At 68.4% G+C, this 55,358-nt stretch carries 55 protein-coding genes (2 of these 55 only partly in view); 35 read left to right on the top strand and 20 right to left on the bottom strand.

The annotated features are described in order from the left end of the window. The 6 genes from BBJ41_RS27785 to BBJ41_RS27760 all read left to right on the top strand — a co-directional run. A protein-coding gene (locus BBJ41_RS27785; RefSeq protein WP_069749411.1) for a p-hydroxycinnamoyl CoA hydratase/lyase crosses the window boundary here: on the top strand, positions 1-96 show its 3' portion. It extends 735 nt beyond the left edge of the window; the window shows 96 of its 831 coding nt (coding positions 736-831); the start codon falls outside the window, past its left edge; the stop codon is at positions 94-96. Between the two features lie 31 nt (positions 97-127). Then, on the top strand, positions 128-1,576 hold the full coding sequence (locus BBJ41_RS27780) for an aldehyde dehydrogenase (protein ID WP_069749410.1): 1,449 nt from the start codon (positions 128-130) through the stop codon (positions 1,574-1,576). Beyond that, complete coding sequence (locus BBJ41_RS27775) at positions 1,573-3,486, top strand: feruloyl-CoA synthase (protein ID WP_069749409.1); 1,914 nt, start codon at positions 1,573-1,575, stop codon at positions 3,484-3,486. Before BBJ41_RS27780 ends, BBJ41_RS27775 begins: the two co-directional genes overlap by 4 nt. A 214-nt stretch (positions 3,487-3,700) precedes the next feature. Beyond that, positions 3,701-4,906, top strand: coding sequence for a 3-(3-hydroxy-phenyl)propionate transporter MhpT (gene mhpT, locus BBJ41_RS27770; protein ID WP_069749408.1), 1,206 nt, complete (start codon positions 3,701-3,703; stop codon positions 4,904-4,906). Positions 4,907-4,971: 65 nt separating this feature from the next. Then, positions 4,972-6,120, top strand: coding sequence for a porin (locus BBJ41_RS27765; protein ID WP_069749407.1), 1,149 nt, complete (start codon positions 4,972-4,974; stop codon positions 6,118-6,120). Between the two features lie 27 nt (positions 6,121-6,147). Next, positions 6,148-7,869, top strand: a complete 1,722-nt coding sequence (locus BBJ41_RS27760) for a tannase/feruloyl esterase family alpha/beta hydrolase (RefSeq protein WP_069749406.1) — start codon at positions 6,148-6,150, stop codon at positions 7,867-7,869. Between the two features lie 58 nt (positions 7,870-7,927). On the opposite strand, the gene BBJ41_RS27755 is transcribed toward BBJ41_RS27760, so the two are convergent. Further along, complete coding sequence (locus BBJ41_RS27755; protein ID WP_069749405.1) at positions 7,928-8,404, bottom strand: Lrp/AsnC family transcriptional regulator; 477 nt, start codon at positions 8,402-8,404, stop codon at positions 7,928-7,930. Positions 8,405-8,562: 158 nt separating this feature from the next. Here BBJ41_RS27755 and BBJ41_RS27750 point away from each other — a divergent pair, with 158 nt between their 5' ends. Both BBJ41_RS27750 and BBJ41_RS27745 read left to right on the top strand, forming a co-directional pair. After that, on the top strand, positions 8,563-9,795 hold the full coding sequence (locus tag BBJ41_RS27750; RefSeq protein ID WP_069749404.1) for a diaminopropionate ammonia-lyase: 1,233 nt from the start codon (positions 8,563-8,565) through the stop codon (positions 9,793-9,795). Positions 9,796-9,824: 29 nt separating this feature from the next. Continuing rightward, entirely contained in the window at positions 9,825-11,000 is a 1,176-nt protein-coding gene (locus tag BBJ41_RS27745) for a M20 aminoacylase family protein (RefSeq protein ID WP_069750402.1), read from the top strand. Between the two features lie 50 nt (positions 11,001-11,050). Here the strand turns inward: BBJ41_RS27745 and BBJ41_RS27740 are convergent, their stop codons facing one another. From BBJ41_RS27740 to BBJ41_RS27730, 3 genes are all read right to left on the bottom strand, one after another. Next, positions 11,051-12,409 (bottom strand): aspartate aminotransferase family protein, encoded by a 1,359-nt coding sequence (locus tag BBJ41_RS27740; protein WP_069749403.1) that lies wholly within the window; start codon positions 12,407-12,409, stop codon positions 11,051-11,053. A 430-nt stretch (positions 12,410-12,839) separates the two neighbouring features. Next, entirely contained in the window at positions 12,840-13,346 is a 507-nt protein-coding gene (locus BBJ41_RS27735; RefSeq protein ID WP_069749402.1) for a GNAT family N-acetyltransferase, read from the bottom strand. Positions 13,347-13,472: 126 nt separating this feature from the next. After that, positions 13,473-14,108, bottom strand: a complete 636-nt coding sequence (locus BBJ41_RS27730) for a helix-turn-helix domain-containing protein (protein WP_069749401.1) — start codon at positions 14,106-14,108, stop codon at positions 13,473-13,475. Positions 14,109-14,372: 264 nt separating this feature from the next. On the opposite strand from BBJ41_RS27730, the gene BBJ41_RS27725 reads away from it, so the two are divergent. The 3 genes from BBJ41_RS27725 to BBJ41_RS27715 all read left to right on the top strand — a co-directional run bounded on the left by BBJ41_RS27725 (position 14,373) and on the right by BBJ41_RS27715 (position 17,512). Then, positions 14,373-14,732, top strand: a complete 360-nt coding sequence (locus BBJ41_RS27725) for a RidA family protein (protein WP_069749400.1) — start codon at positions 14,373-14,375, stop codon at positions 14,730-14,732. A 32-nt stretch (positions 14,733-14,764) separates the two neighbouring features. Continuing rightward, a complete protein-coding gene (locus tag BBJ41_RS27720; protein ID WP_069749399.1) occupies positions 14,765-16,015 on the top strand; it encodes an NAD(P)/FAD-dependent oxidoreductase in 1,251 nt (416 codons plus the stop codon). A 105-nt stretch (positions 16,016-16,120) separates the two neighbouring features. Further along, positions 16,121-17,512 carry an amino acid permease gene (locus tag BBJ41_RS27715; protein WP_069749398.1) on the top strand — a complete coding sequence of 464 codons (1,392 nt, stop codon included), beginning with the start codon at positions 16,121-16,123 and terminating at the stop codon, positions 17,510-17,512. Positions 17,513-17,846: 334 nt separating this feature from the next. Here BBJ41_RS27715 and BBJ41_RS27705 read toward each other — a convergent pair whose 3' ends face one another. Beyond that, complete coding sequence (locus BBJ41_RS27705; protein ID WP_069749396.1) at positions 17,847-18,506, bottom strand: outer membrane lipoprotein; 660 nt, start codon at positions 18,504-18,506, stop codon at positions 17,847-17,849. Between the two features lie 542 nt (positions 18,507-19,048). Between BBJ41_RS27705 and BBJ41_RS27700 the strand changes: the two genes are divergently transcribed. The 3 genes from BBJ41_RS27700 to BBJ41_RS27690 all read left to right on the top strand — a co-directional run bounded on the left by BBJ41_RS27700 (position 19,049) and on the right by BBJ41_RS27690 (position 22,030). Beyond that, positions 19,049-20,248: an amidohydrolase family protein gene (locus tag BBJ41_RS27700; protein ID WP_069749395.1), complete on the top strand. Its 1,200-nt coding sequence runs from the start codon at positions 19,049-19,051 to the stop codon at positions 20,246-20,248. 67 nt (positions 20,249-20,315) lie between these two features. Beyond that, positions 20,316-21,500 carry an amidohydrolase family protein gene (locus BBJ41_RS27695; protein ID WP_069749394.1) on the top strand — a complete coding sequence of 395 codons (1,185 nt, stop codon included), beginning with the start codon at positions 20,316-20,318 and terminating at the stop codon, positions 21,498-21,500. 56 nt (positions 21,501-21,556) lie between these two features. After that, complete coding sequence (locus BBJ41_RS27690) at positions 21,557-22,030, top strand: nuclear transport factor 2 family protein (RefSeq protein ID WP_069749393.1); 474 nt, start codon at positions 21,557-21,559, stop codon at positions 22,028-22,030. Between the two features lie 31 nt (positions 22,031-22,061). On the opposite strand, the gene BBJ41_RS27685 is transcribed toward BBJ41_RS27690, so the two are convergent. Continuing rightward, complete coding sequence (locus BBJ41_RS27685) at positions 22,062-22,922, bottom strand: LysR family transcriptional regulator (RefSeq protein ID WP_069749392.1); 861 nt, start codon at positions 22,920-22,922, stop codon at positions 22,062-22,064. A gap of 186 nt (positions 22,923-23,108) precedes the next feature. Between BBJ41_RS27685 and BBJ41_RS27680 the strand changes: the two genes are divergently transcribed. From BBJ41_RS27680 to BBJ41_RS27670, 3 genes are all read left to right on the top strand, one after another. After that, a complete protein-coding gene (locus tag BBJ41_RS27680) occupies positions 23,109-23,783 on the top strand; it encodes an ankyrin repeat domain-containing protein (protein WP_069749391.1) in 675 nt (224 codons plus the stop codon). Between the two features lie 537 nt (positions 23,784-24,320). Then, positions 24,321-25,121: an ABC transporter substrate-binding protein gene (locus BBJ41_RS27675; protein WP_069749390.1), complete on the top strand. Its 801-nt coding sequence runs from the start codon at positions 24,321-24,323 to the stop codon at positions 25,119-25,121. 31 nt (positions 25,122-25,152) lie between these two features. Continuing rightward, complete coding sequence (locus BBJ41_RS27670; RefSeq protein ID WP_069749389.1) at positions 25,153-26,001, top strand: phytanoyl-CoA dioxygenase family protein; 849 nt, start codon at positions 25,153-25,155, stop codon at positions 25,999-26,001. Positions 26,002-26,080: 79 nt separating this feature from the next. Here the strand turns inward: BBJ41_RS27670 and hutC are convergent, their stop codons facing one another. Both hutC and BBJ41_RS27660 read right to left on the bottom strand, forming a co-directional pair. Next, the gene (gene hutC, locus BBJ41_RS27665) at positions 26,081-26,818 is read right to left on the bottom strand and encodes a histidine utilization repressor (RefSeq protein WP_069749388.1); all 738 of its coding nucleotides are present in this window, start codon (positions 26,816-26,818) and stop codon (positions 26,081-26,083) included. Positions 26,819-26,848: 30 nt separating this feature from the next. Beyond that, entirely contained in the window at positions 26,849-27,391 is a 543-nt protein-coding gene (locus BBJ41_RS27660; RefSeq protein WP_047902171.1) for a helix-turn-helix domain-containing protein, read from the bottom strand. 134 nt (positions 27,392-27,525) lie between these two features. On the opposite strand from BBJ41_RS27660, the gene BBJ41_RS27655 reads away from it, so the two are divergent. Genes BBJ41_RS27655 through BBJ41_RS27645 form a run of 3 tightly spaced genes read left to right on the top strand, consistent with a single transcriptional unit; the run spans position 27,526 to position 29,956 of the window. After that, the gene (locus tag BBJ41_RS27655) at positions 27,526-28,308 is read left to right on the top strand and encodes an aldolase (RefSeq protein ID WP_069749387.1); all 783 of its coding nucleotides are present in this window, start codon (positions 27,526-27,528) and stop codon (positions 28,306-28,308) included. Positions 28,309-28,358: 50 nt separating this feature from the next. Then, the gene (locus tag BBJ41_RS27650) at positions 28,359-29,255 is read left to right on the top strand and encodes a dihydrodipicolinate synthase family protein (protein ID WP_069749386.1); all 897 of its coding nucleotides are present in this window, start codon (positions 28,359-28,361) and stop codon (positions 29,253-29,255) included. Continuing rightward, positions 29,252-29,956, top strand: coding sequence for an MOSC domain-containing protein (locus BBJ41_RS27645; RefSeq protein ID WP_069749385.1), 705 nt, complete (start codon positions 29,252-29,254; stop codon positions 29,954-29,956). The genes BBJ41_RS27650 and BBJ41_RS27645 overlap by 4 nt, the downstream gene beginning before the upstream one ends. A gap of 16 nt (positions 29,957-29,972) precedes the next feature. On the opposite strand, the gene BBJ41_RS27640 is transcribed toward BBJ41_RS27645, so the two are convergent. Then, complete coding sequence (locus tag BBJ41_RS27640) at positions 29,973-30,737, bottom strand: SDR family oxidoreductase (RefSeq protein ID WP_069749384.1); 765 nt, start codon at positions 30,735-30,737, stop codon at positions 29,973-29,975. A 440-nt stretch (positions 30,738-31,177) separates the two neighbouring features. On the opposite strand from BBJ41_RS27640, the gene BBJ41_RS27630 reads away from it, so the two are divergent. Continuing rightward, positions 31,178-31,885 carry a YceH family protein gene (locus BBJ41_RS27630; RefSeq protein WP_069749382.1) on the top strand — a complete coding sequence of 236 codons (708 nt, stop codon included), beginning with the start codon at positions 31,178-31,180 and terminating at the stop codon, positions 31,883-31,885. A 79-nt stretch (positions 31,886-31,964) separates the two neighbouring features. On the opposite strand, the gene BBJ41_RS27625 is transcribed toward BBJ41_RS27630, so the two are convergent. Next, the gene (locus BBJ41_RS27625) at positions 31,965-32,387 is read right to left on the bottom strand and encodes a hypothetical protein (RefSeq protein WP_069749381.1); all 423 of its coding nucleotides are present in this window, start codon (positions 32,385-32,387) and stop codon (positions 31,965-31,967) included. 28 nt (positions 32,388-32,415) lie between these two features. Further along, positions 32,416-32,970, bottom strand: coding sequence for a hypothetical protein (locus BBJ41_RS27620; protein WP_069749380.1), 555 nt, complete (start codon positions 32,968-32,970; stop codon positions 32,416-32,418). Between the two features lie 403 nt (positions 32,971-33,373). Between BBJ41_RS27620 and BBJ41_RS27615 the strand changes: the two genes are divergently transcribed. The 3 genes from BBJ41_RS27615 to BBJ41_RS27605 all read left to right on the top strand — a co-directional run bounded on the left by BBJ41_RS27615 (position 33,374) and on the right by BBJ41_RS27605 (position 36,606). Next, positions 33,374-34,690 (top strand): lipase family protein, encoded by a 1,317-nt coding sequence (locus BBJ41_RS27615; RefSeq protein WP_069749379.1) that lies wholly within the window; start codon positions 33,374-33,376, stop codon positions 34,688-34,690. 193 nt (positions 34,691-34,883) lie between these two features. Beyond that, positions 34,884-36,014 carry a 3-deoxy-7-phosphoheptulonate synthase gene (locus tag BBJ41_RS27610; RefSeq protein WP_069749378.1) on the top strand — a complete coding sequence of 377 codons (1,131 nt, stop codon included), beginning with the start codon at positions 34,884-34,886 and terminating at the stop codon, positions 36,012-36,014. Positions 36,015-36,177: 163 nt separating this feature from the next. Further along, positions 36,178-36,606: a PRC-barrel domain-containing protein gene (locus BBJ41_RS27605; RefSeq protein WP_069749377.1), complete on the top strand. Its 429-nt coding sequence runs from the start codon at positions 36,178-36,180 to the stop codon at positions 36,604-36,606. 206 nt (positions 36,607-36,812) lie between these two features. Here the strand turns inward: BBJ41_RS27605 and dapF are convergent, their stop codons facing one another. Further along, a complete protein-coding gene (dapF, locus tag BBJ41_RS27600) occupies positions 36,813-37,637 on the bottom strand; it encodes a diaminopimelate epimerase (RefSeq protein ID WP_069749376.1) in 825 nt (274 codons plus the stop codon). 272 nt (positions 37,638-37,909) lie between these two features. On the opposite strand from dapF, the gene BBJ41_RS27595 reads away from it, so the two are divergent. The 3 genes from BBJ41_RS27595 (at position 37,910) to trhA (ending at position 41,023) form a co-directional block, all read left to right on the top strand. Next, positions 37,910-39,988: a carbon starvation CstA family protein gene (locus BBJ41_RS27595; protein ID WP_069749375.1), complete on the top strand. Its 2,079-nt coding sequence runs from the start codon at positions 37,910-37,912 to the stop codon at positions 39,986-39,988. 12 nt (positions 39,989-40,000) lie between these two features. Next, the gene (locus BBJ41_RS27590; protein WP_006480280.1) at positions 40,001-40,207 is read left to right on the top strand and encodes a YbdD/YjiX family protein; all 207 of its coding nucleotides are present in this window, start codon (positions 40,001-40,003) and stop codon (positions 40,205-40,207) included. Between the two features lie 195 nt (positions 40,208-40,402). After that, positions 40,403-41,023, top strand: a complete 621-nt coding sequence (trhA, locus tag BBJ41_RS27585) for a PAQR family membrane homeostasis protein TrhA (protein ID WP_069749374.1) — start codon at positions 40,403-40,405, stop codon at positions 41,021-41,023. A 59-nt stretch (positions 41,024-41,082) separates the two neighbouring features. Here the strand turns inward: trhA and BBJ41_RS27580 are convergent, their stop codons facing one another. The 3 genes from BBJ41_RS27580 to BBJ41_RS27570 all read right to left on the bottom strand — a co-directional run bounded on the left by BBJ41_RS27580 (position 41,083) and on the right by BBJ41_RS27570 (position 44,069). Next, the gene (locus tag BBJ41_RS27580) at positions 41,083-42,495 is read right to left on the bottom strand and encodes an MFS transporter (protein ID WP_069749373.1); all 1,413 of its coding nucleotides are present in this window, start codon (positions 42,493-42,495) and stop codon (positions 41,083-41,085) included. After that, positions 42,492-42,923, bottom strand: coding sequence for a nuclear transport factor 2 family protein (locus BBJ41_RS27575; RefSeq protein WP_069749372.1), 432 nt, complete (start codon positions 42,921-42,923; stop codon positions 42,492-42,494). The genes BBJ41_RS27580 and BBJ41_RS27575 overlap by 4 nt, the downstream gene beginning before the upstream one ends. Positions 42,924-43,025: 102 nt before the next feature. Further along, on the bottom strand, positions 43,026-44,069 hold the full coding sequence (locus tag BBJ41_RS27570; protein ID WP_236872073.1) for an FAD-dependent oxidoreductase: 1,044 nt from the start codon (positions 44,067-44,069) through the stop codon (positions 43,026-43,028). A gap of 157 nt (positions 44,070-44,226) precedes the next feature. Between BBJ41_RS27570 and BBJ41_RS27565 the strand changes: the two genes are divergently transcribed. Further along, on the top strand, positions 44,227-44,691 hold the full coding sequence (locus BBJ41_RS27565; protein WP_069749371.1) for a MarR family winged helix-turn-helix transcriptional regulator: 465 nt from the start codon (positions 44,227-44,229) through the stop codon (positions 44,689-44,691). A gap of 52 nt (positions 44,692-44,743) precedes the next feature. Here BBJ41_RS27565 and BBJ41_RS27560 read toward each other — a convergent pair whose 3' ends face one another. Then, entirely contained in the window at positions 44,744-45,097 is a 354-nt protein-coding gene (locus tag BBJ41_RS27560; RefSeq protein WP_069749370.1) for a DOPA 4,5-dioxygenase family protein, read from the bottom strand. 491 nt (positions 45,098-45,588) lie between these two features. Between BBJ41_RS27560 and BBJ41_RS27555 the strand changes: the two genes are divergently transcribed. Genes BBJ41_RS27555 through BBJ41_RS27545 form a run of 3 tightly spaced genes read left to right on the top strand, consistent with a single transcriptional unit; the run spans position 45,589 to position 46,678 of the window. Beyond that, the gene (locus BBJ41_RS27555; protein WP_069749369.1) at positions 45,589-45,966 is read left to right on the top strand and encodes a hypothetical protein; all 378 of its coding nucleotides are present in this window, start codon (positions 45,589-45,591) and stop codon (positions 45,964-45,966) included. Positions 45,967-45,980: 14 nt separating this feature from the next. Further along, positions 45,981-46,193, top strand: a complete 213-nt coding sequence (locus BBJ41_RS27550) for a hypothetical protein (RefSeq protein WP_069750401.1) — start codon at positions 45,981-45,983, stop codon at positions 46,191-46,193. Beyond that, positions 46,190-46,678 carry a hypothetical protein gene (locus BBJ41_RS27545; RefSeq protein WP_069749368.1) on the top strand — a complete coding sequence of 163 codons (489 nt, stop codon included), beginning with the start codon at positions 46,190-46,192 and terminating at the stop codon, positions 46,676-46,678. Before BBJ41_RS27550 ends, BBJ41_RS27545 begins: the two co-directional genes overlap by 4 nt. Positions 46,679-46,893: 215 nt before the next feature. Here the strand turns inward: BBJ41_RS27545 and hpnH are convergent, their stop codons facing one another. After that, positions 46,894-48,054, bottom strand: a complete 1,161-nt coding sequence (gene hpnH / locus BBJ41_RS27540) for an adenosyl-hopene transferase HpnH (protein ID WP_069749367.1) — start codon at positions 48,052-48,054, stop codon at positions 46,894-46,896. A gap of 12 nt (positions 48,055-48,066) precedes the next feature. Then, positions 48,067-49,008 carry a 4-hydroxy-3-methylbut-2-enyl diphosphate reductase gene (ispH, locus tag BBJ41_RS27535; RefSeq protein ID WP_069749366.1) on the bottom strand — a complete coding sequence of 314 codons (942 nt, stop codon included), beginning with the start codon at positions 49,006-49,008 and terminating at the stop codon, positions 48,067-48,069. A gap of 397 nt (positions 49,009-49,405) precedes the next feature. On the opposite strand from ispH, the gene BBJ41_RS27530 reads away from it, so the two are divergent. Continuing rightward, positions 49,406-50,593, top strand: a complete 1,188-nt coding sequence (locus tag BBJ41_RS27530) for a glycosyltransferase (RefSeq protein WP_069749365.1) — start codon at positions 49,406-49,408, stop codon at positions 50,591-50,593. A gap of 124 nt (positions 50,594-50,717) precedes the next feature. On the opposite strand, the gene BBJ41_RS27525 is transcribed toward BBJ41_RS27530, so the two are convergent. Continuing rightward, entirely contained in the window at positions 50,718-52,100 is a 1,383-nt protein-coding gene (locus BBJ41_RS27525) for a phage tail protein (RefSeq protein ID WP_069749364.1), read from the bottom strand. Between the two features lie 108 nt (positions 52,101-52,208). Continuing rightward, positions 52,209-53,216, bottom strand: a complete 1,008-nt coding sequence (gene hpnA / locus BBJ41_RS27520; RefSeq protein ID WP_069749363.1) for a hopanoid-associated sugar epimerase — start codon at positions 53,214-53,216, stop codon at positions 52,209-52,211. Between the two features lie 215 nt (positions 53,217-53,431). Here hpnA and BBJ41_RS27515 point away from each other — a divergent pair, with 215 nt between their 5' ends. From BBJ41_RS27515 to BBJ41_RS27505, 3 genes are all read left to right on the top strand, one after another. Further along, on the top strand, positions 53,432-53,728 hold the full coding sequence (locus tag BBJ41_RS27515) for an acylphosphatase (protein WP_034187849.1): 297 nt from the start codon (positions 53,432-53,434) through the stop codon (positions 53,726-53,728). 15 nt (positions 53,729-53,743) lie between these two features. Further along, positions 53,744-54,643, top strand: a complete 900-nt coding sequence (gene rarD / locus BBJ41_RS27510; protein ID WP_069749362.1) for an EamA family transporter RarD — start codon at positions 53,744-53,746, stop codon at positions 54,641-54,643. A gap of 385 nt (positions 54,644-55,028) precedes the next feature. Beyond that, positions 55,029-55,358: the 5' end (the start) of an OpgC domain-containing protein gene (locus BBJ41_RS27505; RefSeq protein WP_069749361.1), read on the top strand. It continues 795 nt past the right edge of the window; the window shows 330 of its 1,125 coding nt (coding positions 1-330); the start codon lies at positions 55,029-55,031; its stop codon lies off the right edge, out of view.

Genomic DNA, 55,358 nt, shown 5'->3' with positions numbered 1-55,358 from the left:
CAGCTGCGCGATCCGGAACACGGCCGCGAACAGGGGCTGAAGCAGTTCCTCGACGACAAGGCGATCAAGCCGGGCCTGCAAGCCTACAAGCGCTGACCCAACCGGACGAGACAGGGCAGGAGACGACATGACCGACAGACGGATGCTGATCGGCGGCGAGTGGTGCGCCGCACGCGACGGCCGAACCTTCGACCGCTTCAACCCCGCGACGGGCGCGCTCGCGTCGTGCGCGCCGGCGGCCGGCTTCGCCGACGCCGACGCGGCGATCGACGCCGCGCATCGCGCGTTCCCCGCGTGGGCGGCGCTTGCGCCGACCGAGCGGCGGCGCCGGCTGCTGAAGGCGGCCGACCTGATGGACGCGCGCATCGACGAGATCATCGCGACCGGCGTCGCCGAAACCGGCGCGACGCCCGGCTGGCTCGGCTTCAACGTGACGCTCGCGGCGAACATGCTGCGCGAGGCCGCGTCGATGACGACGCAGATCGACGGCGACGTGATCCCGTCCGACGTGCCCGGCAATCTCGCGCTCGCGATGCGCGCGCCGTGCGGCGTCGTGCTCGGCATCGCGCCGTGGAATGCGCCGGTGATCCTCGGCACGCGGGCACTTGCGATGCCGCTCGCGTGCGGCAACACGGTCGTGCTGAAGGCGTCGGAATCGTGCCCCGGCGTGCACGCGCTGATCGGCGCGGTGCTGAACGACGCCGGGCTCGGCGCGGGCGTCGTCAACGTGATCACGCACGCGGCGGCCGATGCACCGGCGCTCGTCGAGCGGCTGATCGCGCATCCGCATGTGAAGCGGATCAACTTCACCGGGTCGACGCATGTCGGGCGCATCATCGCGCGCCACGCGGCCACCCACCTGAAGCCCGTGCTGCTCGAACTCGGCGGCAAGGCGCCGGTGCTCGTGCTGGACGACGCCGATCTCGATGCAGCCGTCGACGCGATCGCGTTCGGCGCGTTCTTCAACCAGGGGCAGATCTGCATGTCGACCGAGCGCGTGATCGCCGCGCGGCCGATCGCCGACGCGCTGGTCGAGCGATTGACCGCGAAGGCGCGCACGCTGGTCGCCGGCGATCCGCTGGCCGGCCATCCGCTCGGCACGATGGTCGATGCGGCGGCCGCTGCGCGCGCCGTGTCACTCGTCGAGGATGCGCGCGCGCATGGCGCACACCTGCCGCTCGGCTGCCGGGTCGACGGCGCGACGATGCAGCCGGTGATCGTCGACGGCGTCACACGCGACATGCGGCTCTATCGCGAGGAATCGTTCGCGCCGGTCGTCGCGATCCTCCGGGCAGACAGCGACGACGAAGCGGTCGCGCTCGCGAACGACAGCGAGTTCGGGCTATCGGCGAGCGTGTTCAGCCGCGATATCGCACGCGCGATGACGGTCGCGCGCCGGATCGAATCGGGGATCTGCCACATCAATGGGCCGACCGTGCACGACGAGGCGCAGATGCCGTTCGGTGGCACGAAGGCGAGCGGCTACGGCCGCTTCGGCAGCCGCGCGTCGATCGCCGAATTCACCGAGCTGCGCTGGATCACCGTGCAGACCACGCCGCGCCACTACCCGATATGAGCGAGCCGACGATGAATGTTGCGACGCCCGCGAGCGGGCCGGTGAACGATACGGGCGGCGTGCGCTATCGCGCGGTGGCCGTCGCGGTCGGCGCAGCCGAGATCCGTCGCGCGGAAAACGGCGCGTGGTACCTGCGCTCGCGCGAACCGCTCGGCGACTATCCGACGCGCCTGACCGACTGCCTCGTGCGCGGTGCGCAGGCGCATCCCGATCGCGTGCTGGCCGCGCGGCGCGGCGCCGACGGCCGCTGGATCGAGATCACCTACGCGCAGATGCTCGAACGCGCTCGTGCGCTCGGCCAGGGCCTCGTCGATCTCGGCCTGTCGGCCGAACGCCCGCTCGCGGTGCTGTCCGGCAACGATCTCGAGCATCTGCAGCTGATGTTCGCGGCGATGCTGGCCGGCGTGCCGTACTCGCCGATCTCGCCCGCGTATTCGCTGGTGTCGACCGACTACGGCAAGCTGCGTCACACGCTCGGCGTGCTGCGGCCGGGCGCGGTGTTCGTCGCCGAGCGCGCGCCGTTCACGCGTGCGCTCGACGCGACGTTGCCGGCCGATGCGGTGCTGATCGTCGCGCACGACGCCGACGCCCACGTCGATGGCGGCGCGGAGGACCGCGTGGTGCCGCTGTCACGCCTGCTCGCCACCGACCAGCGCACGATCGACGCGATCCATGCGGCGGTCGGCCCCGATCATCTCGCGAAGATCTTGTTCACGTCCGGTTCGACGAAGCAGCCGAAGGCCGTGCCGACCACGCACCGGATGCTGTGCAGCAACCAGCAGATGCTGCGCCAGACGATGCCCGAACTGACGCGCGAACCGCCGGTGCTGGTCGACTGGCTACCGTGGAATCACACGTTCGGCGGCAGCCACAACCTCGGCATCGCGCTGTACAACGGCGGCACGCTGTACATCGACGACGGCCGCCCGGTGCCCGGCCGCTTCGACGAAACCGTGCGCAACCTGCGCGAGATCGCGCCGACGATCTACTTCAACGTGCCGAAGGGCTGGGAAGAGCTGACCGTCGCGCTCGAACGCGATGCCGTGCTGCGCGACACGTTCTTCTCGCGCGTGAAGCTGTATTTCTTCGGCGGCGCGGGCCTGTCGCAGGCCGCGTGGGACCGGCTCGACCGCGTGACCGACGCGCATTGCGGCGAGCGCATCCGGATCATGGCCGGCCTCGGGATGACGGAGGCGTCGCCGTCGTGCCTGTTCACGACCGGGCCGCTGATGCGCGCCGGCTATATCGGGCTGCCCGCGCCCGGCTGCGACGCGAAGCTCGTGCCGTGCGGCGGCAAGCTCGAACTGCGTTTCAAGGGGCCGAACGTGATGCGCGGCTACTGGCACGCGGACGTCGATCCGCGCGACGTGTTCGACGACGAAGGCTATTACCGCAGCGGCGACGCGGGGGTGTTCGCCGATCCGCAGCGGCCGGAACTCGGGTTGCTGTTCGACGGCCGGCTGACCGAGGATTTCAAGCTGAGCAGCGGCACCTTCGTCAGCGTCGGGCCGTTGCGTGCGAACGCGGTGTCGAGCGGTGCGCCGTACGTGCAGGACGTGGTCGTCACCGGGATCAATCGCGACGACATCGGGCTGCTGGTGTTTCCGCGCGTCGACGCGTGTCGTGCGCTGGCGGGGCTTGCTGCCGATGCATCGGTCGCCGACGTGCTGCGCGCGCAGGCCGTGCGTGCGGCGTTCGCAGCGTGGCTTGCCGCGCTGAACCGGCATGCGAGCGGCGGGTCGACGTTCGTCGCGCGCATCCGGTTGATCGACTCGCCGCCGTCGCTCGATCTCGGCGAAGTGACCGACAAGGGATCGCTGAACCAGGCAGCCGTGCAGAAGCATCGCGCGGCGACGATCGACGCGCTGTACGACCCGGCGCGGTGCGATCCCGACGTGATTTACGCGTAAGCAGCCAGCAGTCAGCAGGGACGAGCAGTCACGAGCAGGCGTAACGACCGGCCGGCCACGGGACCGGCAGGCATTCTTGCGGCCAGTGAATCAGGTTGCCTGATAAAAGCGGCCGTTCGGACGACACCTCGCGCCGTTTCGCCACTGGCCGGCGACGGCGCGCGGCGGCCGTTGCAAGGCCGACCGACTACAAGACATCGGATTTGGAGACAGGATGAACACCTACGTTGCCGAAAAACCCACGGTCGCGACCACGCTCGCGCTGTGTTTCGCGATCGCACTCCTCGAAGGGCTCGACCTGCAGTCGGTCGGCGTCGCAGCACCCCGCATGGCGCGCGAATTCGGGCTGACCGTTTCACAGATGGGCATCGCGTTCAGCGCGGGCACCTTCGGGCTGCTGCCGGGCGCGATGCTCGGCGGGTGGCTCGCCGACCGGATCGGACGCAAGCGCGTGCTGATCGCATCGGCCGCGCTGTTCGGGTTGCTGTCGATCGCCACCGCGCAGGTATCGACCTTCGACATGCTTGTCGTCGTGCGTGTGCTGACGGGCATCGGCCTCGGCGGCGCGATGCCGAACCTGATCGCGTTGTCGTCCGAAGCGGTCGAGCCGCGCTTGCGCAGCAGCGCGGTGGCCACGATGTACTGCGGCATCCCGTTCGGCGGCGTGATCGCGTCGCTGATCGGTGTGCTGCTCGCCGGCGACACCGAATGGCGGCACATCTTCTACGTCGGCGGCGCGGGGCCGCTGCTGCTGGTGCCGCTGCTGGCGTTGTTCCTGCCGGAATCGCGCGCGTATCTCGACGTCGCCGACACGCCGGCCGCGCGCACCAGCGTCGCGCGCACGCTGTTCGGCGACGGCCGCACGACGTCGACGGTCGCGCTGTGGATCAGCTACTTCTGCACGTTGATCGTCCTCTACTTCCTGCTGAACTGGCTGCCGTCGCTGATGGCCGCGCGCGGGCTCGATCGCGAGCACGTCGGCCTCGTGCAGATCGCGTTCAACGTCGGCGCGGGGCTTGGCGCGCTCGGCATCGGCGCGGCACTCGACCGGATGCGCGCGTCGCGCGTGGTCGGCGGCATGTATGTCGGGATCGTGCTGTCGCTCGCCGCGCTCGCGGCCGCGCCCGGCTTCGCGTCGCTCGCGGCCGCCGCGTTCGCGGCCGGGATGTTCGTGGTCGGCGGGCAATCGGTGCTGTATGCGCTCGCGGCGATCTACTACCCGACCGCGATGCGCGGCACGGGCGTCGGCGCGGCGGTGGCCGTCGGCCGGCTCGGCTCCGTCGTCGGGCCGCTCGCGGCCGCGACGCTGCTGGCCGCCGGTCGCAGCGCGCCCGTCGTGATCGGCGCGAGCATCCCCGTCACGCTCATCGCGGCCGTCGCCGCGCTGGTGCTGATTCGCCGCCCGCAAGCCGGCGACTGACGTTTCGTTTTTTTAATGCGCGCCGTCAGAGCGCGCGATTCAACAAGGTCTGGAGACGCAACGATATGAAGACGAACACCAGGAACGGCCTGCTGGCCGCCGGCGCGTGCTGCGCGCTCGCCGCGCCGGTCGCGCATGCGCAATCGAGCGTGACGTTGTACGGGATCATCGACACGGGCGTCGAATACGTGTCGCACGCGAACGCGGCCGGCGATCACGTCGTGCGCATGCCGGCCGTGACGGGCGAGATGCCGTCGCGCTGGGGGCTGCGCGGCAGCGAGGATCTCGGCGGCGGTTATCAGGCGGTATTCACGCTCGAAAGCGGTTTCAACGTGCGCGGCGGCGATCTCGGCCAGGGCGGGCGGCTGTTCGGGCGGCAGGCGTTCGTCGGGCTGAAGGGCGGCTTCGGCACGCTCGCGTTCGGCCGTCAGTACACGATGACCTACCTCGCGCTGCAGGGCGCGGACATCATCGGCCCCGACATCTACGGGCTCGGCTCGCTCGACGCATACGTGCCGAACGGCCGCGCCGACAACGCGGTGACGTACCTCGGCACGTATCGCGGCGTGACGCTTGGCGCGGCGTATTCGTTCGGCCGCGACGGCGCGGGCACCGGCAACTCGCCGGGGCAGGGCACCTGCGCCGGGCAGGTGCCGGGCGATGCGGTGCAGTGCCGCAACTGGTCGGTGATGCTCAAGTACGACAGCGCGAATTTCGGCGCGGCGGCGTCGTACGAGGAGCAGCGCGGCGGCACGGGCGCGGCCGCGAACTTCTTCGACGGCGTCGCCCCGGTTGCCTTCACGAGCAGCGCGGGCAAGGACGCGCGCGTGCACGTGAGCGCGTATGCGCAGGCGGCGGGCGCGCGGATCGGCGCGGGCTGGATCGGGCGGCGCGTGTCCACCGGTTCGCCGGCCGCGGCCGGCGCGCATTCCGACCTGTTCTTCGTCGGCGCGTCGTATGCGGTCAAGCCGGATTTCGTCGTCGACGGCGAAGGCTACCGGATCGTCAATACCGCGCACGACACGCGCGCGACGATGGCGACGCTGCGCGCGACCTATCTGCTGACCAAGCGCACGTCGGTCTATGCGCAGAGCTCGTATCTGTGGAACAGCGCGCACGCGCGCTATGCGGTCAGCGGCGGCGGCGCCGGCACGACACCGGGCGAAGGGATGGGGCAGCTCGGCGCGATGGTCGGCATCAAGCACATGTTCTGAACCGCAACCTGACGAACGGGAGACATCTTGAACAGAAAATCGGTATTCCTCTGCATTGCGCCGCTGTCCGCGGCGATGCTCGCCGGTTGCGGCGGCGACGATTCGGTCAGTTCGGCGCCCACGCACCTGAGCGCCGCGACGCCGGCCGCGATGGCGCAGACCTGCGACGCGCTCGCCGCGAAGCTCGCGTATGCGAATACGTCGTTCACGTCGGTCGCGACCGCGGCCGCCGGTGCGCTGACGGTGGCCGGCCAGCCGATCGCCGAGCACTGCGTGATCGAAGGGAAGATGAACCCGCGCGTGAGCGCGGTGGACGGCAACACCTATGCGATCGGCTTCGAGATGCGCTTGCCGAAGGCGTGGAACGGCCGATTCTTCTACCAGGCGAATGGCGGGCTCGACGGCAACGTCGTGACCGCGACCGGCGAGATCGGCGGCGGCGGGCCGCTGACCGATGCGCTGAACCAGGGCTTCGCGGTCATCAGCTCGGATTCCGGGCACAGCGCCGCGCAGAACCCGCTGTTCGGCATCGATCCGCAGGCGCGCATCGACTACGGCTACGGCGCCGTCGATGCGCTCACGCCGATGGCCAAACAGGTGATCCGGCTCGCGTACGGCAAGGCGCCCGACCGCAGCTATTTCGGCGGCTGCTCGAACGGCGGGCGTCACGCGATGGTCACGGCCGTGCGCAACGCGGGCGACTACGACGGCATCATCGCGGGCGATCCGGGCTTCCATTTGCCGAAGGCGGCGATCGGCGAGATGTATGGCGCGCAGCAGTTCGCGAAGATCGCGTCAGCGACGGGCTCGAACGGGCTGCCGGACATCCGCAGCGGCTTCACCGATGCGGAGCGCCAGTTCGTCGGCGCGAAGATCCTCGACCAATGCGATGCGCTCGACGGCGTGGCCGACGGGATGGTGCAGGACGTCGCCGCGTGCCAGGCGCATTTCAGCGTCGAGACGGATATCCCGACCTGCGCGAACGGCACGCGCACCGGCGCCTGCCTGACGAGCTCGCAGAAAACCGCGCTCGAGAACGTGTTCGCGGGCGCGCGCAACAGCGCGGGCACGGCGCTCTACGCGGGCTTTCCGTACGATCCGGGCATGGCCGGCAGCGGCTGGGCCGCGTGGAAGCAGTCGAATTCGGTCACGCTCGATCCGGCCGCGATGGCGTTCACGTTCATGACGCCGCCGAAAAGCGCGGCGACGCTCGCGAACCTGGCCGGCTTCGCGCTCGGCTTCGACATGGACAACGACGCGCCGGCGATCTTCGCGACGAACGGCACGTACACGCAATCCGCGTGGTCGTTCATGACGCCGCCCGACGAGACGAACCTGTCCGCGCTGAAGTCGCGCGGCGCGAAGCTGCTCGTCTATCACGGCACGGGCGACCCGGTGTTCTCGTTCGACGATACGCGCGACTGGTACGCGCGGGTCGCACAGGCCAACGGCGGCGACGCGTCGGGTTTCGCGCGCTTCTATCCGGTGCCGGGCATGAACCATTGTTCGGGCGGGCCGGCGGCCGACCAGTTCGACATGCTGACGCCGCTCGTCGCGTGGGTCGAGCAAGGGCAGGCGCCTGCCGCGATCGTGGCGGCCGCGCGCGACACGACGAACGCGGTACCGAACGCGGACGTGCCGACGTCATGGGGCGCGGGACGCACGCGCCCGCTGTGCCCGTATCCGCAGGTCGCGCGCTACAACGGTTCGGGCGACGTGAATTCGGCCGCGAGCTTCAGTTGCCGCTGACGTCGATGTGGTGCGCCCGGCGCGTGCAGTCGCGCGCCGGGCAGTTTCACTGCCGCACTCATTCGCCCGGTTCGACCGGCACCTCGAGCCCGACCTTCACGCGGCTCATGCTCACCAGCGTCTTGAAGCGCTTCACGTTGTTGTTCGCGAAGAACAGCTCGCGCGTGAGCGCGTTGTACTGATCCATGTTGCGCACGGCGAGGATCAGCACGAAATCCCATTCCCCGGTCACGTAGTAGCACTGCTGGATCTGCGGGCATCGCTCGAACGCCCGTTTCATCGCGTCGAGCTGGTCGATCTGCTCGCTCTCGACCTCGACGTTCACGACGATCGTCAGCGGATGATCGACCTTGTCCGGCGCGATGACAGCCGTGTAGCGCTCGATCACGCCTTCTTCCACGAGACGCTTCAGGCGCCGGTTCACGGCCGCGGTCGACAGGTTGACGCGCGCGCCGAGCTCGGCTTGCGGCGTCTGCGCGTCGCGCTGGATTTCCGTCAGCAGCTTGCGATCGAACGCATCGAGAGGAGTCGTCATGTTGGCGCGTGCAGCCTCGAAAGAATGAGAAATTTTTGCGTCAGGATGGCCAATTTGGCGATTTTATTGACCGGCATGCGCAATATTATTTTTCGAACCGGCGGCGTGCGCAACCCGTGCGCGCCCGCCCCGAATTCACCGACGGAGTGTTGCCCGCCATGCTGATCGCCAACCCGCGCGCTTCGCGCGCCGCCTATCCCCACGCGCTGCGCCGCGTGATGAACATCGCGTCGGCCGACGAAAGCGGCGCCTGGCTGTCGCACTGGCCGCTCGTCGGCAACGCGCGCACGCCGCTGCGCGCGCTGCCCGATCTCGCCGCGCGGCTCGGCGTCGCGAGCGTCAGCGTCAAGGACGAGTCGTGCCGCTCGCCGCTCGGCAGCTTCAAGGCGCTTGGCGCGCCGATCGCGCTGGTGCGGCTCGTGAAGCGGCTGCGGCGCACGCAGGAATTCGATCCGCAAGGGCTGGTCACCGGCCGCTACGCGTCGCAGCTGGCCGACCTGACCGTCATCAGCGCGACCGACGGCAATCACGGCCGCGCGCTGGCCGCCGCAGCGCGCGCGATCGGCTGCGGGTGCGTGATCGTGCTGCACGCGAACGTCGACGCCGAGCGCGAGCGCGCGATCTCGGCATACGGCGCGCGGATCGTGCGGATCGCGGGGAACTACGACGAATCGGTCGTGTGCGCCGCGCAGCTCGCGCAGGCGAACGGCTGGTATGTCGTGTCGGATACGTCGTACGACGGCTACGAAGCGATTCCGCGCGACGTGATGCAGGGTTATGGCGTGATCGCCGCCGAGGCCGCTGCACAGGCCGCGGAGGCGGACGGGCGGCCGTTCACGCACGTGTTCCTGCAGGGCGGCGTGGGCGGCCTGGCCGCGGGCGTCGCGAGTTACCTGTGGGAGCGCGACGGCGCGCAGCGGCCGCATTTCATCGTCGTCGAGCCGCGCCAGGCCGACTGTCTGTATCAGAGCGCGCTCGCGGGGCGCGCGGCGAAGGCGACCGGCAGCGTCGATTCGGTAATGGCCGGGCTCGCGTGCGGCGAGGCTTCGCCGCTTGCCTGGGATTTCCTCGAGCTGTGCATCGATCATTTCATGCTGATCGACGACGAGGACGCGGTGCAGGCGATGCGTGGCCTCGCGGCCGGCAGCGAACGCGACGTGCCGCTCGTCGCCGGCGAATCGGGGGCGGCCGGCCTCGCGGGGCTGGACGTGCTGATGCGCGACCCGGCGCTCGCGCGGCAGGCGGGGCTCGACGCGCATTCGCGCGTGCTGGCGATCAATACGGAAGGCGCGACGGCGCCGTCCGTGTACCGGCGCTGCGTGGGCGACCCGGCCGACGCGGTGCTCGCGCGGCAGCGCGACTGGCTCAACCGCGCGGCGGTGGCGGCCTGAACGACATGACGACCGACGAGGCAAGCGCAATGGACGCAATCGAAGAAAGCACGCTGCAGGGGCGACTGAAGGCCTGGCGCCGCCATCTGCACCAGCATCCGGAGACGGGTTTCGAGGAAGTGAACACGTCGGACTACGTCGCGCGCATCCTGACGACGCTCGGGCTCGACGTGCATCGCGGCATCGGCGGCACGGGGCTCGTCGCGAACCTGACGGCCGGCACGGGTACGCGCGCGATCGGCATCCGCGCGGACATGGACGCGCTGAACATCGCCGAGCATGCGCCCGGCCGCGAACACGCATCGCGCACGCCCGGCAAGATGCACGCGTGCGGGCACGACGGCCACATGTCGATGGTGCTCGGCGCCGCGCAACTGCTCGCCGAGCGCAAGGACTTCGACGGCACGGTGCGCTTCATTTTCCAGCCGGCCGAGGAGCACGGCCGCGGCGCGAAGGCGATGATGGCCGACGGGTTGTTCGAGCGTTTTCCGGTCGACGCGATCTTCGGCGCGCACAACATGCCGGGCATGCGCGCGGGCACGTTCTCGACGCGCGCGGGCGGCATCATGGCGAGCGAGGACAATTTCGTGATCCGGATCGACGGGCGCGGCACGCATGCGGCGCGTCCGCACATGGGCATCGACCCGATCGTGATCGGCTCGCAGATCGTGCTCGCGCTGCAGACGATCGTGTCGCGCAATCTCGACCCGGGCCAGCAGGCCGTGATCTCGTGTACCGAATTCATCACCGACGGGCTGCGCAACGTGCTGCCGTCGACCGTGACGATCAAGGGCGACACGCGCAGCTATTCGCGCGACGTGCGGGCGCTGCTGGAAACGCGGATGCGCGAGATCAGCGAAGGGATCTGCCGCACGCACGGCGCGACCTGCACGTTCGAGTACACGCACGAGTTCGCGCCGACGGTGAATTCTCCGGAATGGGTCGACACGGCCGTGCAGGCCGCGGCGCAGGTCGCCGGCGCCGACGCGGTGAACGCCGACGTGCAGCCGATGATGATCTCGGAGGATTTCGGCGCGTTCCTGCAGGCCGTGCCGGGCAATTTCGTGTTCATCGGCAACGGCGAAACGGCCGGGCGTGGCGGCGTGCCGCTGCACAACGCGACGTACGATTTCAACGACGAGATCCTGCCGGCCGGCGCGCGCTATTTCGCGGAAGTGGCGCGGCGCGCGTTGCGGGCCGCGTAGCGGCAGGCGCGGTATCCGCTTGCGCGAGTGCCGCGCCGTGTGTCATCGCATCACACCAGTTCGCCGAGGCACGCGTCGAACTGCGCGACGAGTTTGTGGACGTCGTCGTGCGTCGTCTGCGGGCATACGAGCATCATGTTGTGGAACGGCGTGATCAGCACGCCGCGATTCAGCAGGTACAGGTGCACGATGTGTTCGAGCTCGCTGTCGAGTTGCGTGCCGGCGATCGTGCCGTTGCGCGGCGGCGTGGGCGCGAACTGGAACTCGGTGCGCGCGCCGATGCGCGTCACGCACCACGGCAGCCCGTGTTTTGCGATCGCGCGTTCGAGGCCGGCCGCCAGCCGCGCGGCGAGTTCGAACATGTGCGCATATGCGGCGTCGGTCGCGACTTCGGCCAGCGTCGCGCGCATCGCGTGCATCGCGAGCATGTTCGCGGTGAGCGTCGTGCCGATCCCGGAATGGCCGGGCGGCGCGTTCAGCTTCGCCTGCTTCGCGCGTTCCGCGAGTTCGGCGCTGAAGCCGTACACCGCGCACGGCACGCCGCCCGCGATCGGCTTGCCGACCACCAGCAGGTCCGGGTCGAGATCGTGCGCGGCCGCGTAGCCGCCCGGGCCGCTGCTGATCGTGTGCGTTTCGTCGATCACGAGCAGCGTGCCGTAGCGGCGCGTCAGTTCGCGCGCGGCCTGCCAGAAGCCAGGATCGGGCAGCACCATCCCGATGTTCGTCATCGCCGGCTCGGCGAGCACGCATGCGACGTCGCCCTGCTTCAGCGCCGCTTCGAGCGCGTCCAGGTCGTTGAACTCGACGACGCGCGTGCTGGCAAGCAGGTCCCAGGACTGCCCGAGCAGGCTGTCGCGCTGCACGGGGCGGCCGTCGACGAGATCGACGAACACGTCGTCGACCGTGCCGTGATAGCAGCCGTTGAACACGACGATCGTGTTGCGGCCGGTGGCCGCGCGCGCCCAGCGCAGCACGAAGCGGTTCGCGTCGCTCGCGCTCAGCGCGAACTGCCAGACCGGCAGCCGGAAGCGGCGCGCGAGTTCGCGCGATACCCAGGCGGCGTCTTCGCTCGGCAGCATCGTCGTGTAGCCGCGCGTGGCCTGTTCGACGAGTGCGCGGGCGACCGGCTCGGGTGCATGGCCGAACATCGCGCCCGTGTCGCCGAGGCAGAAGTCCACGTAGCGATGGCCGTCGACGTCGGTGAACGTCGCGCCGCGCGCTTCCTTCACGTACAGCGAGAACGGCGTCGACCAGTCCTGCATCCAGTGCAACGGCACGCCGAAGAGCAGGTGCTCGGACGCTTCCGCGGACAACGCGCGGGAGGCCGGCATGGCTTCGGCGAACGCACGGCGCTCGCGATCGAACAGGGCGCGGGCGCGGATGAGGTCGACTCCGTGGCGGATCTGCAATTGAGGCTCCTCTGACGGGTTTGCATGGGGGGATGACGCGTCTGCGAGCTTGTCATATTCCGTACGCGCGGTCGATTCGGGCTCGACCGCGTATCCGTCGAAGATAAAGTTTTTGCGCATAAACATACGATGACGGATATCTATGCCTGGTGTCGTCGAAGTGAGTGGGCGCACACATACGCGCCAGAGGTCGCGATGAGGGTGGAAGACGGCGAAAATTCACGCGTCAGCGATCATGCTCAGGCTGCTTTATGTGATGTGATGACGTATGTGATGGGCGGCCGGTTGAATCACGGCCGCGACGTGAAGGACTTCCATGAGAAGGGCGTCACACCGCTGAACTGTGTCACGCCCAAGGGCAGGCAACCGACCTCGACGATCACCGGCAAGCGGCGATATCGTCGTGCGAACGGGATTGGACGCGAACGCGTCAGGCCAGCGCCTTCACCATGTGATGCTCGTCGTAGAACCGCCCGTCGACGAACAGCGAGCGCGGCTCCGTTCCGAACCGCACGAACCCTTGCGACGCATACAGCCGCTCCGCGGTGCCGTTGACCTCGTTCACGCACAGCATCAGCTGTTTGCACTGCCATGCCTGCGCCGCATGCGCGGTCGCGCTGTCGAGCAGCGCTTGCGCGATGCCGCGCCCGCGATACGCGGGATCGACGAACACGCCCCAGATCGTCGCCTTGTGCGCGACCTTCGCGCGCGCATCGCGGCGCACGCCGGTGATGCCGACGAGCGTGTCGCCGTCGAACGCGCCGAACACGGCCTGCGCCTGCGTCGGCGTGATGCGCGCCGCGAACTCGCCGACCGGCACGCCGGCTTCTTCGTCGCGGGTCGGCAGGAACGAGGTCGGCGACGTGCCGACCGCGAGGAGGCGTACGGACTGGAACTGCGCCGCATCGGCGGCATTGAGCAGGCGAATGGTGGTCATCGGGTGAAGTCGTCCTGGGTCGGGCGAGAGTCGAAAACTGCCGCGCGGTACGCGGCAGCGCGAGTCGTCCATGCTAAGCGGAATCGGCAGCCCGCGCCGGCCCGTTGACGGGCGCCCCTGCGGATGTCAGATCGCGTCGCGCGGCCGCTGCGCATCGCCGTCGACGCAGCACGCGAGCACCTCGGCATCGGTGTCGCCGAGGCTCAGGTACACGTGCCCGACCGCGCTGTCGAAATACAGGCTGTCGCCGGCGCCGAGCCGGTACGCATGGCCGTTCTCGAAGCGCAGCTCCAGCTCGCCGCTCAGCACGAACACGAACTCCTCGCCGCTGTGCCGGATGTAGTCGGCGAAGTCCGACAGCTTGCGGGCATGGATGCGCCCGCGCACGGGCACCATCCGCTTGCCGGTCAGGTCGTTCGCGAGCATCCCGTACGCGTAGTTCGGCGTGTCGTAGACCATCTGCTGGCCCGCCGGCGTGAACGACGGCGTCATCGCGCCGGCGGGCGCGGGCCGGCCGAACATCGTGTCGAAGTCGAGCGCGAGCGCGTGCGTCAGCGCCGCGAACTTGTCATAGGTGAGCGCGATGTCGCCGCGCTCGGCCTTCGAAATCGTCGACACCGCGATACCGGAGCGCTCGGACAGTTGCGCGAGCGTCAGGCCGCGCGACTTGCGCGCGTCGCGCAGCCGCGCGCCGACCGTCTGGTGGTCGAGCTGCGGCGCGGTGTCGGTGGGCGGCGGAACGGGGGCGGTGGCTTTGGGCATGCGGATACGGGGCGTGACGCGCGCGGCGTGAGTACGGGTTTTGTCGTATACGAGAATAAATTTTCTCGTATATGATAATTTTCGTCGAAATCGCCAACGGTGGGCGTGACGGCCACTCTAGCATCGGACGGCGCGAAACTCGCGCGGCCGGTGCGGCTGGCGTCAACGACGCTTGTGCGAATCGATGCCGCTCGCCCGTGCGGCGGCGGTTTTTCCCGGTCATTTCCCCGGCCCGTCGCGGCCGGGCTCGCGAAGGTGCAAACCATGTCCAGTTCCAGTGAAATCCAACGTCTGCAGACCGGCGCGCGCATGAGCCAGGTCGTGATCGCGAATGGCTTCGTCCACCTGGCCGGCCAGGTGCCCGATACGGCCGGCGCGCCGATCGCCGTGCAGGCGACCGAAATCCTCACGCGCATCGACGCGCTGCTCGCGTCGGCCGGCGTTGACAAGACGCGCGTGCTGACGGCCAACGTGTGGCTCAGCGACGCCGCGCACTTCGACGCGTTCAATGCGGTGTGGGACGCATGGGTGCCGGCCGGCCACGCGCCGACGCGCGCGTGCGTGCAGGCGCTGCTGATGAAGCCCGGTCTCGACGTCGAGATCGCCGTGACCGCGCTCGCCTGAGCACGGCGGCGCCCGCCCCGAGGAATCCCCCGATGAAGCTCGATACGCTCGTTCTGGGCGGCGGCATGATCGGCGTGTCCGTCGCCGTTCACCTGCAACAGCGCGGCCTGTCGGTCGCGCTCGTCGACCGCAAGGCGCCCGGCAACGAGACGTCGCTCGGCAATGCCGGGCTGATCCAGCGCGAAGGCGTGTATCCGTATGCGTTCCCGCGCGGCTTCGGCACGCTGCTGAAATACGCGTGCAACCGCTCGCCCGACGTGCGTTACCACGTCGGCGCGCTGCCGAAACTCATTCCGTTCCTGTATCGCTACTGGCGCAATTCCCATCCGGCCCGCCACGCGGAAATCGCGCGCGCCTATGCGCCGCTGATCGAACACTGCGTCACCGAGCATCGCGAACTGATCGACGCGTCCGGCGCCGGCGCGCTGTTGCGCGAAGGCGGCTGGCTCAAGGTGTTCCGCACGGCCGCCACGCGCGATGCCGAAACGCGCGACGCCGAGCGCTGGCGCGCTGAATACGGCGTGACCTTCGACGCGCTCGACGCGGTCGCGCTGCGCGACGCGGAGCCGAACCTGAGCCGCGCGCTGATCGGCGCGCTGCGCTACACGGGCTCCGATTCGATCAGCGATCCGAATGCGCTCGTGACCGCGTATGCGCGGTACTTCGAGCAACTCGGCGGTCGCATCCTGACCGGCGACGCGCTGACGCTGACGGCCGCGAACGGCTGGCGCGTCGATACCGCGCAGGGCCCGGTCGACGCGCGCGCGGCGGTCGTCGCGCTCGGGCCGTGGTCGGACCTGCTGTGCGGGCGGCTCGGCTACACGCTGCCGCTTGCGGTCAAGCGCGGCTATCACATGCACTACGCGGCGCAACCGGGCGCGCGGCTGAACGGGCCGGTGCTCGATGCCGACAGCGGTTTCCTGATCACGCCGATGACGCGCGGCATCCGCCTGACGACCGGCGTCGAGCTCGGCCATCGCGACACGCCGCCGACACCCGCGCAGCTCGCCGCCGTCGAACCGGTCGCGCGCGAGCTGTTCCCGCTCGGCGCGCGCGTCGACGGCGCGCCGTGGCTCGGCCGCCGGCCGTGTACGCCCGACATGCTGCCCGTGATCGGCGCGGCGCCGCGCCACCGCGATCTGTGGTTCGCGTTCGGGCATGCGCATCACGGCTTCACGCTCGGCCCTGTGACCGGCCGCCTGATCGCCGACCTGATGACCGGCGCGCACCCGTTCGTCGACCCGACGCCGTTTCGCGTCGAACGTTTCCTGCACGGCCGCTGAACCAGCGTCCGCGCTATGCGGGAAGACGGCCCGGCGCACGACGCCGGCCGCCCGTCCAGCGGCCGGCCTATCCGCCGGCCGCAACAACCAACGACTGGAGACAACATGCAACAGCACACGATGCGGCGCGAACTCGGCGCGCGCCAGATCTCGTTCATGGCGCTCGGCATGGCCATCGGCGTCGGCCTGTTCCTCGGCTCGGCGTCGGCGATCGAGGCGGCCGGCCCCGGCGCGCTCGTGGCCTACCTGATCGGCGGCGCGATGATCTTCCTGATCATGCGCGCGCTCGGCGAGATGGCCGTGCACCGGCCGGTGTCCGGCTCGTTCGGCGCGTACGCGTTCGAATACGTCGGGCCGTTCGCCGGGTACGTGGTCGGCTGGAGCTACTGGCTGCTGATGGTCGGCGTCGGCGTCGCGGAGACGACGGCGATCGGCATCTACATGGGTTTCTGGTTTCCGGAGGTGCCGCAGTGGCTGTGGGTCGTGTCGGCGATCGCCGCGATTTCCGGCTTCAACCTGCTCAACGTGAAGGTGTACGGCGAGCTGGAGTTCTGGTTCGCGATCGTGAAGGTCGTGACGATCGTGCTGATGATCGCGGGCGGCGCGCTGATCGTGTTCACCGGGATCGGCCATCAGGGCGTGCCGGTCGGCCTGTCGAACCTGTGGCGGCACGGCGGCATGTTTCCGCACGGCGTGCTCGGCGTCGTGAGCGCGCTGCCGATCGTCGCGTATTCGTTCGCGGGCGTCGAGATGATCGGCCTCACGGCCGGCGAGGCGCGCGAGCCGCAGAAGATGATCCCGCGCGCGATCAACTCGGTGCTGTGGCGCATCCTGATCTTCTACGTCGGCGCGCTGTTCATCATCATGGCGCTGTATCCGTGGAACGAACTCGGCGCGCACGGCAGCCCGTTCGTCACGACGTTCGAAGCGCTCGGGCTGCGTCAGGCGGCCGGCATCGTCAACTTCGTGGTCGTGACGGCCGCGCTGTCGAGCTTCAACTGCATCGTGTTCAGCGGCGCGCGCATGCTGTCGAGCATGGCGGGGAACGGCCTCGCGCCCGCGTCGTTCGCGGTGCTGAGCGCGAGCGGGTCGCCGTCGCGCGCGGTGCGGGCGACCGTGCTGTTCATGTCGGTCGGCGTGGTGCTGAACTACGTGATGCCGGCGCGCGTGTTCGGCTGGCTGATGTCGTTCCTGTCGTTCGACGTGGCCGTGATCTGGGCGATGATCGTGCTGACGCACATGCGCTTCCGGCGCGCGATGGCCGCGCGCGGCGTGACGACGACCTTCCGCATGCCGTATGCGACGGTCACGTCGTGGATCTGTCTGGTGTTCGTCGCGTTCGTGTTCGTGATGCTCGGCGTCGATCCGTCGACGCGCGGGTCGCTGGTTGCCGGCGCCGCAGTGATGGCGCTGATGGCGATCGTCTACCGGCGTTCGCGGCATTTGCAGGCGGCCGCGCGCTCGACGCGCGTCGCGTTCGGCACCGAGCGCGTGTGACGGCGACGTGGCAGGCCGATGCGGATCAGCGGGGAACGGGCGCGCGATGCGGCGCGCTGAAGGCGTGTGCGAAGACGGGCGAACCGCGGAAGCGCCGGAGGCGCGTCATGTGCGCCGCATCGGCACGAAGGGTGAGGATGACGTGAGGCGTGCGCGTCGTCGTGCAGCGGCGTCGCGCGCTTGCGATGCGCGCGCCTGGATCACGCGCGCGGCCTGCATCGATAGCGCGACACCGGCACGAAGGATGAGGACGACGTGAAGCGTGTGCGTCGTCGTGGTGAAACGACGCGTGTTTGCGATGCGCGTGCTCAGGTGCACGCGCACACGACCCGCATCAATAGCGCGACAACTGATTGCCGTTGATCTGCACGCGATCGCCCGGACGCAGGTTGCCCGGCGACTGCACGTCGAACGAACGCGTCGTGCCGTCGCTGACCTGCACGTCGATCCGGTAGCTGCTCGGGCCTTGTGCCGCGCCCATTTGCTGGCCGATCTGGTTGCCCGCGACAGCGCCGCCGAGCGCGCCGATCACGGTGGCCGCGTCGCGGCCGTGACCGCGGCCGACCTGGTTGCCGAGCACGCCGCCGATCAGCGCGCCGACGACGGTGCCGGCGACACCCGACGGGCCGACCGAGCCGTTGACCGGCTGGATGTTCGCGACCGTCCCGTACTGCGTGCCGTAGCCGTTTCCGTACTGGTTGCCGTATTGCTGCTGATTGCCGTACTGGTCATACGGCTGCGACCCGTATTGCGGCTGGTTGCCGTATTGGTCGTACGGTTGCGGCGCCTGGTTCGGATAGGCCGGTTGCTGCTGCACGTAGCCGGGTTGCGAGTACGCGGGCTGCGCATAACCGGGCGTCGCGTATTGCTGCTGCTGCGGATATCCCGGCTGCGCGCCGTAATAGCCGGGCGCGACGCAGGCGGTCAGCGGAAGCGCCGCCACGGCGACGAGCGAGGCGAACAGAACGGTCTTCGTGGAAGGCATGCGCATCATGATGATTCCTGCATCGGCAACGTGTCCGCCGACGGATTCCCGGACGGGTGGCGAACTCGGCGTGAGTATAAGGAATGGCCGGATGCACGTCCGGTGCGGCCGGGTAACAACGTGTAAAGTCTGTTGCCGCGTAAATCGCGGCGCGCGCGAAGCGGTCGCGCAACGCCTGGCAAGGGCGGCGGCGCCCGTTCGGCAGCGTCGAGTGACGCGCATCGACAGCGGCCCGGCGGCGTGTCTTGCGAGGTGTCGGCCGCGCGATGCCGGCACCTGAAACTCCGGCTTCCGCGACGTAGCCCGACGACGGGCGATCGGTATGCAGGCCGCCTCCGACGAGATCGGACCCCGCCGCCGCCCCTTGCCGGCGCGGCGTTCGCGCCGCACATCGCGAAATCGAATGCGCGGCATCGCGACATTTAATTGGCCTCGGGCGGCGGCGTCCGATATCGTGGCCGGAATCCATTTCAACGGTCGCGCCGCGCCGGCCGCGGTTCCTTCCCCTGTCCGCGCCGGTGTCGCGCAGCGACCGCCCCACCTTCCGAGCCATGACCGATCGTATCTTCATCAACGCCGTCGACGCCGGCGGCCAGCCCATCCATCTCGTCGTCCGTGACGGCCGTTTCACCGCGATCGGCGCCGATTGCACGGCCGCGCCCGGCGCGGAGACGATCGACCTCGACGGGCGCGTCGTGCTGCCCGGCTTCGTCGACAGCCACATCCACCTCGACAAGAGCTTCGTCGGCGATCGCTGGGTACCGCACGAACCGGTCGGCTCGCTGCGCGAGCGGCTCGCGGTCGAGAAGCGTCAGCTCGCGGCTGCACCGCCGATCGTCGAGCGCGCGAACGCGCTGATCGCGCAGGCCGCCGCGTTCGGCACGGTCGCGATGCGCAGCCACGTGGACGTCGATGCGACGACGGGTCTCGCGAATCTTCAAGCCGTGATGGCGGCGCGCGAGCAATGGCGCGGGATCGTCGATATCGAACTCGTCGCGTTCCCGCAGGCCGGCGTCGTGACGTGCCCGGGCACCGCCGAGATTCTCGACGCGGCCGTGCGCGAAGGCGCGGACGTGGTCGGCGGGATCGACCCGACGACGCTCGACGGCGACGCCGACGGCCAGCTCGACATCGTGTTCGGCATCGCCGAGAAGCGCGGCGCGAAGATCGACATCCACCTGCACGAACCGGGCGAAACGGGCATCGCGCAACTGCTGCGGATCGCGGCGCGCACGCGCGCGGCGGGGCTCTGCGGGCGCGTGAACGTGAGCCATGCGTATGCGCTCGGCGAAGTCGGCTACGACGACGTCCAGCGCACGGCGGCCGCGCTGGCCGAAGCGGGCGTGTCGATCCTGACGAACGCGCCGGGCGACTGCGCGTTTCCGCCGGTGCTGCAACTGCTTGACGCGGGCGTGCACGTGCTCGCGGGCAACGACAACATCCGCGACGCATGGTGGCCGTACGGCAACGGCGACATGCTGCAGCGCGCGATGATGGTCGGCTATCGGTCGGGCTTCTACACCGACGAAGCGCTCGGCATCGCGCTCGACATGGCGACGCATGCCGGCGCGCGTGCGATCGGCAAGGATCACTACGGAATCGCGGTCGGCTGCGATGCGACGTTCGTCGCGGTGCGCGCGCCGAACGCGGCGGCGGCCGTCGCGGGCGTGCCGGCCGAACGCTGGGTGTTCCGCCGCGGCGAAAGCGATACGGGCGCCCCGTTCGCGCCCGCGCTGCGCTTCACGCGATAAACGACCCGACCGCGGGCACGGCGCGTGCCGTACCCGCTTCGCACTGACCGACCACACCGGAACCGACATGACGAACCTGCTGATCCGCAATGTCCGCACGAGCGCCGACACCGCGCTCGATATCCTGATCGAAGGCGACCGCATCGCGCGCGTCGGCCCGTCGCTCGACGCGCCCGCCGGCTGCGCGATCGAGGACGGCGCGCTCGCGCTCGCGCTGCCGGGCCTCGTCGAAGGCCACACGCATCTCGACAAGACGCACTGGGGCATGCCTTGGTATCGCAACGCGGTCGGGCCGCGTCTCGTCGATCGCATCGAGAACGAACGGCGCTATCGCGCGACGAGCGGCCACGACGCCGGCGTCGCGTCGCTCGCGCTGGCGCGCGCGTTTCTCGCGGCCGGCACGACGCGCATCCGCACGCACGTCGACGTCGATACCGAAGCGGGGCTGCGGCATCTGCACGGCGTGCTCGCGACGCGCGAGACGCTGCGCGGGCAGGTCGAAATCCAGATCGTCGCGTTCCCGCAATCGGGCGTGCTGAAGCGGCCGGGCACCGACGCGCTGCTGTCCGACGCGCTCGGCGCGGGCGCCGACCTGCTCGGCGGGCTCGACCCGTGCGCGATCGAAGGCGATCCGGTCGAGGCGGTGGACGTGCTGTTCGCGATCGCCGAGCGTCACGGCCGCGGGCTCGACCTTCACCTGCACGAGCGCGGGTCGATGGGCGCGTACTCGCTCGACCTGATCCTGCAGCGCACCGCCGCGCTCGGTATGCAGGGGAAGGTCACGATCAGCCACGGGTTCTGTCTCGGCGACATCGCCGAACGCGAGCGCGACGCGCTGCTCGCGCGGATGGCCGAACTCGGCGTCGCGATCGTCACCACCGCGCCGGCGGCGGTGCCGGTGCCGCCGGTGGCGGCGTGCCGCGCGGCCGGCGTGACCGTGATCGGCGGCAACGACGGCGTGCGCGACACGTGGACACCGTACGGTTCGCCCGACATGCTCGAACGCGCGATGCTGATCGGCATGCGCAACGATTTCCGCCGCGACGACGCGCTCGAAGTCGCGCTCGACTGCGTGACGCACGGCGCGGCGCGCGGTTGCGGTTTCGACGGCTACGGGCTGCAGCCCGGCTGCCGCGCGGACGTCGTGCTCGTCGATGCGCTGACGTTCGCCGAGGCGGTCGTCGCGCGGCCGGTGCGGCGTCTCGTCGTGTCGTCCGGAAAGATCGTCGCGCGCAACGGCGCACTGGTCTGAATGTAGCGTCGCCCCGGTATGATCCGGCTTTGAGCCGAATGTCCCGGGAGACGACGATGCGACGCACGACAGCGGCACGGGCCGCACGATGGATGGCGGCGGCTCTGTTCGCCGCAACGGCCGCGCATGCGGTGGCGGCCGGCCCCAATGACGCGCAGCAGGAAGCCAATCGCCGCACGGTGCTCGCGTTCTACGAAAAAGGCCTGAACGAGAAAGACGCGGATGCCGCGCTCGCGTATGTCGGCGATCGCTACGTGCAACACAACCCGAACGCGGCCGACGGCCGCGACGGCTTCCGCAAGTTCGTCGCGTTCCTGCGCGACAAATATCCGCAGTCGCACAGCGAGATCAAACGCTCGTTCGTCGACGGCGACTACGTGATCCTGCATGTGCACGCGGTGCGCGAGCCCGGCACGCGCGGCAGCGCGATCATGGATATCTTCCGGCTCGAGAACGGCAAGATCGTCGAGCACTGGGACGTCAACCAGCCGGTGCCCGAGCAGGCCGCGAACGGGAACACGATGTTCTGAGTCGCCGCGGGCGTGCAGCCCGCGTCGTCGACTATTCCTCGCCTTCCAGCATCGCCGCGAGCGTCCTCGTCAGCTCGCTGACCATCGGGTCGGCCGTCGGTCGATGCAGGATCGCGATATCCATGTGCTCGATCGGCGCGAAGCCTTGCTTCGCGGTCAGCACGGTGTGCTCGTCCGTCACCACGCGCGCGGGCAGCACGCTGATGCCGAGCCCGTCGGCGACGGCCGCCTGGATGCCGCTCAGGCTCGACGTCGTGAAGCTGATCCGCCAGCGGCGGCCGCGCTCCTCGATCGCCTTGATCATGTCGTCGCGATAGAGCCCGCGCGGCGGAAACACGACGATCGGCACCGGGTCGAGATCGATCGACGGATGCGTTGCACTGTCGATCCAGCGCAGCTTCTCGGGCCAGCGCACGACGGCCTCGCGGCTGTCGCGGCGCTGCTTGATCAGGACGAGGTCGAGTTCGCCGCGGTCGTAGGCGGCGCTGATGTCGCGGCTCAATCCGCACATCACTTCGAGCTTGACCTGCGGATGCTCGCGATTGAATGCGGCCAGCGCGTGAGTCGTGCGGCCCGCCGCGAAATCGTCGGGCACGCCGAGCCGGATCGTCAGCGCGACCGTCGCACCCGACAACGCTTCCAGCATCTCGTCGTTCAGCGCAATCATGCGCCGCGCATAGCTGAGCACCGTCACGCCCGCATCGGTCGGCCGCACGTCGCGCGTGCCGCGGTCGAGCAGGCGGTGCCCGGCGATTTCCTCGAGCCGGCGCACTTTCTGGCTGACCGTCGACTGCGTCGAATGCAGGCGCGCGGACGCGGTCGTGAAGCTGCCGCAGTCGGCGACCATCACGAGCGCGCGCAACAGGTCGAGGTCGAACAGGGGTCTATTCATTTCTGCACTTCTGTGGACTCGGACATTTCATTTCCAAATGCGTGCGACGACTTTTAACATGACCGGACGCCGCGGGCAATCGCGGTTTCGCCGGACCCGGCGCGGCGTCGCGCGGCGCCACGCGGGCGCCTGACGCATCGCATCGGACGCGCATCGGCGAGCGCGGGTACGCGAGGAGGAAGCGGGATGTTTTTCAAACGGATCGCGATCATCGGCTCGTTTGCATTGACCACGCTGACATCGGCCGTGGCCGCCGCCGACGGCGGCGCGCTCGAGGGCCGGCTGCGCGGCGCGGCCGACCGCGGCGATGCGCGCGAAGTCCGCACGCTGCTCGAGCGCGGCGCGCAGATCGATGCGCGCGACGGGCAGGGCCGCACGGCGCTGCTGCTCGCGACGCACGGCAATCACGTCGATGCGGCGCGCGTGCTGATCGACGCGGGCGCGGACGTCAACGCGAAGGACGCGATCCAGGACAGCCCGTACCTGTATGCCGGCGCGCGCGGTTATCTCGACATCCTGCGGATGACGCTCGCGCACGGCGCCGACCTGCGCAGCACGAACCGGTATCGCGGCACGGCGCTGATTCCGGCGGCGGAGCGCGGCCACGTCGACACGGTGCGCACGCTGATCGACGCGGGCGTGAACGTCGATCACGTGAACCGGCTCGGCTGGACCGCGCTGCTGGAGGCGATCATGCTCGGCGACGGCAGCGAGCGTTATGTCCGGATCGTGCAGTTGCTCGTCGACGCGCACGCGGACGTCAATCTCGCGGATTCGAACGGCGAGACGCCGCTGCAGCATGCGCGGCGGCGCGGGTATGCGGCGATCGAGCGGGTGCTGGTGAAGGCGGGGGCACGGTAGGGGTCAGCGGGGCCGGAATGCGTTGAAGCCGGACCCATTCCTTCCGGAAAGATGAAAAGCCCCTTGGCCACCCGACGAGCTTTGTCAGTCGAAACGGTGCAAGGCAGGGCTCTGCCCGCTGGTTCGTGGTGGATGGTCGACGCGGTATAGGGTGCGTAGCCAATACCGGATAGCGAACCTGGATGACATATCGACTTTCTTCCCGATACAGATAGCGTCCCCTTGTGGATATCCGTAAAAACACGCTCTGTCACGACTGTGCGTCGCACAGGGTAAACACCGTAAACAATGAGAATTTCAGCCAAATTCACGTAGAACAAGCTTCATATCGCCGTTCCATCCCGATTCCGGCCCCGGCCACCCCATCGTCCACGCCCCCATCGTTCTTCCCGCTTGCGCTCAAAAATTGAGCGGTCTAGACTGCATCGCAGTTTCATCGAAGTCCCGTCTTACGCGCACCGCGCCGGCACCCCGGCGCGGCGCCATCCACCGGACGCCGGCGGCCGCCCGCCGCGTCGAGACCTTCAAGGACCCGCCATGAACCGCACTGCAAAGCTTTTCGTTACCGCGCTGGCGTTCGCGCCGCTCGTGTCGTTCGCGCAGGACACGTCGACGATCCGCTGGGGCATCGATCCCACGTATCCGCCGTTCGAGGCGAAGCAGCCCGACGGCTCGCTCGCCGGCTTCGACATCGATCTGCGCAATGCGATCTGCGAGGAACTGCGCGCGAAGTGCGTGTGGGTCGAGCAGGGTTTCGACGGGATGATCCCGGCGCTGCGCGCGCGCAAGTTCGACGTGATCATGTCCGCGATGACGGCCACCGACGAGCGGCTCAAGCAGATCGACTTCTCGAACAAGCTGTATGCGTCGCCGGGCGCGCTCGTCGCGCCGGCCGGCTCGAAGTTGCTGCCGACCGCCGCGTCGCTCGCGGGCAAGCGCATCGGGATCGACCAGGGCACGACACAGGAGGCGTACGCGAAGGCCGAATGGGCGACCAAGGGCGTGACGATCGTGTCGTATCAGAACCAGGACCAGGTGTACCAGGATCTCGTCAATGGCCGCCTCGACGCGACCTTCCAGGACAAGACGCAGGCCGGCTATTCGTTCCTGAAGACGCCGCGCGGCAAGGGCTACGCGTTCGCGGGCCCCGACGTGACCGACGTGCGCATCACCGGCTACGGCGTCGCGATGGGGCTGCGCAAGGGCGACGCCGACATGAAGAAGCGGCTGAACGACGCGATCGTCGCGATCCGCGCGAACGGCACGTACCAGAAGATCGCCGCGAAATACTTCGACTTCGACATCTACGGCGCGAAGCAAGTGGCCTCCGCACCGTGACTCCACGATTCATTCATCCGACAGGCACACCATGACGAGTATCCAGGATCGCGTCGCGCAAGCCGTGACGCCTGAACTGATCGCCGCGTTCCGCGAGGAAGGCGCGGTCTGCATCAAGGGCATCTTTTCGCCCGACGAAGTGGCCGCGCTGCGGGCCGGCATCGACGCGAATCTCGCGCAGCCGAGCGAGCGCGCGAAAGTCGCGAGCCGGCCCGACGATCCGGGCTGGTTCTTCGAGGATTTCTGCAACTGGCAGCACAACGACGCATACCGCGATTTCATCGTGCGCTCGCCGGCGCCGTCGGTGGCCGCCGCGCTGATGGGCACGGAGAGCGTGCGGCTGCATCACGACCACCTGCTCGTGAAGGAGCCCGGCACGCGGCAGCGCACGCCGTGGCACCAGGATCAGCCGTACTACAACATCGAAGGCGACGACAACGTCAGCATGTGGATTCCGGTCGATCCGGTGCCGCTCGAATCGACGCTGGAATTCGTCGCGGGCTCGCATCTCGGGCCGTGGCTGATGCCGCGCACGTTCATGGACAAGGAAGCGAAGTGGTTCCCGGAAGGCAGCCTCGCGGATCTGCCCGACATCGAAGCCGATCGCGCGGCGTTCCCGATCCGCCACTGGGCGCTCGAGCCCGGCGACATGGTGTGTTTCCGGATGCTCACGCTGCATGCGTCGGGCGGCACGCAGAACCGCCGGCGTGCATTCTCGATCCGCTTCGTCGGCGACGATATTCGTCACGCGCCGCGCCGCTGGAAGACGTCGCCGGATTTCCCGGGGCTCTCGGATCAGTTGCCCGACGGCGCGGTGCTCGAACACCCGCTGTTTCCAGTCGTGTGGTCGCGCGGCGCGGGGCAGGCCGGCGCGATCTGACCGGCGCGCATGACGCACGCGGCGGCCGTTTCATGACGAAGCGGCCGCCGCGCTTTTTTATGCGCTGCGCGATGAAGAATCAGGTCGGATGACGCCCCGCGCCCGGCTTGAAGCGCGAGCCGAGCCGGTAGCGGTTGCCCGGATGCAGGAAATGCACGAACGTGACGGGCAGCCCGTTCGTCCAGGTGCGGCGCGTGAGCGTGAGGCATGGCTCGTCGGCGCGCATGTCGAGCAGCCGCGCCTGTTCGCCGGTCGGCAGCGACGCATCGACGACGTGTTCGATCTCCAGTTCGTAGTGCGACACGTTGTTGAACAGGTACTCGGACGGCGGCTCGGTCTGGAAATCCTGGTCGATGAAGCCGGGTGCGGCGGCCGGGTTCACGTAGCGGTCCTCGAGCTGGATCGGGCGGCCGTTTTCCTCATGCACGCAGACCACATGAAAGACCGGCGTGTTGACCGGCAGCCCGAACGCGGCCGCGACGTCGAACGACGCGGGCTCGCTCGACTGGCTGAGCACGCGGCAGCGATATTCGTGCCCGCGCGCGCGGATTTCGTCGCGGATGTGCGCGATCATCAACAGGTTCGACTGAGGCTTCACCTCGGCGACGAAGGTGCCGACGCCCGCGATGCGCTTGAGCACACCCTCTTCGGTCAGTTCGCGCAGCGCGCGGTTGACCGTCATGCGCGCGACGCCGAACTGCGCGGCGAGATCGAGCTCCGACGGAATGCGGTCCCCGGGGCGCCAGTCGCCCGACTCGACGTTCTGGCGAACGAGCGTCTTGATCTGCTGGAACGGTGCGGTGGCCTTCGTGACCATCGGGGGTCCTTGCGCGAAGAAGTGACGGTTCTAGTCGTCGTGGCTGACGATGACCAGGATCTCTGCCTGCGCGGCGCCGAGGCTGCGCGTGCGGTGCGGGATGAGTGCGTTGAAATAGACCGAATCGCCGGTCTTGAGTTGCACCGTCTCGTTCGGAAATTCGATTTCGACGCGCCCCTTGTGGACGAACAGGAATTCCTCGCCTTCGTGCTCGCGGAACGTCGACGCGACGAATTCGTGCGGCGGATGCACGACGAACGGCAGCATCTTCTTCGGCGCGACGCCGGCCGCGATGCTTTCGAAGCGGTGCGCGTGGCTGTCGGCCGCCGCGCCCATCGCGGTGCGCTCGCCGGCGCGCGTGACCGTGATCAGCTCGCGATTGCTGCTTTCCGAAAACAGCTGCTCGACGTCGACATTCAGCGCCTTCGACAGCTTCAGCGCGACCGCGATCGACGGCACGCTCAGGCCGCGCTCGACTTTCGACAGATAGCTCTTGGTGAGGCCGGTCTCGTCGGCCAGCACATCGAGCGTCCAGCCCTTCTGTTTTCTCAGCAGTTTCAGGCGAATCGTCATGGGGCGCCAGGTGTCCTTCGAAAAACCGATTGTAACGCATGACACAAAGTGTCCTGTGGTGTATCGTGTGTCCTGAATCTCCGGGGAAACGGCCGCGGACGGCGCGGCAGACCCGATCCATTCAGGAGGCGAACATGGCGGAAACGCTGAACTTGACGAAGGAAGCGCTGGTCGCGCTGGCGGAGCGGCGCCTTGAAAACGAGGTGGGCGACAGCGGCTGGTCGGCGCGGCAGAAGCTTGCGCTGACGTGCCGGATCCTGTTCGACGCGGGCCACGACTCGGGCCTTGCCGGGCAGATCACCTGCCGCGCGGGCGACGCCGGCACGTACTACACGCAGCGCCTCGGGCTCGGCTTCGACGAAATCTCGGCCGCGAACCTGCTGCGCGTCGACGAGGATCTCGAGGTGGTGGACGGCGAAGGCATCCCGAACCCGGCCAACCGGTTCCATACGTGGATCTATCGCGAGCGCCCGGACGTGAACTGCATCATCCACACGCATCCGGCGCATGTCGCGGCGCTGTCGATGCTCGAGCAGCCGCTCGTCGTGTCGCACATGGATACCTGCCCGCTCTACGACGATTGCGCGTTCCTGAAGGACTGGCCCGGCGTGCCGGTCGGCAACGAGGAGGGCGAGATCATCTCGAAGGCGCTCGGCGGCAAGCGCGCGATCCTGCTGTCGCATCACGGCCAGTTGGTGGTCGGCAAGACGATCGAGGAGGCGTGCATCCTCGCGCTGCTGATCGAGCGCGCCGCGAAGCTGCAACTGCTCGCAATGTCGGCCGGCGAGATCCGGCCGGTTCCGCCGGCGCTGGCGCGGGAAGCGCACGACTGGATTTCGAAGCCGAAGCGCGATGCCGTGACGTTCGACTATTACGCGCGCCGCGCATTGCGCACGCACCGCGACTGCGTCGCCTGAACGGGCGTATCGCGCCTGCCGCATTCACGAATCATTGTGGAGTTCACATCGTGTCAATCCTGCTGAAAGGCATCATTGCCTACCCGGTCACGCCGTTTTCCGCCGATGGCGGCGTCGACCTGAAAGCGCTCGACGCGCTGATCGAGCGCCTGATCGCCGACGGCGTTCACGCGATCGCGCCGCTGGGCAGTACCGGCGAGAGCGCGTACCTGTCCGACGCCGAATGGGAAGCGGTCGCCACCGCGTCGATTCGCGCGGTGCGCCGGCGCGTGCCGACCGTCGTCGGCATCTCCGATCTCACCACCGCAGGCGCGGTGCGCCGCGCGCGCTTCGCCGAACAGGCTGGCGCCGATGCGGTGATGGTGCTGCCGGTGTCGTACTGGACGCTCGGCAACGACGAGATCGTCGCGCACTATCGCGCGATCGGCGACGCCATCGGCATTCCCGTCATGCTGTACAACAACCCGGCGACGAGCGGCGTCGACATGTCGCCCGACCTGATCGCGACGATCTGCCGGACGGTCGACAACGTCACGATGGTCAAGGAGAGCACCGGCGACATCGGGCGGATGCACCGGCTCGCGCAGTTGAGCGACGGGACGATCCCGTTCTACAACGGCAGCAACCCGATGGCGCTCGCCGCGCTGGCCGCAGGCGCGGCCGGATGGTGTACCGCCGCGCCGAACCTGAATGCCGCGTTGCCGCTCGCGCTGTATGACGCGATGCAGTCGGGCGACGTGGCGCGCGCCAGGGCGGTCTTTCATGCGCAGTTGCCGCTGCTGCAGTTCATCGTCAACGGCGGGCTGCCGGTGACCGTGAAGGCCGGCTTGCGGCTGCGCGGCTTCGACGCCGGCGAACCGAGGAAACCGCTGCTGCCGCTGGGCGACGCACGCACCCGCGAGCTCGAACGCCTGCTCGCGGCATTGCCGGGCGACGTGACGGCATGAGCGGCGAAGCACGGCCGGCGATCGCGGTCAGCATCGGCGCGGTGCGGATCGGCGCAAGCCGGCCGCTTGCTGGCACGCCGCACGCGAGCGCGATCGACAAGCGGGCGGTCGATTCGCGTTTATGGCTGGGTACGCTCGGTTTTGCCGGCGACGAGCAGGCCGATTCGCGACATCATGGCGGCCCCGACAAGGCCGTCCACCACTACGCGCACGACCACTATGCGTGGTGGTCCGCGCAGATCGGCGCGCGCGACGTGCTCGCGCAACCGGGCGCGTTCGGCGAAAACCTGTCGACGCAGGGCGTGACCGAACACGATGTGTGTCTCGGCGACGTGTTCACGGTGGGCGGCGCGGTGCTGCAGGTGTCGCAGTCGCGGCAGCCGTGCTGGAAGCTGAACGCGCGCTTCGATCATCCGCGGATGGCCGCGCTCGTGCAGCAAAGCGGCCGGACCGGCTGGTACTACCGCGTGCTGCACGAAGGCTGGGTGGCGCCGGGCGACGTGCTGGCGCTGCATGAGCGCCGGCATCCGCAATGGCCGCTGTCGGCGGTGCTCGACGTGCTGTACCGGCGCACGCTCGACATGGCCGCGCTCGATGCGCTGTGCGACGTTCCGGCATTGCCGCCCGGATGGCGCAAGATGCTCGACAAGCGCCGCGCCGAACGGCAGGTCGAAGACTGGACGAAGCGGCTCGAAGGATGACGAGCCGCGCCGTGGCTTACCTGGCCGGCAGGTCCCGCACGTCGGCCGTCGGCTCGGCGCCGAACGCGTCGCTCAGCGCAAAGCCGATCAGCTGTCGAGCGGCTGCCTCGGGCGTCGAGAGCGCGCCGCTTGCCTTCAGCTGGTCGAATTTCTCGCGCAGCGGGAAGTGGTCTTCGCTGGTCGAGCGGATCGTCGCCTGCATGCCGGTGTCGACGACGCCCGGCGCGACGCTGCAGATCCGCAGCGCGCGGTTCGCGTCGAGTGCGACCGCGCGCGCATGGTGATCGAGCGCGGCCTTGGTCGCGCAGTAGATGCTCCAGCCCGCGTACGCGTTACGCGCCGCGCCGCTCGACAGATGCAGGATCCGGCATTCGGTGGGGGCGGACGCCGCCTGTGCGAGCGCGGCCGACAGCATCAGCGGCGCCGCGACGTTCAGGCCGACCGCGCGGGCGACGATCGCCGGGTCCTGCGCGGCGAGCGCGCCGATCGGATCGACGATGCCCGCGTTGTTGAACAGCAGCACGATCGATGCGCCGTCGACGAAGTTGCGCAGCGTATCGCCGGCCAGCCACGCCGCGACGGCGGACGAATCCGACAGGTCGAGTTCGACTTCGCTGAAACGATCGCCGGCTTGCGACGCGAGCGACGGATGACGGCTGCGCGACACGCCGAGCACGGCGATGCCTTCCTGCAGCAGTTGGTCGGCGAGCGAGGCGCCGAGGCCGCGCGTGTGTCCCGTGACGATGGCGCGCACATGCGGTGCGGAAGAGGATGCAGTCATGACGGTGAACCGGTGAAAGTGTGAACGGGCGAGCGGTATTGACGGGCGGCGCGCAGGCGTGGCGGTAGTACGGGCTGGGTGGGTGAAGCGTGGTATCGCCGCGCGAGTGCGGTTGCATGCGCGGCGGACGCGCGTGGCGCCGCGGGTGCTCGCGTGAGCGCATATCGTAGCGCCGGCATGCGCGTCGCGCAAACGCAGGTGCGATTCCTGCGCATGCGGTCGCAAGCGGTTGCGCGTGCGGCCGGCGAATTCGCGCGTGCCGCGCGCCAGCATCGCGGCGCGGCCGATACGTTGGACGAAAGCGGCTGCGGCAAGTGCGCGCGATGGCGCGGCGAACGGTGCCGGCCGGGCGTCGCGAGCTATCATATGGCTCGCCCGTGCGCGATGCCGGACGGGCCGTGACCGTTTCCCTTCACCCGCTGCACGCTGCGAAGCCACTCATGAACACCACGCCGGATACGCCCACGCCACGCGCCCTTCGCGAACTCACGCCCCTCGAGGCCCGCATTCTCGGCGTGCTCGTCGAGAAGCAACACACGGTGCCGGACACCTACCCGCTGTCGCTGAACGCGCTGACTGCCGGCTGCAACCAGAAAACCGCGCGCTCGCCGGTGATGAGCGTCAGCGAGGACGAAGTGACGACCGCAATCGACGGGCTGAAGCACCTGAGCCTCGTGATGGAGGGCAGCAGCAGCCGCGTGCCGCGCTTCGAGCACAACGCGAACCGCGTGCTCGGCATCCCGAGCCAGGCAATCGCACTGTTGACGATCCTGCTGCTGCGCGGCCCGCAGACGGCCGCCGAACTGCGCCTGAACAGCGCTCGCCTGCACGGCTTCGCGGATATCTCGTCGGTCGAGGCGTTTCTCGACGAACTCGCGGCGCGTGCGCAGCCGCTCGTCGTCCGGTTGCCGCGTGCGCCGGGCGCGCGCGAGAACCGCTGGATGCACCTGATGTGCGGCGAGGTGAACGTGGCCGACTTCGCCAGCCCGGATACCGGCGGCGCGGATTCCGTGCCGCCTTCCGAGTTCGAAGCGCTGAAGGCGGAACAGAAGCGCCTTGCCGACGAAGTGGCGCGACTGAATGCGCTGGTTCAGCGGATGGCCACCGAGCTGGGCATCGACGTCGACGCGCAGGGCGACGCGAACTGACCGACACCTCGTTGTGACGCATGACCGGCGCGCATGCACGCGCGCCGCGCAGCAGGCGCCAATCGCCGTGACGCCGTCGCTACCAGCGGCACCCTGATTTCGCGGACGCGTCGACATCCGTCGCCCACGCGAAATCGGTCTTCTTGCCGGTCCGCGCGCTGGTGTAGGTCATCGAATAGACCACGGCGCCCTGGCTCATCATTTCGTATTCGCCGTTGATCTTGCCGTCGACCATTTCCCACCACGTCGTCGTGTATTGATACGGCCGGCCCTCCGCCAGTATTTCCTCGTCGCGATGCTTGAACAGCAGCGGGATGGCCGCCTTCGATTTCGCATACCGGACGACGCCTCCGGACCACCTGGCCACGTCGTCGTAGTACGTGCGCAATTCGAAGCGCACGGGCTTGTCGCCGTTCGTCCTGAAGCACAGCACTTCCGTGCTGACTTCGGCCGACGCGGGCAGCGCGATGCACAGCAGCAGGGCGGCAAGTGTTTTTCTCATGACGGTGCGTGAATGAGGCTGATGCATTTCAGCCGACGCTGATCCGTGTGGCGCCCGCATCGACGAGCCGGAACAGCAGATCCTCGACGGCCGTCTCGGGCGCGGAACCGAGATCCGCATTGACGCGCCACCCCTGTTCCGTGCGCACCGGTTCCGACAGGTAGTGCACGATGCCGTGCAGCCCGTCTTCGGCCGGCGCGTTTTCGTCGTCGACATCGAACCATGCGAGGAACCACGTCTTGAATGCATCGATCGCCGCGCTTTCGTCGAGACCGTCGGCCTCGATCGTGGCCCAGTCCCATACGAACGGATGGATCGACACGGCTGCCGTTTCGAGGTCGAACGCGAGCGGCTTGAAATCCAGCTGTGAGGTCGAATCGATCATCGCGGGCTGGCCGGCCGATTCGCCTTCGGCTGCGATGGTGTCGGCGCGGCACGGCAGCGCGAGCGGCCCTTCGGTGGCGAGCGTGCCGTCGGCGCGCCGGTAGGCCGGCTCGACGATCACGGCCGGTTGCGCCGCGGCTTTCGCGAGCAGGTCGGCGTAGGGTTGGCGGATGGCGCGGAGCAGTTCGGATACGGTCATCGTGGCGTGTCGGTTGAGCGTGGAACGATCGGTCACAGGCAGGCGGTGCGCCGTGCGGCCTGTGTCGCACGACGGGCCGCTTCGGTAACGGACAGTCGTGATCGTACGGCACTTCATTCGGGCGCGGACAGTCGGCCGAACGGCCGGGCCCCTGCATCGTCGCGCGACGGATTTAGACGTTTACTTTCAAACAACGGAAAACGCGCATCGATCGCGTTCCCGTTGTGCTTCAATGAAGCCCGGTTTGTACTCCTACTAAAATTACATATTCAGAACAGGCCGGATCATTCATTTACAGGAGACAGTCGATGGCTCGGAAACGGTATTGACGCGGCAATCGCGATGGTCTGCAACACCGCCGAACTTCCTTCGATGAACGCAGGTTATCCAAGGGGCCTTACCCATGTCCTCCCGACGTTTCATGATTGCCGCGGCCGCCGTGTCCGCCGCGCTGGCCATTGCTGCGCCGCCGGCCAGCGCCGGCGCGCCGGCCGTATCCGATCCGTTCTACACGTACGGCGGTTCCACGCCGTTGGCATCGATTCCACCGGGCACGGTGCTCAAGACGCGCAACGTCACCTATCACGTGGCCGGCATCCCGACCGCGCTGACCGCACAGCAATTGCTGTATCGCACCAATAACGCGCAGAACCAGCCGGTCGTCAACGTGACGTCGGTGATCCGGAGCGCGGTCAGCAACGGCCAGGCCATTTCATATCAGTCGGCCTACGATTCGCTGAACCCGTATGACGAGCCGTCGCAGGTGATCGCCGGGGATCGCGACGTCACCAAGGTCATCAACGTGGGCACGCTGCTGTACAGCGCGGAATCGATTCCGCTGTCGACGCTGCTGCTGCTCGGCTACAACATCATCGTGCCCGACACCGAAGGCCAGACGGCCGACTTCGCCGCCGGCCCCGAATACGGGATGACGACGCTCGATTCGATCCGCGCGGCGCTCAATACGCCGTCGACCGGCCTGAACCCGTCGAGCAAGGTCGCGATGATCGGTTATTCCGGCGGCGCGATCGCGACGAACTGGGCCGCGCAACTCGCGCCGAGCTATGCGCCCGACATCAACAAGCAGCTCGTCGGCGCGGCGGAAGGCGGCGTGCTGGTCGACCCCGCGCACAATCTGCGTTACGTCGACGGCAGCATCGTGTGGGGCGGCGTCGCCGCGGCCGCGCTCGCCGGATTGTCGCGAGGCTACAACTTCGACCTGACGCCGTATCTCAGCGATACCGGCGTCGCCGTGTTCAAGGACATCCAGAGCCAGTCGCTCGCGTACATCCTGCCGAAGTACACGGGGCTGCACTGGGCGACGCTGCTCAAGCCGCAATATGCAAACGACATCAACAGCATTCCCGCGTATGTGACGTATGCGAACAAGGTGAACGCCGGGCTGGCCGCGTCGCCGACGATCCCGATGTTCATCGGCCAGGGGACGGCCGGCGCGCTGGACGGTACGTTCAGCAGCCAGGTCGGCGACGGCGTGATGCTCGCGTACGATGTGCGCGCGCTGGCGCAGAAGTTCTGTTCGAGCGGTACGCCGGTCGTGTACTCCGAGTATCCGCTCGAGCATGCCGGCGCGATCGTGCCGTGGGTGGCCGGGATGCTGCCGTGGCTCTACGACCGCTTCAACGGGAAAGCCGCGCCGAGCAATTGCTGGCTGACGGCGCTGCTGCCGAGCAATTCGCTGGCGCCCGAAACGCTGCATTAGACGCGACGACGCGCGAAACGGCGAATGGCCGGGCGACCCTCGACGGGTCGCCTTTTTTCTTTCCGTGTCTTGACGTCTGTCGCGTTACCGCGTCCGCCGGCCGCCCGCTTTCCCTGCCGCGGCCCTCTGCCGCCTCTCCCGGGTGCCATAATCGAGCCTGCCCACAATTCCAGACGTCCCCCGGAGAATCACCATGCAGAACCTCGACAATCCTTCCCACGATCGCGAGGTAGGCAGCGCCGACGCGACGCAGGACACCACGCGTATCGACGACGTCCGCATCGGCGCCGTGCGTCCGCTGATTTCGCCCGCGCTGCTGCTGGACGAGCTGCCGGTGCCGGCCGCCACGCAGACGCTCGTCGAGGATACGCGCCGCGCGATCGGCGACATCCTGCACGGCCGCGACGACCGGCTGCTGCTCGTCGTCGGCCCGTGCTCGATCCACGATCACGACCAGGCGCTCGACTACGCGCGCCGCTTGAAGGTCGCGGCCGATGCGCTGAAGGACGACCTGCTGATCACGATGCGCGTCTACTTCGAGAAGCCGCGCACGACGGTCGGCTGGAAGGGGTACATCAACGATCCGCGCCTCGACGGCAGCTTCCGCATCAACGAAGGGCTGCGCGCCGCGCGGCAGTTGCTGCTCGACATCAACGCGCTCGGCCTGCCGGCCTCGACCGAATTCCTCGACCTGCTGAGCCCGCAATACATCGCCGACCTGATCGCGTGGGGCGCGATCGGCGCGCGTACGACCGAGAGCCAGAGCCATCGCCAGCTCGCATCGGGCCTGAGCTGCCCGATCGGCTTCAAGAACGGCACCGACGGCGGCGTGCAGGTCGCGTCGGACGCGATCGTCGCCGCGGCCGCGAGCCATGCGTTCATGGGGATGACGAAGATGGGGATGGCCGCGATCTTCGAGACGCGCGGCAACGACGACGCGCACGTGATCCTGCGCGGCGGCAAGAACGGTCCGAACTACGACGCCGCGCATGTCGAGGAATGCTGCGCGGTGCTGCGCAAGGCCGGGTTGCGCGAGCAGGTGATGGTCGACTGCTCGCACGCGAACTCGAACAAGTCGCACGAGCGGCAGATCGAGGTGGCGCAGGATCTCGCGCGGCAACTGTCGCAAGGCGAGCACCGGATCGTCGGCGTGATGGTCGAGAGCCATCTCGAGGCCGGGCGCCAGGACCTGAAGCCGGGCGTGCCGCTGAAGTACGGCGTGTCGATCACCGACGCGTGCCTGAGCTGGACGCAGACCGAGCCGGTGCTCGACGTGCTGGCCGAGGCGGTGCGGCATCGGCGCGTGTATTCGCGCAATGCGTGACGGCTGCTGCGTCATCGCGTCCGATGCAGCGTTGCGCGAGTGGCGCTAACATGGGCCGGTGCGATGCGTCGTGCGCGAGCCGCCGTGCTTCATGCGGCGCATGCACGGTGGCGGCGCGGCCGGCTGCCGATACCGACAACAATTCACCGGAGTACATAAAAGTATGGCGTTCTACAAAACCCTCATCGCAGCAACCGTCCTCGCATCGAGCGTCAGCGCGCACGCGCAGATCGCCGGCGCACAGCCGCTCAGCGTGACCGTCGAGCAATCGCAAGCACTGCTCGAAGGCTGGAGCGTGAAGAAAAGCGTGCTCGGCAAGGCCGTCTACAACGACGCGAACCAGAAGGTCGGCACCGTGCGTGACCTGATCGTCGCGCCGGACGGCTCGGTGTCGGCGGCGATCGTGTCGGCCGGTGGCTTCCTCGGCGTGGCCGCGCATGACGTCGCGGTGCCGATCGCGTCGCTCGACGTGCGCGGCGGCAACATCTACCTGCCGGGCGCGACGAAGGATGCGCTGAAGGCGACGCCGGCGTTCCAGTACGCGAAGGTGCCGTCGCCGCCGAAGCCGAAGAAGGTCGACGACAAGCACTGATCGTCGATGCATGGCGGCCCGGCGCGCGACGCGTCGGGTCCGGCCGGCCGCGGTGCCATGAATGGCGCCGCGTGTCGGCGTGATCGTTGGAACCCCCGCGCCGCACCGTGGTGGCGAATGGATTGCGTTGACGATCGATGACGTTACTGCTGTGCCCCTGGCGCGAACCGGTATCGTGATTCACGCCGTACCGCGAACGCCGGCGATCAACTTCCCGGCATCTTCCCGTCTACCCACACTGCGCTGAACCCGAACGCGACCGGCCCGCCCAGGAACACGCTGCCGGCGCCGTCCCATCGAACGGTGACGTCACCGCCGTCGCAGGTCACGCGCACGGTATCGTCCAGCAGCCCGCGCCGGATGCCGTTGACCACCGCACCGCACGAACACGATCCCGAACCGAGCGGCACGCCGCCGCCGCGCTCCCAGATGCGCAGGCGGATATGCGCGCGATCGATGACCTGAACGAAATGCACGTTGGTTTTCTGCGGAAACAGCGGATGTGTTTCGATCACGGCCCCGCGCGCTGCGACGTCGATCGTTTCGGCATCCTCGACGAAGAACGTGCAGTGCGGATTGCCCATGTTGCACGCGGCCGGCGCGCCGGGCAGCGGAAGGGCAAGCGTATCGACGGCTTCGGCGACGGGTACGTCCTGCCAGCCGACGCGCGGCACGCCCATCTCGACCGTGACCCGTCCGTGTGCGTCGTGCGAACAGTGCAGGCGCCCGCGATTCGTGCGCAGCACGACCGACGCAGCGCCGGTTTCCCGCATCACTTTCCATGCAACGCCGCGCGTCGCGCTGCCGCAAGTGTCGAGCGGCGAGCCGTCGGCGTTCCAGAACACGACGCGGGCCGCCGCGTCGTCGCAGTCCGACAGCACGGCGAGCTGGTTGAAGCCGATGCCGAGACGCCGGTCGCCCATGCGCCGCGCGAGGTCGCCGTCGACGACGTCCGCCTGATCCTGCCCGCGCAGGTCGATGACGGCGAAGTCGTCGCCGTTCGCGTTCATCTTCTGAAATCGGATTGGCATGGCGGTTCCGGAATCGAGGCAGGCAAACACTGTACGTGCCGCGCCGGCTGCGATCAATCACGGTCGGCGCGACGCGCGCAAGGCGCGGGGCTACGTAATTCTACGTAGCCCCGCGTACGTAGTTATCCGCTTGTAAGCGGCCCCTGTCGCACGGAATACTACGGCCCATCGCCGGGGCCTTTGCGAGATCCCGGCACGACGCATCGACGTCACGTGCGTGCGGCCCCTTCGTCGCATGCCATCTAAAACCACATTGGAGACCAGGAGACGCCATGAATCGGGCTTCCAGTACCCTGCTCTGGATCGCGGTCGCGCTACTCGGCGCGTTCTCGTTCGGAACGATCGCACTCGCGCACGGCGAGCGCGTCAGTGCCCTCTGGATCGTGATCGCCGCTGTCTGCGTGTATCTGATCGCGTATCGCTTCTACAGCCGTTTCATCGCCAGCAAGGTCATGCAGCTCGACGGGCTGCGAATGACGCCGGCGGTCAAGTACAACGACGGCCTCGACTACGTGCCGACCAACAAGTACGTGCTGTTCGGCCATCACTTCGCCGCGATCGCAGGCGCCGGCCCGCTCGTCGGGCCCGTGCTCGCCGCGCAGATGGGCTACACGCCCGGCATGCTGTGGATCCTGGCCGGCGTCGTGTTCGCCGGCGCGGTGCAGGACTTCATCGTGCTGTTCATCTCGACGCGCCGTGACGGCCGCTCGCTCGGCGATCTCGTCAAGATGGAGCTCGGCACGGTGCCCGGCGTGATCGCGCTGTTCGGCGCGTTCCTGATCATGGTGATCATCCTCGCCGTGCTCGCGCTGATCGTCGTGAAGGCGCTGACCAACTCGCCGTGGGGCACGTTCACCGTCGCCGCGACGATTCCGATCGCGCTGTTCATGGGCGTCTATACGCGCTACATCCGTCCGGGCCGCATCGGCGAAGTGTCGGTGATCGGCTTCATCGGGCTGATGGCCGCGATCTCGTTCGGCCAGAACGTGGCCGCGTCGCCGACGCTCGCCGCGTGGTTCACGTTCAGCGGCACGCAACTCACGTGGATCCTGATCGGCTACGGTTTCGTCGCATCGGTGCTGCCGGTGTGGCTGCTGCTCGCGCCGCGCGACTACCTGTCGACGTTCCTGAAGATCGGCACGATCCTCGGCCTCGCGATCGGCATCCTGGTCGTCGCACCGGAACTGAAGATGCCCGCGCTGACGAAGTTCGTCGACGGCTCGGGCCCCGTGTGGTCGGGCGGCCTGTTCCCGTTCCTGTTCATCACGATCGCGTGCGGCGCCGTGTCGGGTTTCCACGCGCTGATCTCGTCGGGCACGACGCCGAAGCTGATCGACAACGAAACCAACGCGCGCTTCATCGGTTACGGCGCGATGCTGATGGAATCGTTCGTCGCGATCATGGCGCTGGTCGCCGCGTGCGTGATCGAGCCGGGCATCTACTTCGCGATGAACGCGCCGGCCGCCGTGCTCGGCTCGACGCCGGAAGCCGTCGCGAACACGGTCACGCAGTGGGGCTTCGTGCTGACGCCCGACATGCTCACGCAGACCGCGAAGGCCGTCGGCGAAACGACGATCATCGCGCGCGCGGGCGGCGCGCCGACGCTGGCCGTCGGCATGGCGCACATCCTGCACCAGGTGATCGGCGGCGAAGCGATGATGGCGTTCTGGTATCACTTCGCGATCCTGTTCGAGGCGCTGTTCATCCTGACGGCCGTCGACGCCGGCACGCGCGCGGGCCGCTTCATGTTGCAGGATCTGCTCGGCACGTTCCACCCGGCGCTCAAGCGCACCGAGTCGCTGCCCGCGAACCTGGTCGCCACCGCGCTGTGCGTGGCCGCGTGGGGCTACTTCCTGTATCAGGGCGTGGTCGATCCGCTCGGCGGCATCAACACGCTGTGGCCGCTGTTCGGCATCTCGAACCAGATGCTCGCCGCGATCGCGCTGGTGCTCGGCACCGTCGTGCTGTTCAAGATGAAGCGCGAGCGTTATGCATGGGTGACGATCGTGCCGACCGCGTGGCTGCTGATCTGCACGCTGACGGCCGGCTGGCAGAAGATTTTCGATGCGAACCCGAAGGTCAGCTTCCTCGCGCACGCCGCGAAGCTGCAGGCCGCGGTGGACGAAGGCAAGGTGCTCGCGCCGGCCAAGTCGATCGCGCAGATGCAGCGGATCATCTTCAACGACTACATCGATGCGGCGCTGGCCGGGCTGTTCATGTTCGTCGTCGTGAGCATCGCGGTGTACGGCCTGATCGCTGTGCTGCGCGCGCGCCGCGAGTCGAAGCCGACCGTGCGCGAAACGCCGTATGAAGCCATGCCGGCCGCACAGGCGCTCGGCAGCGGACGTTAAGGGGAGGCCGCGATGTTCAGCGATCTTGGCAGCGACCTGCGCAGTGCGGGGCGTTACCTCGGGCAGGCGTTGCGGCTGATGGTCGGCCTGCCCGACTACGACACCTACGTCGCGCACATGCGCGAAACCCATCCGGACCGCGAGCCGATGACGTACGAGGAATTTTTCCGCGAGCGTCAGAACGCGCGGTACGGGTCGGGAGCCGGGAAGTGTTGCTGAGCCGGGCCGGTTAGACGGCACGGTGATCGACAGGAAAGCGCCGCGATGAATGTCGCGGCGCTTTTTCTTTGGCGGGCCGGCGGCCCGCGTGTCGCCGGCCCGGACGCGCGGTTTGCCGGCGCGCAGCACGGCGATGTCCGGCGGCCGGTATCATGGAACCCTTTCCCCCGATGGACCCGCGCAGGAGAACACGTCGTGCATGTCGGTGAGCGTTTCAACAGCATTTCCCATCTCGTCGGCGCGGTGCTGTCGGTGGTCGGTCTCGTGGCGCTCGTGACGATGGGCGCGCTCGAAGGCGATCCGTACAAGGTGGTGAGCTTCAGCGTGTATGGGGCGATGCTGTTTTTGCTCTATGCGATCTCGACGCTGTATCACAGCGTGCGCAATCCGCGCCTGAAAGCGATCCTGCAGAAATGCGACCATTCGGCGATCTACCTGCTGATCGCCGGCAGTTACACACCGTTCACGCTGGTCACGTTGCGCGGCCCCTGGGGCTGGTCGCTGTTCGGCGTGAGCTGGGGGCTCGCCGTGCTGGGCATCGTGCAGGAGCTGACGCTCGGGCGGCGCACGCGCATGCTGTCGATGATCCTGTACGTGCTGATGGGCTGGCTGGCGCTCGTCGCGGTGCGCCCGCTGCTCCATGCGCTGCCGCCGATCGGCACCGCGTGGCTCGTGGCCGGCGGCGTCATCTACAGCGTCGGCATCTACTTCTTCATCAACGACGAACGCATCCGCCACGGGCACGGCATCTGGCACCTGTTCGTGCTGGCCGGCAGCCTGTGCCAGTTCGTCAGTGTCGCGATGTATGTCGCCTGAGCGGGATGCCGCGTTGAGCCGGTGACGGCGCGTGAAGGGCGCGTCGGCCGGGGAACGGGCTATTGGTGCCCGGCCGTGTGCATCGGCGCAGGGCGTTCGCCGGCGGCCGAAACCGTCCGGGTCGCGATCCACCACGTCGTCGCGGCAAGTATCGATAACACGACCGCCAGGCCCAACGCCACGCGCATCGCAACCGGAAACGGCTGCAGCGTCGCGAGGCACGCGCCGAAGATCGCCACGCCGAGCGCCGATCCGCTCTGGCGCGCCGCGTTCAGCGCGGCTGCCGCCACGCCGGTCCGGCGTCGATCGACGGTCCCGAGCGCCGGCGACGTCGCGGCCGGCGAGATGAACCCCGATGCGAAGCCGATCGCGAGCATGGGCGCGACGGCGAGCCATGCGGGCGTCGTCGCGCCCATGCCCGTCATGCCGAGCGCCCCGGCCGCATATAGCCCGAACGCCGCGCACATCGTTCCGCGCGCACCGAAGCGCGCAACGAGCCGGCCCGAGCACAGCCCGCCGAGCGCGACCATTGCGGTCATCGGCAGGAACGCGAGCCCCGTGTCGAGCGGGCTCGCGCCGCGAATCTGCCGATAGAACAGGCTGAGCACGAACAGCAAACCGTAGAACACGAACGCGGACGCCATCGATACGAACGTCGATCCCGCGAACAGCCGATTGCGGAAGAACGCGAGCGGCAGCATCGGCTCGCGGCGCCGCGCTTCGATCGTGATGAACGCGATCCACGCGACGATGCTCGTCACCGCGCCGCCGACGATCGGCGCCGAGCGCCAGCCGAGCGACGGGCCTTCGATCAGCGTGCCGATCAGCGCCGCGATCGCGACGATGGCCGCTGCCTGGCCGCCCCAGTCGAAATGCCGCGATGCGTCGGCGGTGGCGGCGGCGCGCGCGACCGTGCGGCCGAGCCAGATGCCGGCGAGCCCGAGCGGCAGGTTCACGAAGAAGATGCTGCGCCACCCGAACAGGTCGATCAGCAGGCCGCCGATCAGCGGGCCCGACGCCATCGCGATGCCGCCGCAACCCATCCAGACGCTGATCGCCGACGCGCGCGCGGCCGGCTCGGGGAACGCGCGGTGGATCAGCGCGAGCGAGCAGGGCACCAGCATCGCGCTGCCGACGCCTTGCAATGCGCGGGCGATGGCGAGTGCCGGGAGGGTCGGCGCGAGGCCGCACAGCGCCGACGCGGCGACGAATACGGCCAGCCCCGCGACATAGACGGTGCGGTCGCCGAGCCGGTCGCCGAGCGTGCCGCCGGTCATCAGCAGGCTTGCGAACGCGAGCGTGTACGCATTCACGATCCATTGCAGGCCGGCCACGCGGCTGCCGAACGTGTGCGCGATGTCGGTGAGCGCGACGTTGACGATGGACGCGTCGAGCAGCACCAGCGTGTAGCTCACGCAGGTCGCGGCGAGCACGCGACGGGCCGCGGCCCGGTTCGGCGCGGCGGCCGTCATGCGCGGCCGGGCGCCGGCGTGGCGGCCTGCAGCGCGAGGAACCCGACCCAGCCCCAATACACACGATGATGGACGATCAGTCCGTCGCGCAGATCCATCACCTCGACGAGATCGACCTGGTCGCCTTCCGGCGTTTCGCGCGGATATTCCCACGTGAGCAGGCGGCCGTTCGAGAAGAACAGCCCGGTTCGATACCAGCGCCCGAGCCTGTTGCCCGGGTTGCGCAGGCCGGCCGCGAAGAATTCGCCGATCGCGGCCTTGCCGCGCAGCACGCCTGAGCCGTGCGCGGGCAGTGTGACGACGACGAGCGGCGTTTCGAGCACCGCGTCGTCCGCGTACAGCGACATCAGCGCATCGAGGTCGCGTGCGACGACGGCGGCGTGCCAGTTTTCATGGATGCGCCGGGCATCGGCGTCGGCGTGTGTCATGGCGGGTTCCTGGAGGTGTCGATAACGGAACCCACTGTAAGGGCGCGGCGCCGCGGGACGTTTCACGTCGGCCCGAAACGTGGATGTGGGTGCGCGTGCCGCTCATGCCGCGTGCAGGCTGCGATATCGCGCGAGGGACAGCGCCTGCGCATCGTGCGACAACTGGGTCGCGGTAGCCTCGGCGGCTTCGTGTGCCGATTCGGTCACGCGCGCGAACATCTGTCGCTCGAACGCGGCGACAGCCGCGTCCCGGTCGGCCTGTGCGACGAGGCCGGCCGCGAGTTCGGCCGCGTCCAGCATCGCGTTGTTCACGCCTTCGCCGCCGAACGGCGACATCACGTGCGCGGCGTCGCCGATCAGCGTGACGCCGCGCCGATGCGCCCAGCAGTGACCGACCGGCAGCGCGACGATCGGCCGCTCGGCGAACCGGTCGCCGCTCGCGCGGAACAGGTCGCGGATGGCGTCGGCGAAGCCATCGAATTCGGCGACCAGCGCGGCGCGCATCGCATCGGGCGACGCGAAGTCGAAACGCCGCGCGACCCAGTCGCGCGGTACACGAAAGATCGCATAGCCGCGCACGTGCGCGTGCCCGTTGCGCTGCGCGATGATCGCCTTGCCGTCCCCGTGTACGCCGACCTTGCCGCGGCCGACGAGTTGCGACAGCGCCGGATGCCGCCGGTCGATGTCGTCGATGCCGAATTCGACGAACGTGAGGCCGCTGTATTGCGGCTGATACGGCGACAGCAGCGGACGAATGCGCGACCCTGCGCCGTCGGCGCCGACCACGAGATCGAACGGGCCTTCCGTGCCGTGCTCGAACGTGAGCATCGCGCGCCCGTCGGGCAGCAGGCGGACGTCGCGCATGGTGCGGCCCCATTGCACACAACCCGCCGGCAATGCGTCGAGCAGCAGCGCGCGCAACGCGGTCCGGTCGACCTCGGGCCGGTTGCCGCCGTCGCCGTCGTCGTCGAACAGCACGCGGCCCGTACGATCGAGCAGGCGCGAGCCCTGATCCTCGTAGCGCGCGACGGCCAGGAATGCGTCGGTCAGGCCGGCCTGCTCGAGCGCCAGCAGGCCCGACTCCTCGTGCAGGTCCAGCGTGCCGCCCTGCGGGCGCTCGAGCGGATGGGCGTCACGTTCGTACACGATTGCCTCGATTCCGCCGCGGGTCAGCAGGCGGGCGAGCGTGAGGCCACCCGGCCCGCCCCGACGATGGCAACACGGAAGCGCGTATTCATGGTTCGCTCGCAGTCTGTTAACATAGGTGCCTATATAAAAACATAGCCTCCTATGGAATGTCAACATGAGCAATCCTGAGACGAAAACGAACCCTTTACCGCTGATCGGCTTCACATACCGGCTGTTTGCGCGCGTGGTCGACCGGCCGCTGCGCGAGCTGGGATTCGCGATGAGCCAGGTGCCGGTGCTGGTGTCGTTGAAGAAGGCGGGCGCGCTGTCCCAGACGGAGCTCGCGCGGCGCGCGCAAGTGGAGCAGCCGAGCATGGCGCAGTTGCTGAACCGGATGGAGCGCGACGGTCTCGTGCTGCGGGTGCCCGATCCGCACGACGGGCGCAGCCGGCTGATCTCGCTGACCGACTCGGCGGCGAAGGGGCTCGCCCGGTGCCGGGTCGTGATGGACGATGCGAGCGAGCAGGCGCTCGCGGGGTTGAGCGATGCGGAACGCGATCAACTCGCGGCGTTGCTCGGCCGCGTGAACGCGAATCTCGAACGGATGACCGGCCTCGACCGGGTGAGCGACATCGGGTGAGCACGCGCGGCGGCGTGCCTCGCCGCCGCCGAGGGCGGCTTCTCGCCGGTGGTTATCCGGCCAGCGCGTCGAGATTCAGCGCATACGACTTGCCGATCCACACCGCGCAATCGCGATGGTCGCGCAGCTCGTCGCGCGTATTCGGATGCAGGAAGATGTCGAGCGCGCCGTGGTTCAGCACGAGCCACGGCACGATTTCGTCGAATCGCGCGGCGTCGAACGCGATCTGGTACGACCACGCCGGATGCGGGCCGACCGGGCGTTCGTGAAAGCGGCCGAGTTCGATGATCGCGCCGAACCGCTCGTCGACGATCTGGCGAAACGCCCAGGCCGCGTCGCGGCTGTCCGCGTCGAAATAGACGTGTGCGTGCCAACTGTCGATGGCGGTGGGGTCGAGGGCAGCCATGGATGGACTCGATGAAAGAGGGAATGCATGAGCGCCGTGCGAAACGGCCGATGAGTGATTATCGCGCGTCCTCGCCGAGTGCGCCGTGTCACGATCCGGCAATCCGGTGCGGATGATTTGTCCTGTATCAGAAGAACCGTTTTATCCGATGAAACCCTTTCCCGTGGTATCCGCATGCGCGATATCACGCAGGAAGCCCTGCCGGCACGTGCATTGGCCGGCATCGCACAGGCAACACGCCATTTCAGAAATTGAAAAAGCGGTGCGTGCACCGCTTCGGATCACCGGCAAAAATGCGATCAGGTAGTTGAATGAAATAAAGAAATTCCGGTTCGGCGGGATTGGCGAATGACGCTGCTTGTACGCCGGATTTCAAAGCCGAAAATATCAATTGCGGATTCGGCTATTCAAGCGGAATGCGACGCGACATACGATGGTTTCAACGCATCGACGATCACGATCGATGCGGGGACAACCATCTGGAGGCCACTATGCGATCCCTCGTTCCCGTTGCTTTTCTTTCCTGCGCACTCGTTGCATTGCCCGCCGTCAGCTTTGCGCAGTCGGCCGGCCCCGACGGGGCGCCGAATGTTGCGCGACTGAGCTGGTCGGCGGCGCGCGCCGAAACCGACGCGCAACTGATGCAGATGACGCGTGCCGGCTATCGCGCGACGACGGCCGGCAACCAGAACTACCCGCTCGCGATGCAGCGTGCGCTCGACCGTGTGCGCAATCCGGTGCCGGACCGGTGGCGCGAAGAACACGCCGCGATGGAAGCGCGCGCCGCGCGCGACGCGCAGGCCGGCCATCCGGTCAAGGCGTTCTTCGTGAAGACCGCGTACTACCTGAAGGGCGAGAACACGTTCTGATGCGGGAGACGAGCATGACTTGCCAGATCCGGCTCGCCGACGTCGTGCGCGCGTCGGCGCCGCGCCGGCTGCCGGATAGGCGATCGGCGCCGCGACGCAACGATGTGCACGACGCGTGGCGTCGTGCGAACGATCACCGCAGTGCGGGCCGTGGCGCCGTCGCGTGCCGCATCGCGTGGCCCGATTTTGCGGCGGGCGATGCGCCCGCAAGCGAGCGCGAATCATGAAAGCCCCACGGAAAACCCGTCGCCACACGCCGCTGACCCGCGAGTGGCTGCTGCCGCTGCCGCCCGTGCATGTGCGCGACATCTCGCTGAAATGCCACATGGCGCTCGTCGCGCTGCGCGGCGAGCACGGCAGCGAAGCGCTGCTGATGCGGTTGCGCACGAGCGTCTATCTGGTGTTCCTGGCGCTCGACGATGGGGTGTGCGCGGAGGCCGGCATCGATCTGTGCGTCGACGCGGAGCGTGCGCTCAATGCGAGCGTCGCGCGTGCAGCGGAAGGCGGCGCGTGGACGCTGAACGACGACGAATGTGCGGTGCTCGAACGCCTGCTCGCGGCGCACGACACCTGCGTCGCGACGCTTACGCGGCATCGGCTCGCGGAGCTGTGGCGCCACGTCTGCACGTTCGCGTCGAGCGGCCAGCCGGCGCTCGTCGAGAGCGCGGCGGAGAAGATGCGCGCGCACGCAGCGCAAGCGATGGCCGCGTAGCATCGGCAACCGTTTCGCAGGGAGGATGGCGGAGACAGGGCCGGCTGCACCGGCGCGGCCGATGCAATCGCACGACGCCGGCGATCGCGCGGCTGCCGCGGCAACGCGGTGCGGAATTCCAGCGGCCCAAAACAAAAGCGCCACGGAGCGAACTCCGTGGCGCTTTATTCATGCCCGCTCGAGCGGAGGCGCGGCCCCCGCTCGGCGAAACGCGCTTACGCCGCCGTTGCCGGCTTTGCCGGCTTCTGCAGCTTGCCCTTGCCGGCGCGCTGGATTTCCTCGAGCTTGATCTCGACGTGGCGCGAGAACACGTACTCGGCCGGACGCTGCTTCGCGATCGAGATATCCGGTGCGAACGGACCGTCGGTCTTGATGCCCTTCCGGCTCACGCGCAGCGCCTTCAGCGGGTTCGAGATCGTGTCCATCACGGCCGTGGCCTCGAAGCCGCAGTGGACCATGCAGTCCGCGCACTTCTCGTAGTTGCCGACACCGTAGTTGTCCCACTCGGTCGTTTCCATCAGTTCCTTGAAGGTCTTCACGTAACCTTCGCCGACCAGGTAGCACGGCTTCTGCCAGCCGAACACCGTACGCGCCGGGTTGCCCCACGGCGTGCACTTGTACGTCTGGTTGCCGGCCAGGAAGTCGAGGAACAGCGACGACTGGCTGAACGACCAGCGCTTGCCGCCTTCGCCGCGCTTCAGGATTTCGCGGAACAGGTTCTTCGTCTTGTCGCGGTTCAGGAAGTGCTGCTGATCCGGCGCGCGCTCATATGCGTAGCCCGGCGACACCGTGATGCCGTCGACACCGATCGGGCCCAGCGTGTCGAAGAACTTCGCGACGCGCTCCGGCACTGCATCGTTGAACAGCGTGCAGTTGATGTTCACGCGGAAGCCGCGGCGCTTCGCTTCCTTGATTGCCGCGACGGCCTTGTCGTACACGCCTTCCTGCGACACCGAGTGATCGTGTGCTTCCTTGTCGCCGTCGAGGTGGACCGACCAGACGAAATACGGGCTCGGCTCGTAGTCGTCCATCTTCTTTTCCATCAGCAGCGCGTTCGTGCACAGGTACACGAACTTCTTGCGCTTCATGATGCCCTTGACGATTTCCGGCATCTCCTTGTGGAGGAGCGGTTCGCCGCCGGCGATCGACACGACGGGCGCGCCGCACTCGTCGACGGCCTGCAGGCATTCCTCGACGGACAGACGCTGGTTCAGGATCGGGTCCGGATAATCGATCTTGCCGCAGCCGTTGCACGCGAGGTTGCAGCGGAACAGCGGCTCGAGCATCAGCGCGAGCGGATAGCGTTTGTTGCCGGACAGGTGCTGGCGCACGATATAAGCGCCGACACGGACTTGCTGGAGCAGCGGAATAGACAAGAGATGTCCTCCTTAAACTTCGCGGGCGACAGCTTGCGTGAGCTTCGCCGGCAGCTTGAATTCGACTTTTTCCTCACGGCCCGCCATCGTGACGACATCGACGGGTCCCAGGGCGCGCAATGCGCCGATTACATCCTCGACCATTTCTTCGGGTGCCGACGCGCCGGCGGTCAGGCCGACCGTCTGCACGCCCGCGAACCATTCGGCCTTTACTTCCGAGCCGTCGGCGACGAGATAGCTCGGCACGCCGCTTTCGGTGCCGATCTCGCGCAGGCGGTTCGAGTTCGAGCTGTTCGTCGCGCCGACGACGAGCAGCACATCAACCTGTTCGCTCAGTTCGCGCACGGCGGCCTGGCGATTTTGCGTCGCGTAGCAGATGTCGCGCGTGTCCGGGCCGACGATGTCGGTGAACCGGCGCTGCAGCGCTTCGATGATGCCGCGCGTGTCGTCGACCGACAGCGTCGTTTGCGTGATGTACGCAACCGGCGTGTCGACGGGCAGCGTCAGCGTATCGACTTCGGCTTCGCTCTGCACGAGGATCACTTCGGCCGGAATCTGGCCGATCGTGCCCTCGACTTCCGGGTGGCCCGCATGGCCGATCAGGATCAGCCGGCGGCCCGCGCCGACATACTGACGGCCCTGCACGTGCACTTTCGTGACGAGCGGACAGGTCGCGTCGAGCACGTCGAGCCCGCGCGTTTCCGCGTCGCGCTCGACCGTCTGGGCGACACCGTGCGCGCTGAAGATCGCGACAGCGCCGTGCGGCACCTCGTCGAGCTCCTCAACGAATCGCGCCCCTTTATTACGCAGGTTTTCAACGACATGCCGGTTATGAACGATCTCATGACGCACATAGACCGGCGCGCCGTGCTGTTGCAGCGCGCGATCGACGATCTCGATCGCACGGACAACCCCCGCACAAAAGCCGCGGGGCTGGGCAAGGATGACTCGCATAGGTGAGCGAACTCCGACGACAGACGCCGGGGTTCGAAGAGCTGGCACCAGCTCGATCGCCCCGGCTTGAAGTTATGAAGGCAGGAACGAACCGGCCACGCCAGGCCCCGGAACCCCGAATTAATCGCGCATTTTAACCCTATCGGGAAGTCCTTGCTTCGGTGCTGTGTCTGCCGTGTTGCATTCAGGGGAGAACCGCGTCGGCGCTGGCGCGCGCGGAACCCAGTAAACTACGCGGTTTCGCGGGCAGCCGCTCCGGCTGCCCGGCGTCGCGCTCATTTCAAGGCCATTCGATGACCGTCGATTCTTACGCGTATTGCCCGCCCGCCCGCGCGGTATCGGGCGTTTTGTTCCTGACCCCGTTTGAAAATGCCGGCGCCCGGCAGGAGGCGTGCCAATGATGCTGGTGCTCGCTTTCCTGGTGTCCGGTCTGTCGCTGATGATCTGGATCGTGCTGCTCGTCGCGCGCGGCGGCTTCTGGCGCGCGACGCCCGCGCGGCCGCTGCCGCCCGAGGCGCGCGGCGCCGCGGCCGAGGCCGGCTGGCCGGCCGTCGTCGCGGTCGTGCCGGCGCGCAACGAGGCCGACGTGATCGCCCGCGCGGCGACTTCGCTGCTCGAGCAGGATTATCCGGGCGATTTTCATCTGATCATTGTCGACGACCACAGTGAAGACGGCACCGCCGACGCGGCCCGCGCGGCCGCGCTCGCGATCAACCGCGCCGACCGCTTGACGGTGCTGACCGCGAAGCCGCTGCCGGCCGGCTGGTCGGGCAAGGTGTGGGCGCAGTCGCAGGGCATCGCCGCGGTGCAGACGCTCGGCCTGCCGGCCGACTACCTGCTGCTGACGGATGCCGACATCGGGCATCCGCCCGACGCCGTCGCGCAGCTCGTCACGCGCGCGCAGGCCGAGAACCGCGATCTGGTGTCGCTGATGGTGCGGCTGCGCTGCGATTCGTTCTGGGAAAAGGCGCTGATCCCGGCGTTCGTGTTCTTCTTCGCGAAGCTCTATCCGTTCTCGTGGATCAACAACCCGCGCAACCGGACGGCCGGCGCCGCGGGCGGCTGCATGCTCGTGAAGCGCACGGCGCTCGAGGAAGCGGGCGGCATCGAGTCGATCCGCGGCGCGCTGATCGACGATTGCAGCCTCGCCGCGCAGATCAAGCACCGCGGCAGCGGCCGTCATCCGATCCGGCTCGATCTGGCCGATCGCAGCGTGTCGCTGCGTCCGTACGACAGCTGGCGCGACATCTGGAACATGATCGCGCGCACCGCGTTCACGCAACTGCATTACTCGCCGCTGCTGCTGGCCGGCACGCTGCTCGGGATGGCGATCATCTACCTCGTGCCGCCCGTCGCGGCGCTCGCGTACGGCGCGCGCGCGTGGCCGGCGTGGCTCGCGTGGGCGTCGATGTGCGCCGCCTATGCGCCGATGCTGCGCTACTACCGGCGCTCGCCGCTGTGGGCGCCCGCGCTGCCGCTCGTCGCGCTGTTCTATGTGGGCGCGACGTTCGCGTCCGCATGGCGTTACTGGCGCGGCAAGGGCGGCCAGTGGAAGGCGCGCGTGCAGGCGCCGGTGGATCGCTGAGCGGTTCGCGCGGGCGCCGGTCGCGCCCGCTCGACGCGGCCCTTCCGGCGGCCGGAAAACAAACAGCCCGATCGGCGTGAGCCGGTCGGGCTGTGTCGTTTTCGGCGGCGGCGTTCGTTCGTGCTTACCGCTGGGTCAGCATCATGTACATCTGCACCACGACGTCCGGCGAGAGCGTGAACGGCACCCAGCCGTAGCCGGTGTGGCGGGCGACCAGCAGGCGGTCGCCGTTCGTCTGCTTCTGCACGGCCATCATCGGGTTCTTCGTCGACACGAAACGCCAGCCGGGCGGGATGCCTTGCGGCGGTTCCGGCTGCATCGACGCGCGCGCATGCGCCAGTTCCTCGATCAACTGGCCGAGCTGGTCGGGATTCAGCGTGATCGATTCGCCGTTCACGGTCAGCGTGATCTCGTTCTGCGACGGACGCGCCACGTGCAGCGCCGATTTGTCGGCCGGGGCGGCGGCTTCGGTTTCCGTCGCGGCTTCGGCTGGCGCCGTCGCGACGATCGCGGTGCCGGCGTCGGCAGCCGCATCGGCCGCAGCCGGCGCGGCTGCGTTCACAGCCGGTTCCGCCATCGGCGTGTCCGCCGGTGTCGGTTCGACGACTTCGGCGGCAACGGCCGTGGCGGTCGCTGCGGTCGTCGCGGCTTCCTTCACGACGGCCTCGACCAGCGCCTCGGCGTCGGCGATCGCCTTCGCGTGGTGCTGCGCGGCCGCTTCGGCTTGTGCGATCGCTTCGGCATGACGTTGCGCGACGGCTTCGGCCTCGGCGGTCGCTGCCGCATGGCGTTGCGCGGCTGCTTCGGCCTGCGCGATCGCGTCGGCGTGGCGTTGCGTGACGGCTTCGGCTTCCGCGGTCGCGTCGGCATGACGCTGCGCGACGGCTTGCGTCTCGGCGATCGCGGCCGTGTGACGTTGCGCGAGCGCTTCGGCCTCGGCGATCGCAGCCGTGTAGCGTTGTGCGGCGGCTTCCGCTTCGGCGGTCGCTTGCGCATGACGCTTCGCGGCTGCCTCGGCTTCGATGGTCGCTGCCGCATGGCGCTGCGCAGCCGCATCGGCTTCGGTCGCGGCGGCGTGATGACGCTGCGCGGCGGCCTCTGCTTCGGCGATCGCGGCTGCGTGACGCTGCGATGCGGCTTCGGCATCCGCATGACGTTGCGCGAGCGCTTCGGTCAGCGCGGTGGCTTCCGCATGGCGCTGCACGGCGGCTTCGGCTTGCGCGGCGGCATCCGTATGACGTTGGGCGGCGCTGTCGGCCGCGGCGGTCGCATCGGCGTGGCGCTGCTGCGCGGCTTCGGCGTCGGCTGCCGCCGCTGCGTGGCGCTGCGCGGCGGCCTGCGCTTCCGCTTCCGCGGCGTCGTGACGTTGCGCGGCGGCCTGGGCTTCCGCCGCTGCGGCGCGCGCGAAGGCTTCCGCGCTACGCGCTGCCTGCTGCGCGGCGTGGTGATCGTGGAGGAGCTGATCGACGCCCGTGTTGAGCGAATCGATCTGATCGTTCAGGTTCATGCGTGTCTTCTTTGCGTAAGACCCGCGATTTTACCCGCTGCGCCGGTGCCGGTCCGCGCGGGACGTGTAACAAAGTGCGCAAAGCGGCGCGAGGCGCGCCGCTTTGTGTTACTTCAGGTAGCCTGCCGAGCCGAACCAGTCGAGCGCATCGCGCAGCCCTTCGCGGTACGGGCGCGCGCGGTAGCCGAGCTCGCGCTCGGCTTTCGCGGACGTGAAATACATCTTGTTCTTCGACATCCGCAGCCCGTCCACGGTGACGAACGGCTCCTTCTTCGTGAACTTCGCGACCGCTTCCGCGCCAACCGCGAGCGGGTAGAGCGGCCAGCGCGGCAGCGCGATCGTCGGCGGCTTGCGGCCCGTCATCTGCGCGATGTCGGCGAGCATCTGCTGCAGCGGCAGGTTCTCGCCGCCGAGGATGTAGCGCTCGCCGATCCGGCCGCGCTCGAGCGCGAGGAAGTGGCCGTGCGCGACGTCGTCGACGTGCACGAGGTTCAGCCCCGTGTCGACGAATGCGGGAATCTTGCCGAGCGCGGCTTCGACGATGATGCGGCCGGTCGGCGTCGGCTTCACGTCGCGCGGGCCGATCGGCGTCGACGGATTGACGATCACGGCCGGCAGCCCTTCGTCGGCGATCATCCGCTCGACCGCGCGCTCCGCGAGCACCTTGCTGCGCTTGTAGACGCCGATCGCCTGCTCGGCCGTGAGCGGCCGGTTTTCGTCGGACGGGTCGCCCGCGCTCGTCACCTTCAGCGTCGCGACGCTGCTCGTGTAGACGATCCGCTCGACGCCTTCGGCGCGCGCCGCGCGCATCGTCGCGACCGCGCCTTCGAGGTTCGCGCGCTCGATCTCGTCGGGATCGGGCGCCCACAGCCGGTAGTCGGCCGCCACGTGCAGCAGGTAGCGCACGCCGCGCAGCGCGGCGCGCATCGACGCTTCGTCGCGCATGTCGCCGGTGACGATCTCGGCGTCGAGATCCGCGACGTTCGTGCGCGGGCTGGTCGGGCGCACGAGCACGCGCACCGCATAGCCTTTCTGCTGCGCGATGCGCGCGACGGCCGAGCCGACGAAACCGGACGCGCCGGTGACGAGAACGAGATCGCGGGAGGTATCAGTCATGCCTTTCCTTCGGGGCCGCGCGCGAGTGGCGCGGCGGTTGAGCGTCGGCGAGATTGTACGTGGTCGGCGCGCGCGACGACGCAACGCCCGCGCAATGCCGGTGCGCCCGGCTGGCCGTGCTTCTCCGGCCGCGCGCGGCCGGCCCGCCGGACACGTGTGCGAAGCGGCCGACGCGACTACAATGCCGGGCTTGAATGCAACGGGAGGGCGACGCGATGAGCCGAAATGAACTGGACGAACGGATCGAGACCTACTACGTGCGGGTGCGCGGCGTCGTGCAGGGCGTCGGTTTCCGTCATGCGACGGTGCGCGAGGCGCATGCGCTGAAGCTGCGCGGCTGGGTCGCGAATCTCGAGGACGGCAGCGTCGAAGCGATGATCCAGGGCCCCGGCGCGCAGATCGACCGGATGCTCGCGTGGCTGCGCCACGGGCCGCCGGCCGCGCGCGTGACCGAGGTGACGTTCGAGGAACGCCGGACCGAACGGCGCTTCGAGCGCTTCCAGCAGCAGTAAGGCGGCGCGAATCCTATGACGGGGTATCCGGAAGCCGGGCGCGGCCTCATGTTGTCGGTGATGGCGTCGACGCTGTTCGCGCTGATGTCGGCTTACGCGAAACTGCTCGCGCCGCTCACGGGGCTCGACATCTTCGCGTGGCGCGTCTTGTGGACCGCGCCGGGCGCGCTCGCGCTGATCGCGCTGCGCGGCCGCTGGCCGGCGCTCGTCGAACTCGCGCGGCGCAGCGTGCGCGACTGGCGTTTGCTGATTGCATTGCCGGTGAGCGCGGCGCTGCTCGGCGTGCAGCTGTGGCTGTTCCTGTGGGCGCCGCTGCACGGGCGCATGCTCGAGGTGTCGCTCGGCTATTTCCTGCTGCCGCTGACGATGGTGCTCGTCGGCCGCTTCTACTATCACGAACGGCTCGACCCGCTGCAGTGGGCGGCGGTTGCGTGCGCCGCGCTCGGCGTCGCGCACGAAGTGTGGGCGACGCGCGCGTTCGCGTGGCCGACGCTCGTCGTCGCGCTCGGTTATCCGCCGTATTTCGTGCTGCGCCGGCGGATCAACGCCGATTCGCTGGCCGCGTTCGCGGTCGAGATCGCGCTGCTGTGCCCGATCGCGTTCGCGATGGTCGCGACCAGCACGACGCGCGTCGCCAGCCATCCGCTGCTGTGGACGCTGCTGCTGCCGGGGCTCGGCGTGCTCAGCACGCTCGCGCTCGCGAGCTACCTGAAAGCGAGCCGGATGCTGCCGATGGCGCTGTTCGGCATTCTCGGCTACGTCGAGCCCGTGCTGCTCGTCGCGGTGTCGCTGCTGCTGCTCGGCGAGACGCTGAGCGTCGCGAAGCTCGCGACGTACGGGCCGATCTGGGTCGCCGTCGCGCTGACCGCGTGGCACAGCGCGATGCTGATGCGGCGTCTGCCCGCGCGCGGATAAGCGTCGATCATGGTGCGGCGGCGGCACGGAGCACGCCGCGCATCGCACATCGCGCTACGCTCGAACGCATCGTTACTGACCGCAAACTGGCGTCGCGCTGACGCGAATCTGGCGACGCTGTCGGCTTCATGTCGCCGCGCTCGCGCGTGTAATCGAACAGAAGATTCGGTTGCACTTTGTTACTTAGGGTCTCTCCCGATCGGCCATTAGACTGGCCTGACCGACTTCCCTTCGTATGCAGTTTTCCCATGAACGGTCATCTCCGTGCCTGGCCAGCCGGGTCGGCGCGATGCGGGCATACGCGTATCGCCGCTGATCGCGCTCGCCTGCTCTTTCCCGATTCCTGCCCCGGCGTTCGTCGCGCCATCGTCGTGCGGGTGCGCGCATGTCGGTGAGCATGCCGCCTTCCGCCACGCTTGCGCCGCCGCGCAGCGGCCGCCTGATCGAAGTCGATTTCTTCCGCGGGATCGTGCTGTTGATGATCGTCGTCGATCACATCGGCGCGAGCGTGCTGTCGCGCGTGACGCTGCACGCGTTCGCGCTGTGCGACGCGGCCGAAGTGTTCGTCTTTCTCGGCGGCTTCGCGACCGCGAGCGCCTACGGCGCGATCGCCGAACGGCAAGGCGCGCGCGCCGCGCAGCGCCGCTTCGTGCGCCGTGCGATGCAGATCTACCGCGCGTTTCTCGCGACGTCGACGCTGATGCTCGTCGTATCC

Origin of the sequence: Burkholderia stabilis, assembly GCF_001742165.1 — a bacterium.
GTDB classification, from domain to species: domain Bacteria; phylum Pseudomonadota; class Gammaproteobacteria; order Burkholderiales; family Burkholderiaceae; genus Burkholderia; species Burkholderia stabilis.
Note: the sequence above shows the minus strand (reverse complement) of the source record. Positions and strands in the feature narration are given on the sequence as shown.

What these genes read in the sequence shown, in the direction of transcription:
- BBJ41_RS27780 (WP_069749410.1), top strand. Translation starts at nt 128, where the DNA reads ATGACCGACAGACGGATGCTGATCGGCGGCGAGTGGTGCGCCGCACGC.
- BBJ41_RS27775 (WP_069749409.1), top strand. Translation starts at nt 1,573, where the DNA reads ATGAGCGAGCCGACGATGAATGTTGCGACGCCCGCGAGCGGGCCGGTG.
- mhpT (WP_069749408.1), top strand. Translation starts at nt 3,701, where the DNA reads ATGAACACCTACGTTGCCGAAAAACCCACGGTCGCGACCACGCTCGCG.
- BBJ41_RS27765 (WP_069749407.1), top strand. Translation starts at nt 4,972, where the DNA reads ATGAAGACGAACACCAGGAACGGCCTGCTGGCCGCCGGCGCGTGCTGC.
- BBJ41_RS27755 (WP_069749405.1), bottom strand. Translation starts at nt 8,404, where the DNA reads ATGACGACTCCTCTCGATGCGTTCGATCGCAAGCTGCTGACGGAAATC.
- BBJ41_RS27750 (WP_069749404.1), top strand. Translation starts at nt 8,563, where the DNA reads ATGCTGATCGCCAACCCGCGCGCTTCGCGCGCCGCCTATCCCCACGCG.
- BBJ41_RS27745 (WP_069750402.1), top strand. Translation starts at nt 9,825, where the DNA reads ATGGACGCAATCGAAGAAAGCACGCTGCAGGGGCGACTGAAGGCCTGG.
- BBJ41_RS27735 (WP_069749402.1), bottom strand. Translation starts at nt 13,346, where the DNA reads ATGACCACCATTCGCCTGCTCAATGCCGCCGATGCGGCGCAGTTCCAG.
- BBJ41_RS27730 (WP_069749401.1), bottom strand. Translation starts at nt 14,108, where the DNA reads ATGCCCAAAGCCACCGCCCCCGTTCCGCCGCCCACCGACACCGCGCCG.
- BBJ41_RS27725 (WP_069749400.1), top strand. Translation starts at nt 14,373, where the DNA reads ATGTCCAGTTCCAGTGAAATCCAACGTCTGCAGACCGGCGCGCGCATG.
- BBJ41_RS27720 (WP_069749399.1), top strand. Translation starts at nt 14,765, where the DNA reads ATGAAGCTCGATACGCTCGTTCTGGGCGGCGGCATGATCGGCGTGTCC.
- BBJ41_RS27715 (WP_069749398.1), top strand. Translation starts at nt 16,121, where the DNA reads ATGCAACAGCACACGATGCGGCGCGAACTCGGCGCGCGCCAGATCTCG.
- BBJ41_RS27705 (WP_069749396.1), bottom strand. Translation starts at nt 18,506, where the DNA reads ATGATGCGCATGCCTTCCACGAAGACCGTTCTGTTCGCCTCGCTCGTC.
- BBJ41_RS27700 (WP_069749395.1), top strand. Translation starts at nt 19,049, where the DNA reads ATGACCGATCGTATCTTCATCAACGCCGTCGACGCCGGCGGCCAGCCC.
- BBJ41_RS27695 (WP_069749394.1), top strand. Translation starts at nt 20,316, where the DNA reads ATGACGAACCTGCTGATCCGCAATGTCCGCACGAGCGCCGACACCGCG.
- BBJ41_RS27690 (WP_069749393.1), top strand. Translation starts at nt 21,557, where the DNA reads ATGCGACGCACGACAGCGGCACGGGCCGCACGATGGATGGCGGCGGCT.
- BBJ41_RS27685 (WP_069749392.1), bottom strand. Translation starts at nt 22,922, where the DNA reads ATGAATAGACCCCTGTTCGACCTCGACCTGTTGCGCGCGCTCGTGATG.
- BBJ41_RS27680 (WP_069749391.1), top strand. Translation starts at nt 23,109, where the DNA reads ATGTTTTTCAAACGGATCGCGATCATCGGCTCGTTTGCATTGACCACG.
- BBJ41_RS27675 (WP_069749390.1), top strand. Translation starts at nt 24,321, where the DNA reads ATGAACCGCACTGCAAAGCTTTTCGTTACCGCGCTGGCGTTCGCGCCG.
- BBJ41_RS27670 (WP_069749389.1), top strand. Translation starts at nt 25,153, where the DNA reads ATGACGAGTATCCAGGATCGCGTCGCGCAAGCCGTGACGCCTGAACTG.
- hutC (WP_069749388.1), bottom strand. Translation starts at nt 26,818, where the DNA reads ATGGTCACGAAGGCCACCGCACCGTTCCAGCAGATCAAGACGCTCGTT.
- BBJ41_RS27660 (WP_047902171.1), bottom strand. Translation starts at nt 27,391, where the DNA reads ATGACGATTCGCCTGAAACTGCTGAGAAAACAGAAGGGCTGGACGCTC.
- BBJ41_RS27655 (WP_069749387.1), top strand. Translation starts at nt 27,526, where the DNA reads ATGGCGGAAACGCTGAACTTGACGAAGGAAGCGCTGGTCGCGCTGGCG.
- BBJ41_RS27645 (WP_069749385.1), top strand. Translation starts at nt 29,252, where the DNA reads ATGAGCGGCGAAGCACGGCCGGCGATCGCGGTCAGCATCGGCGCGGTG.
- BBJ41_RS27640 (WP_069749384.1), bottom strand. Translation starts at nt 30,737, where the DNA reads ATGACTGCATCCTCTTCCGCACCGCATGTGCGCGCCATCGTCACGGGA.
- BBJ41_RS27630 (WP_069749382.1), top strand. Translation starts at nt 31,178, where the DNA reads ATGAACACCACGCCGGATACGCCCACGCCACGCGCCCTTCGCGAACTC.
- BBJ41_RS27625 (WP_069749381.1), bottom strand. Translation starts at nt 32,387, where the DNA reads ATGAGAAAAACACTTGCCGCCCTGCTGCTGTGCATCGCGCTGCCCGCG.
- BBJ41_RS27620 (WP_069749380.1), bottom strand. Translation starts at nt 32,970, where the DNA reads ATGACCGTATCCGAACTGCTCCGCGCCATCCGCCAACCCTACGCCGAC.
- BBJ41_RS27615 (WP_069749379.1), top strand. Translation starts at nt 33,374, where the DNA reads ATGTCCTCCCGACGTTTCATGATTGCCGCGGCCGCCGTGTCCGCCGCG.
- BBJ41_RS27610 (WP_069749378.1), top strand. Translation starts at nt 34,884, where the DNA reads ATGCAGAACCTCGACAATCCTTCCCACGATCGCGAGGTAGGCAGCGCC.
- BBJ41_RS27605 (WP_069749377.1), top strand. Translation starts at nt 36,178, where the DNA reads ATGGCGTTCTACAAAACCCTCATCGCAGCAACCGTCCTCGCATCGAGC.
- dapF (WP_069749376.1), bottom strand. Translation starts at nt 37,637, where the DNA reads ATGCCAATCCGATTTCAGAAGATGAACGCGAACGGCGACGACTTCGCC.
- BBJ41_RS27595 (WP_069749375.1), top strand. Translation starts at nt 37,910, where the DNA reads ATGAATCGGGCTTCCAGTACCCTGCTCTGGATCGCGGTCGCGCTACTC.
- BBJ41_RS27590 (WP_006480280.1), top strand. Translation starts at nt 40,001, where the DNA reads ATGTTCAGCGATCTTGGCAGCGACCTGCGCAGTGCGGGGCGTTACCTC.
- BBJ41_RS27580 (WP_069749373.1), bottom strand. Translation starts at nt 42,495, where the DNA reads ATGACGGCCGCCGCGCCGAACCGGGCCGCGGCCCGTCGCGTGCTCGCC.
- BBJ41_RS27575 (WP_069749372.1), bottom strand. Translation starts at nt 42,923, where the DNA reads ATGACACACGCCGACGCCGATGCCCGGCGCATCCATGAAAACTGGCAC.
- BBJ41_RS27565 (WP_069749371.1), top strand. Translation starts at nt 44,227, where the DNA reads ATGAGCAATCCTGAGACGAAAACGAACCCTTTACCGCTGATCGGCTTC.
- BBJ41_RS27560 (WP_069749370.1), bottom strand. Translation starts at nt 45,097, where the DNA reads ATGGCTGCCCTCGACCCCACCGCCATCGACAGTTGGCACGCACACGTC.
- BBJ41_RS27555 (WP_069749369.1), top strand. Translation starts at nt 45,589, where the DNA reads ATGCGATCCCTCGTTCCCGTTGCTTTTCTTTCCTGCGCACTCGTTGCA.
- BBJ41_RS27550 (WP_069750401.1), top strand. Translation starts at nt 45,981, where the DNA reads ATGACTTGCCAGATCCGGCTCGCCGACGTCGTGCGCGCGTCGGCGCCG.
- BBJ41_RS27545 (WP_069749368.1), top strand. Translation starts at nt 46,190, where the DNA reads ATGAAAGCCCCACGGAAAACCCGTCGCCACACGCCGCTGACCCGCGAG.
- ispH (WP_069749366.1), bottom strand. Translation starts at nt 49,008, where the DNA reads ATGCGAGTCATCCTTGCCCAGCCCCGCGGCTTTTGTGCGGGGGTTGTC.
- BBJ41_RS27530 (WP_069749365.1), top strand. Translation starts at nt 49,406, where the DNA reads ATGATGCTGGTGCTCGCTTTCCTGGTGTCCGGTCTGTCGCTGATGATC.
- BBJ41_RS27525 (WP_069749364.1), bottom strand. Translation starts at nt 52,100, where the DNA reads ATGAACCTGAACGATCAGATCGATTCGCTCAACACGGGCGTCGATCAG.
- hpnA (WP_069749363.1), bottom strand. Translation starts at nt 53,216, where the DNA reads ATGACTGATACCTCCCGCGATCTCGTTCTCGTCACCGGCGCGTCCGGT.
- BBJ41_RS27515 (WP_034187849.1), top strand. Translation starts at nt 53,432, where the DNA reads ATGAGCCGAAATGAACTGGACGAACGGATCGAGACCTACTACGTGCGG.
- rarD (WP_069749362.1), top strand. Translation starts at nt 53,744, where the DNA reads ATGACGGGGTATCCGGAAGCCGGGCGCGGCCTCATGTTGTCGGTGATG.